This is a genomic window from Aminobacter sp. LjRoot7 (assembly GCF_964252895.1).
Classification (GTDB): Bacteria; Pseudomonadota; Alphaproteobacteria; order Rhizobiales; family Rhizobiaceae; genus Aminobacter; species Aminobacter aminovorans_B.
On the sequence record NZ_CAXUPX020000001.1, the window covers coordinates 222,160 to 275,726 of the forward strand.

Below are 53,567 nucleotides of genomic sequence, written 5' to 3' on the forward strand. Positions count from 1 at the left end.
TCTTGTCAGGAACAGTTATTGGCGCCGCCCGCGCCGGTTCACGCGCTACTCTGGAAAACCTTCTTCAGTTGGGTTGAGACAACATGGCGTGCCCGCCTCCGGGCACGGTGGTCCTAGTGGACCAGGCCGACGACGACGGCCGCGGTGAAGCCGAACGACACCGTGAAGAACAGATATGACGCGATCTGCGCAATGCTGGCGGGCTTGCCCGCTGCAGCTGCCGTCTCGCCGACGCGGCTGTTCGAGAGATACTGGGTCTGTGCCATCGCAATCTCCATCATGCCGTTAGTCTATAAAATTAATAGACTTTGTCGATTGCTAATTTTGGCGAGATTGTGGAACGGCTTTGCCCGGCTACAGCCAGCGGGAGCAATTTTTCCCTTGCGAGGGTGATCTGCCGACAATGGAGCGAGCACTCCAGCGCCGCTGCGGCAGAACCGCATGAACTTAATAAAACAGTTCAAGAACATATAGTTATGAGAAAAAATGCCTTCCCAAAACTCAAGTTTGGGCCGGCATCTGCGACATACAGTAGGCAAAAAATGTCCCGAAGGCACCATCGGCACCTTCGGGACAGGATGGAATACAGCTAGCCGGCTCAGTAATAGCCGCGCGGGCATTCTGCCAGATAGGTGCGGCCATAGCGGTCGCGATAGCGGCAGCGGTTCGGCTCGTTGGCCCGGCCGATCAGGGCGCCGGCAACGGCACCGACGGCGCCACCGACAAGCGCGCCTTCAGCCCGGTTTCCGGGTGCGGCAACGGCACTGCCGATCGCCGCGCCGCCAAGACCGCCAATGGCTGCACCCTGTTCGGTCTGCGAGCAGGCTGCCAGCGGCACCAGAAGTGCAATACTCAATACGAGTTTCATCATCACCAATAACTCCCGAAAAAGTGTCCCCACCGCCCCTACAATGCGCGGCGGCGAAAAACGATCCATCGCGCCTCTCCAGCGCGTGGACCACAGAGTCCCTTCAACCCAAGGAATGCCAAGGTATTCGGGCAGCATTCGGGCAGGCGTTTGCGCATTGGTAACGCCAGGTTTGGCAGGCTAGGCCCAACACTGTCCGATTCGTTTCCTTCAGGGTCCGCCATGAACAAGGCCGCCGCCTCATTTGCCCTCGTTGCCGTACTGGCCGCCTCGCTGATGGCGCTCAGCCTTGCTGTCGCGCGCCATGGCTACCCCTTCGGCGTCATCGGCGTGAAGCGCCTTGACGGCATCGCTAGCGCCGACACCTTCATGCCGCTGGCGGCGATCTACTTCTTCGCAGCGATGCTGATGATGATCCTGCCGCTCAAGGCGGCGAGCATCGTCCTGCTCAATGCCGCCGATACGATCCACTGGGTCGTCATCGCCCTGTTCGCCACCATCGTCGGCTGCTTGGCTGCCCGCTGGGTTTTCGGTCAGTCAAGCGCCCCTTGGGCCCTGCTTGACTGGCGCTTCCTGTTTGTCGCCGCTATCGTCGGCTGCCATGTCGCGATGAACGAGCTCCGCCGCAACGTGCTCTTGCGCAGCCTGTTCTTCGCCCTCTTCGGCCTGGCCACGCTTGCCTGCCTGTTCTGGTCGTTCCGGATCTGAGGCAGCGCAGGGCCGACCGGAGATAGGAATCCAAGCAGGTTCAACCCAGTTGAAGTAACAGTCACAGCGGTCTGAATATTTGGAGAAGAAGTGGTGGGTGCGACAGGGATCGAACCTGTGACCCGCTGATTAAGAGTCAGCTGCTCTACCAACTGAGCTACGCACCCACTCGCGACCGGTGAACCGACCGTGGCCGGCATATAGCCATACCATCCGATACTGTCCACCCATGATCGGCAAGAAAGATGCGGCAATCGACGAACACACGCGATTGCCTGTGCAAAGCCATGGCGGCGCTGGACCTGGACAAGGAAAGCGACCATCCGCCTGCGCCAAGATTGCGCGGCGTTCAGTATTCAGCGATGAAGAGAAAGAAGTGGTGGGTGCGACAGGGATCGAACCTGTGACCCGCTGATTAAGAGTCAGCTGCTCTACCAACTGAGCTACGCACCCACTCGCGACCGGTGAACCGACCGTGGCCGGCATATAGCCAAGGCATTTTCACCTGTCCACCCCACCGGCCGCTTTTTCTTTCAGTCGGCAAAAATAGCTGGGTCAAACCAGCAGAACGCCCTCGGCCACCCTCACGGCATGTCCACCAATGCGCGCGGAAACCAAGCTGCCCCCCGAAACCTCGAGCTCCAGCCTAATCCTGGAGGGCCGGCCCATCTCGATGCCCTGCTCGATCCAGAATCGCTGCGCGCCGTCGGTCGGCCTGTCGAACTCCATGATCGCCCCCGCAAAGGCGGCTGCCGCCGAACCTGTCGCCGGATCTTCGTAGGATGGGCTGCCGGGAACGATCATCCTCGCGTGGAAGGCGTTTTCGTGCCCCACCGTCTCGCGGCAATAGACATAGGCGCTGGCCACCGCCGAGTCGTTCTTGCGCGGCGAAAAGGTGAACCAGGCTTCGTTGTCGAATCGAATCCTCGCCGCAACCTTGGTGTCCGCCACCGGCACGGTGATGTAGGGCACGCCCGCAGACCACAGCGACACACGATGGTTTTCAAAGCCGATCTCGTGTGGCGCAAGTCCAAGGGCGGCGGCAACCGCATCGGTGCTGGCCGCCAGCGGCATTGGTTCCGGCAGCTTCGGCAGGTCGAATTCGGCAAACAGGCTGTCGCCGACCTTGTTCACAGCACAGCGCACCAGGCCGATATTCTCTTCGAGGACAAAAATGCCGGCAAGATCATTGCCTTGCGCCATCTCGGTCAGCGCGATCGCCGTGCCGACGGTCGGGTGACCGGCAAACGGCATCTCGTAGTCGGGCGTGAAGATGCGCACCCGTGCCTTGTGCTTCGGGCTTTCCGGCGGCAGCACGAAGGAGGTCTCCGACAGGTTGAACTCCCTGGCGATGGCCTGCATCTGCGCCGTGCTCAACCCCTTGGCATCGACGACCACGGCGAGCGGGTTGCCAGCAAGCCTGTTTTCGGTGAAGACATCATAGACAAAATACTTGCGTCCGCCCGTCATGTTTGTTCCTTCTGCGCCGGCAACATGAGCGAAATTTAATTTGAATTTCGGGACCACTCAGCCGATCTGTGATTTTAAAGCATGATCGCCAAACTGGCATCCCGGTTTCAAACAAGATCATGCTCGATCGAACCAGCTTAGAGCAGGCTCTAGGCGGATTTTCTGGGACCATCGAAAGGGTCTGGCTTGGACCAGCTGACAAACCGCCCGCAACCGGCGAGCACGCCATCGATAGAGGCGGCCCTTGGCCTCGACGGCAACGGCCGCGCCACGCGCCGCCGTCGCGGCTGGCTCTGGCTGCTGGTGGCGCTCGTCGCAGCGGCTTGCGCCTATGCCGGCTATTCCTGGTTCTCAGCGCCTTCCGAGAAGCTGGTCTACACCACCCAGGCCGCCGAGATCGGCGACCTGACCGTCGAGGTGTCGGCGACCGGCAACCTGCAGCCCCTCACCCAGGTCGACATTTCGAGCGAATTGTCGGGCGTCGTCCGCTCGGTCGCGGTGGTCGAAAACCAGCAGGTCAAGAAAGGCGACGTGCTCGCCTCCCTCGACACGACCAGGCTTTCCGCCCAGATCGAGCGTGCCCAGGCGTCCGCCAAGGCTGCCGCCGCCAAGGTTGAAGACACGCGCACCACCTTGTCGCAGAATGCCCAGGCGCTCACCCGCGCCCAGGAGCTGGCGAAGCGCGGCATGGCCACCACCCAGGCGCTGGAAGCCGCCACCGCCGAACGCGACCGGGCCCAGAGCGCGCTCGACATGGCCGAGGCCAACCTCGCCATCTCGGAAGCCGACCTCAAGCTGCAGCAGGCCGACCTTGCCAAGAGCACGATCTATGCCCCCATCGATGGCGTGGTGCTGACGCGCTCGGTCAATCCGGGCCAGACGGTGGCATCCTCGATGCAGGCGCCGGTGTTGTTCGTGCTCGCCGCCGACCTGTCCCAGATGGAGCTCAAGGCGGCCGTCGACGAGGCCGACATCGGTTCGGTGGCAAAGGGGCAGAATGCCCGCTTCACCGTCGATGCTTTTCCCGACCGCAGCTTCAAGGCGACGATCCGCGATATCGCTTATGCCGCGGTCACGACCGACGGCGTGGTCACCTACAATGCCTGGCTCGAAGTCGCCAATGACGAGCTGCTGCTGCGTCCGGGCATGACGGCGACGGTGTCTATCGTCACCCGTGAGGCGAAGGGTGTGCTGACCGTGCCGGCCACCGCTTTCCGCTACCGCCCCGCGCCTGTTGCACGCGGCGGCGGCTTCAGCCTGCAGAACCTGTTCCTCGGCCGCCCCAACCGCGGTCCGACCGACCGTAGCCGCCCGGCCTCGACACCGACCGACGGCTTGCGCACGCTCTATGTGCTCAAGAACGGCGCGCCGGTCGCGGTCAGGGTCAAGACCGGCTCCACCGACGGCGACCGCACCGAGATCGTCTCCGCGCTTTCCGCCGGCGATGCGGTCATCACCGCCTCGTCGTCCGCCAGGGCCAATTGAGCCCAATCATGGACATCGCGCCGCTCATCGTCTTCGACAAGGTCTGGAAGACCTACGGCCAGGGCGAGGCCGAGGTGCGTGCGCTCGCCGGCATCGACCTGGCCATCGGCCAGGGCGAATTCGTCGCCATCATGGGCCCGTCGGGCTCAGGCAAGTCGACGGCGATGAACATCGTCGGCTGCCTCGATACGCCGACCTCCGGCCGCTACGGCTTCATGGGCACCGACGCCGGCCGGCTCGACCGCAACCGCCGCGCCGTGTTGCGCAATCTCTACATCGGCTTCGTCTTCCAGGGCTACAACCTGCTGCCGCGCACCACCGCTGTGGAGAACGTCGAGCTGCCGTTGATCTATCGCGGCGCAGCCGCGCATGAGCGGCGCGCGCTGGCCATGCAAGCCCTCGCCGAGGTTGGCCTCGAGGGCCGTGAGCACCACACGCCCGCCGAACTGTCCGGTGGTCAGCAGCAGCGCGTGGCGATCGCGCGCGCCATCGTCACCCGGCCCACCCTTCTTGTTGCCGACGAGCCGACTGGCAATCTCGACACCGCCCGCAGTCATGAGATCATGGAGTTGCTGACGCTGCTCAACCAGGAGCACGGGCTCACCATCGTCATGGTCACCCACGAGGCCGATATCGCCGCCTATGCCGGCCGTACCATCGCCTTCCGCGACGGCCACGTCGCTTCCGACACCAGAAAGCTGGAGGCGGTGTAAGTCATGATCTGGGAGACCGTGCGCCTCGCCCTGCGTTCCGTCCGCCGCAACGCGCTACGCTCGTTCCTGACGCTTCTCGGCATCGTCATCGGCGTCGCCGCCGTCATCGCCATGCTGACGATTGGCAGCGGCACCACCGAGAAGGTCAAGGCCGACATTTCGCAACTCGGCAGCAATCTTCTGATCGTCCGCGCCGGCCGCCCCGCAGCACCCGGCTCGGGCCCGCAGCAGACGATCCGCCAGCTCGGCGACAAGGAGGTCGCAGCCCTCACCGCCCATCTCGAAGGTGTGCGCGCGGTTTCGCCGGCGTCGCAGAAACAGGTGCGCGTGGTCTTCGGCACCGAGAGCCTGACGTCTTCGATCACGGGCACCGACAACGCCTATCTCGACGCCCGCGACTGGAAAGTCGCATCGGGCCGGTCGTTCAGCGAGTCCGAGGTGCGCGGCGGCATCAATGTCTGCCTGATCGGCGAAACCGTGCGCCAGCAGTTCTTTGGCGCCGGCGACCCTGACGGTGCCGCCGTCCGCGTCGGCCGCGTCAGCTGCAAGGTCATCGGCTTGCTAGAGCCGAAGGGTTATTCCGGCTTCGGCCAGGACCAGGACAATGTCGTGCTGATGCCGCTTCAGGCGTTCCAGCGCCGCATCGCCGGCAACCGCGACATCGACAACATCTATGTCGCCGCCGATGACGTGACGCCGACCTCGGTCGTCCAGACCCGCATCGAGGACATCATGCGCGACGTCAGGCGCGTCACAGCCGACCGCGAAGACGATTTTGCGGTCCGCGACATGACCCAGATCGCCGATGCGATGGCCAGCGCCACCGCCACCATGACCGGCATGCTCGGCGCGGTCGCCGGCGTCAGCCTGCTCGTCGGCGGCATCGGCATCATGAACATCATGCTGGTGTCGGTTACCGAACGCACCCGCGAGATCGGCATCCGTCTCGCCATCGGCGCGCATGAGAAGCACATCCTCATCCAGTTCCTGGTCGAGGCAACCGTGCTGTCGCTGCTTGGCGGGCTGATCGGCATCGCCATCGGCCTGGCGCTGGCGGGTGCCGCCTCGCTGGCGCTGTCGATCCCGTTTGCGCCAAGCTTGGCAGTGGTCCTACTTGCCGTCGGCTTCTCGGCGCTGATCGGCATGGTCTTCGGCTTCTTCCCGGCGCTGCGCGGCGCGCGCCTCGACCCGATCGAGGCGCTCAGGCACGAATAACCGGGGCTACTCCTTCAGCAGCGTGTTTGCCGTGCCTTCCTCGACTTGATCGATGACCAGCAGCTTGACCGGCTCGGCACCGACATTTGCTCCCTGATGCCACGCGCCGATCATCTCGACGATGAAATCGCCCTTCTTGTAGCTGGTGCTCTTGCCGGTTTCGGCGTTGGTCACCTGCAGCTGGCCCTCGAGCACATAGGCGTAGCGCGCCGACGGGTGCATGTGCACCGGCAGCGAGGCGCCGGGCGGGATCTCGAAGGACGAGACCAGCACCTGAACGTTCTTCTGCGGCAGCACGATCGGCTGCCCGTTCGCCGTCACCGTCGTCGATGCCAATGGCGTCACGACAACCTTGGCGGCAGGCGTGGTGTCGAGCGCACCGGCAGTACTGCTCTGGAACAGAGCCAGCGCGATGGCGCCCGAAAGAATACTCGCACGTGTAAGAAACCTGGCCATCGAATCCCCCCAAGGTGCCGCAAGAAAACTACGGCAACTTGTGACGCAGCGGCATCGGGCAAGCAAGGACTTCCAGCAATACTTCTCAGGCGCCAGACAGCGACCTCACCCCCTGGAAAAATGCCATTCCACCAGCGCGGGCATATGCGGCATCAAATTGTCGGGCAGATCGTCCATGCCGCGGATGATGACAGGCCCTTCGATCTCGGGCTCCGCATCGGCCGCCACGAAGCGCTCGATGCGCGCAGCCACCTCGTCGGCCGTCTCGGTAAGATGGTAGCAGCGCACGATCGCCGTGCCGGTGTCCCCGGACAGCGCATAACAGCGCTCTTCGCCACTCGCCTCGCCAAGCTCGAGCCCGGTCTCCTCGCGCACCTCGCGCGCCATGTTGTAGTCGAGGTCGACAAGCCCATCGCGAAAGTCCTCCGGCTCGAACGAGCCGGCGGCGAAATAGACTTTTCCCGCATTGACCGTATGCGCGCCCATGCGGATCGCCACCAGCGCATTGTCGCTGGAGATCAGCATGGCGTGCGCGAAGGAATGTTCGGCGCTGGTGATCGGCTTCAGCTTTCGCCACAGCATAAAGGTCGAGAAGCGGACGGCGTGGCAGCGCCCAACAAGCCGGTTGTCGCCATAGGCAAGCTCCGACAGCAGCACCACCGTACCGTCGAACATCGCCGGCGTCAGCGCCTTCTCGGCCGCCCAGTTGGCTGCGATCGCCTCGGCATTGTCGCGCTCGAATGGATGCGGCTCGGCATCGAGACGCACGTCGACGACGTCGATCGGCAGGATCTGGTTGCGCGGAATGTCGAATGCCAAGGAAATCTCTCAGGTGATGCCGAGCGTCACCGCCACCGGGCAGTGGTCGGAGGCCTTCGGCCGGTCCCAGCCGGCGCGCGGATAGCGGTCCACCTCCTGCCCCGGCGGGAAGATGGTGCGCCAGGGCTGGCCGCGGCGAATGATATCGGGCAGCGCCTGCTCGTTTGTCCGCGCCAGCGATGGCGACAGAAGGATATAGTCGAGCTGGCACAGATGCCGCTCCAGCGGTCCGCGTGTGTGATAAAGCGTCCAGCGGTCCATCTCAGGCCGGCGCTCGACAACGTTTTCGGCAAAGCCGTCGGCGAGGAACACGTCCAGACAGGACGCTGTCTCCTTGACCGGAGTGAAGCCGTAGCCCTGGTAGGCATCGCCTGAGATCACCAGCCGCTCGCGGTAGTCGTTCATGTCGCCGCAGATCACCCAGCGCTTGTCGGCGGAATGATCCTTGCCGAAACGGTCCTCGATGATGCGCCTGACTGCCTTGGCCTCGGCGATACGCACCGGCATCGTCGCGTCACGGCCGTTCAGCCCGTTGCGCGGCGAGCCCATCGACTTGAAGTGGACCGAATAGATGGTCAGCGGCTTGCCGCCGATCTTGACGTCGATCTCCAGGCAGTCACGCCGAAAGATGCGCTCGAACGGCTCCTGGCCGAGGCTGGCAAGCTCGGGCGTATGCAGCCCGAACTGCTCGAAGGTGACATGGGCATGGCTGGTCATGCGCACGAACTCGATCGGTTCGCCATGCGATGTTTCCGCCCGCATCATCACCGCGACGTCGATGCCGCGCGAATCATTGCCCGAGGTTGTGTATTTGTGCTGGTAGCCCTGCCCCACCATCTTGAACAGATAGCCATATTCGAACGCCTTCAGCGCCTCGATGTTGTCGACTTCCTGCAGGCAGATGATGTCGGCACGGGTCTCGGCGATGGCCAGTGCCGTCAGCTGGCGCATGTCGTCGGCATGCGCGATCGCGCGCGCCTGCTCGAGCAACCGGTATTCCGCCTCGCTGTGGATCTCGAACAGCGCGAGCGTCCGGTCCTCGTTGAGCTGATTGCGATAGCCGGAATAATCGAACCTGTTCATCAGGTTCTCGACATTGAAGGTGGCAAGGCGCAGCGACATGTCGCGAGCATTGCCTTCATGTTGGTCCAAACACAAGAGCCCAGCCACAAGTCCACGGGGAACCCGGCCGTTCATTTCCCGTTCAGGCTGAAGGGCAGAATATGCCCCGATCTCCATCGAAATTTGGGGGCATGGAGCCTTTGGGATTCGGACATCAGGAGACGATCATGAACCTCTCATCCCTCGCACGTTCCGGGCTCGTCGCGCTCGGTCTCGTCACCGGCCTGCCGCTGGCTGCATCCGCATCGCCGGCCGGCATCGGCCAGATGCCGTCGGTAGTTCCGCAGGCGACGCAGAACATCATCCTCGCCCAGAGCCATTTCTGCCCGCCCGGCACTGGCTGTTACGCGCGCCGCGATGGCTGGCGTGGCGACGGCTGGCGCCGGGAAAACTGGCGCCACAACAACTGGCGCGGCGATCGCTGGCGCGACGACTGGCGCTGGCGGCATCGCCCGCATCGGCGCCATTTCGGCACCGGCATCTACCTGAACTTCGGCATACCGGCCTATCGCTACTACGAGCCGCGCTATGTCCAGCCGCGCCGCATCTATCGTGGTGGAGGCTCGGCTCACGTTCAGTGGTGCTACGACCGCTATCGCTCGTATCGGGCCTGGGACAACACCTTCCAGCCCTATAACGGCCCGCGCCGGCAGTGCTGGTCGCCCTATAGCTGAGGCGGTTTCGAAACAACGGAGACGGCGTCGCGCCTGCGGCGCCGTTTTTCTTTGAACATGACTTGAAGCTAATAAAAACAGCAACAAGCTGTTGTTTACGTATCATGTGTAGAAGGAAGATTACCGGGAGGATTTTCTATTCTGGGTTGAGAGTTCATGACGGCCGACAACGCCGAGATTGCTGAAAACGAACTGCGCCGGGAGCGTCGCAACCGCGTCCTCAAGGGCGCTGCGATTCTGACCGGGATCACCAACTCGGAAACCCGCTGCACGATCCGCAACATGCATTCGAACGGCGCCGAGATCAAAATCCCGGCGGAAAGCCGTGTCCCCGACCAGTTCCTGCTCTATGTCCCCGTCGACGGCATCGCCTATCGCTGCGTCGTGCGCTGGCGCAAGGCCGACCGCCTCGGCGTCCAGTTCGAAGGCACCGAACCCAAGCCGCACTGGCACTACGGCTGACCAGACACTCCTGATTTCGAGCCAACGAAAAAGGCCGGCGGATTGCTCCACCGGCCTTTTTCTTCGTTCGCGGCCAGCCGCAGAAGTCCGATGGCAATCCGCCCTGCCGTGCTGGATGGTGCGGCCATCGAGAACCGGCGCGCAGCGGACATAAAGTCAGTGAGCACCGGAAGCGCAGATGGCCGCGGCAGGGTAGGATTGACGCGGGCTTCTTAGTTCTTGGCCTTGTCGACCAGCTTGTTCTTGGCGATCCACGGCATCATGCCGCGCAGCTTGGCGCCGACTTCCTCGATCTGGTGGCTGTCGTTCATGCGGCGGATGCCCTTGAAGCGAGCCGCGCCCGAACGGTATTCCTGCATCCAGTCGGAGGTGAATTTGCCGGTCTGGATGTCCTTGAGGACGCGCTTCATCTCGGCCTTGGTCTCTTCGGTGATGATGCGCGGGCCGGTCACGTACTCGCCCCACTCGGCGGTGTTCGAGATCGAGTAGTTCATGTTGGCGATGCCGCCTTCATAGATCAGGTCGACGATCAGCTTCACTTCGTGCAGGCACTCGAAATAGGCCATTTCGGGGGCATAGCCGCCCTCGACCAGCGTCTCGAAGCCGGCGCGGATCAGTTCGACCAGACCACCGCAGAGGACGACCTGCTCACCGAACAGATCGGTCTCGCACTCTTCCTTGAAGTTGGTCTCGATGATGCCCGAACGGCCACCGCCGACGCCGCAAGCATAGGACAGGCCGAGGTCGAGCGCATTGCCCGAAGCGTCCTGGTGAACGGCGACCAGGCACGGCACGCCGCCGCCCTTCTGGTATTCGCCGCGCACGGTGTGGCCCGGGCCCTTCGGTGCGACCATGATGACGTCGACGGTCGACTTCGGCTCGATCAGGCCGAAGTGGACGTTCAAGCCGTGGGCGAAGGCAATCGCTGCGCCGTCGCGGATGTTCGGAGCGATCTCGTCGCGATAGATGTCGGCCTGCAGCTCGTCAGGGGTGGCCATCATCATCAGGTCGGCCCACTTGGCGGCTTCAGCAACCGTCATGACCTTGAGGCCGTCGGCTTCGACCTTCTTGGCGGTCGCCGAGCCGGCCTTCAGGCCAACGACGAGTTCCTTGGCGCCCGAATCCTTGAGATTCAGCGCATGCGCGCGGCCCTGGCTGCCGTAGCCGATGATGGCGACCTTCTTACCCTTGATCAGGTTGAGATCGGCATCGCGATCGTAATAGACACGCATTGGTGGGTTCCTTCCCGGTTTGTAAGTCAGAGGGCCTTGGGCCCGGTTTTCGCTCCGTGCAGAGCAAGAAACTGCTGCGTTGCGCGCACGGCGTCGCCGTCGATCCCCGCCTCAGTCAATTCCAGCCGGTCGCCGAGCAGCAGACGGATCTGCACGTCGCGGGCGACCAGGCCAAAGAATGTCCGGAATGCCGTCTCGGCATCGTCGAATACGAGTAGGCCGGCCTCGCGGCCCGCTTCCAGCACCGGCTTCAGCCTGCGGCCGAGCGCGAAACGGCCGCGCTCGAGCACGATGGCGCCGAGGTCGCGCTTGTCCGATCCGGCATGCACCACGCCGACCCGGTTGAGCGCGATCGACGTGTCGCTCGAAATCACACGCAGCCAGTCGGATGCAAAGCGTTCGAGGCTGGAGGTCAGCGAAGCCAGGTCCAGTCCCTTGCGGTCGACCGGCGGCACGCGCACCTTCGAGGCCTGCCACTGAACCGTCGCGGTCAACAGCCCGTCGCGGTCGCCGAACCACTTGTACAGCGTTTCCTTCGAGCAACTGGCGCGGCGCGCAACGGCCGTCATCGTCAGCCTGTCGCCCTCCTCGACGAGCAGGCGCAGCACCGCATCGAGCACGTCCTGCTGACGTGCCGTCGGTCCCTCGCCTTCCATCATCTCGGTGGTCGTCTGCAACATGTTCCAAGCCCGTCACGTCACGCCGGCTCGCTTCGAGCAAGCCGTACCGTACGTTACGGTTCGGTAAATAGCTCATTCTGTGGGAACCCTGCAATCGGATTCTTTTGCCTTGCTGCAATTATCTGCGGGCTGCCTCGGTTAAAGCCGCCGCGAAGCGGGAGCTTGCCGCCAAATCGCTCAGGAAGTGCCGAGATCGACAGTCTCGGCCAGGAAGTCGAGCAGCGCCCTCACCCGCGCCGGCACCGGCCCGCCGCTGCCCAGAAACACCGCGTGCACATCCTCGAGATCGCCGGGGTTTGCTTCCTCGAGCACGCCGACCAACCGGCCCGCCGCCAGATCGTCGCGCACCTGGAACGCGGCGATGCGCGCCAGTCCGAGCCCGGCCAGCGCCAGTTCGCGCAACGCCTCACCGTCGCTGGCCTGGGCGTTGCCGGTCGGCATGACCTCCATGACAGCGCCGTCCTGCAGCACCGGCCATGCCGGCATCGTGCGAACATAGGACGGTCCGAGCAGATTGTGCCGCTTCAGCTCATCGGCGCTGCGCGGCATCGGCCGTGTCGCGAAGTAAGTTGGCGCACCGACGATCATCATCCGTGTAGCCCCGAGCTTGCGCGCGACCAGGCTGGAGCTTTTCATCGGCCCGGCGCGGATCGCCACGTCGGCACGCGCTTCCAGAAGGTCGACGACCATGTCGGACAGGGCGACGTCGACGGAGATTTCGGGATACCGGGCCAGGAATTGCGGCAGCAGGGGCAACAGGAAGTGCTTGCCGAAAGGCACGTTGGTGTTGACGCGCAGGCGCCCGCGCGGCACCTCGCCCGCTGCCGCGCATTGTTCCGCCTCCTTCAGGTCGGCAAGAATGACGACGCTGCGCTCGTAGAAGGCGCAGCCTTCCGGCGTCAGCTGCAGGCGCCGCGTCGAGCGGTTGACCAGCCGCGTGCCAAGCCGGTTCTCCAGCCGCGACACCAGTTTGCTGACGGCCGAAGGCGACATCGCCAGTGCTCGCGCCGCAGCCGAAAACCCGCCGCTCTCCACGGCCCGGACAAACACTTCCATTTCGCCGAAGCGGTTGACGTCCATGCGCATCATTGTGAATTCACGTCATAGATCCTTCGCCAGATCGACGCCTACTTCATCCTGCCGCCCGCGTCCATATCAACGGTCTCACCGGAGAATTGGATGATGAAAACAAACACAGCACTGATCGTCGGCGCCCACGGCGTCATCGGCAGCAATCTCGCCAGCCATCTGGCAGCACTCGGCAGTTGGAATATTGTCGGGCTGTCCCGGCGCGGCGGTCCGAGCAAAGGTCCAATGCGCCATATCGCCGTAGATTTGCTTGATCGTCAGGACGCCAGGGAAAAACTCGGCGGCCTGCGCGACGTCACCCACATCTTCTACGCCGCCTACCAGGACCGGCCGAACTGGGCGGAACTCGTCGAGCCCAATGTCGCCATGCTGCGCAACGTCGTCGACACGGTCGAGCCGATAGCCCAGAACCTGCGCCACATCAGCCTGATGCAGGGCTACAAGGTCTATGGCGCGCATCTCGGGCCGTTCAAGACGCCGGCGCGCGAGACCGATGCCAACCACATGCCGCCCGAATTCAACATCGACCAGCAGGACCTTCTCGAAGACCGGCAGAAGGGTAAGAGCTGGAGCTGGTCGGCGCTGCGTCCTTCGGTGGTCATCGGCCAGGCGCTGGGCAACCCGATGAACCTCGCCATCGCCATTGCCGTCTATGCCTCGATGTCCAAGGAACTCGGCCTGCCGCTGCGCTTTCCCGGCAAGCCAGGCGCCTATGACAAGATCATCGAGATGACCGACGCCGGCCTGCTGGCACGAGCCACCGTCTGGGCCGCAACCGACGAACGCTGCGCCAATCAGGCGTTCAACATCACCAATGGCGACCTGTTCCGCTGGAACGAGATGTGGCCGAAGATCGCCGCGAATTTCGGTCTCGACACGGCACCGCCCTTGCCGATGTCGCTCGACACCATCATGGCCGACAAGCAGCCGCTGTGGGACAAGATGAAGGCCCGGCACGGCCTTCTCGACACGCCCTACGCCGATGTGTCGTCATGGCGTTTCGCCGACTTCGTCTTCGGCTGGGACTACGACTTCTTCGCCGACGGCACCAAGGCGCGGCGCTTCGGCTTCCATGACTTCGTCGACACCGAGGAGATGTTCATGCGCACGTTTGCCGAGCTGCGCCAGCGCCGGATCATCCCCTGATCGGGCCGACAGCTGCTACTGCCCATAGGTCGCGAGATAGTGCGAAGGAATGGCGACCGGAAACAAGGCGCCGGACAGCGCAAGCACGATCAGCGTCGCAAACAGCGCCCCAACTCCGGCAGCACCTCCAAGCAAAGCCGCCCCCAGCGCGGGGCGGCTTGCCAGAAAGCTCCAATAGGCGGCGCAGCCGACATGGACGAACAGCGCAAGAACGCCGAGAAAGTAGTATGGCGCGAAGAACCAGTGCCAGGGCGGCGCGAAGAAGCCCGCGGCCGCAAAGCGAAAGTCGGTGTCGAGGTCAAAAACCGTTCGTCCGGCGATGACGGCCCCGACATGGTTGATCAGGAAAAAGGCGAGATAGCCGCCCGATCCTGCCTGCAGCCAGGCAATGGCACCCTTGCGCCTCGCCCAGCCACGCACCAGCATGGTGAGCCCGCTGCCAACCTGCCACAGGATGAGGCAGACCAGCGCCACTTCGACGAAGGGCTGGCGGTAGAACTGCCGCGCCTCGGCCATGAAGGCGATGTGGGTCTCTTGGCCGCTCAGCCCGGCAAGGTGATTGGCCATGTGCAACAGCACGAACAGCGCGATGAACAACGCCGATGCGCGATGCATGCTGCGTAGCAGCGGCCGCGCCGGTCGATCTTCCATTCATCCCCCCTCGCTCGGCCGCCGCATCCTCGGCCGCACTACAGCATGCCTGATCAGTTCAGCTTGACCAGCGCCACGCGCCGGTTCTTGGCCCGGCCCTCATCATTGTCGTTGCTGGCGACGGGCGCCATCATGCCGGCACCCGCTGCCGTCAGGCGTCCGCCGTCGATGCCGAACTGCGAGACAAGCGCTGCTTTCACCGCCGCCGCCCGGCGGTTGGACAGGTCGATATTGTAGTCGAACTTGCCCTGGTTGTCGGTGTGCCCGACAACGGCGACGGCCAGTGCCGGGTTGTCACCCAGGAGCTTGGCGATCTCCTTCAGCGTCGGCTCCGACTCCGGCTTGATGTCGGCCTTGTCGGTGTCGAAAAAGATGCCGTAGAGCGAAATGCCACCGCTGCTCGACAACGAGTCGGCCATCTTGGCCGCCTCCACCACAACCATCTTCTTGTCGCGCGCCTTGGGCTCCAGCACATGCACGATGGCGATGGTGCGCGCATTCAGCGCCTTGCAGTAAAGGTCGTCGAGCAATTGGAAGGTCTGCACCGTGACAAAGGCTTCGCCACCGTCGCGCGGCACCTTGGCGGTGAAGTAGCGCTGGTCGGTAACCCCTGACGAGGCCACACAGGCAGCATTGGAGAATGCATCGACGCCAAGATCGCTGTCGTAGAAGAAGTTCATCATCAGGCTCATGTCGCCGCCGCCGCTCGAGGCCGAGCGCGAGGCGTCGCCACCGCATTCCTCCTTCTTGCATTCGAACACGACCTCGCCGCCGGCCGCCTGCACCACGTCCTGGTAGTTGCGCAGTACCTCGAGCGGCGAGCGCCCGTCGGGCAGCACGTAGAACAGGCGGGTGAGCGACCCCTCGACCTCTTCCGCCTTCTCCGGCTTGAACAGGGCGTTGTTGTTCTTGTCGCGTTTGTCCGGATCGGGATCGGCCTTCAGCGGTGAAAGCGGCACGCTGAAATCGGTGTAGTCGAGCTTCTGGTAATAGACGATGAACGAGCCTTTGTAGCGCTTGGCGAGCGCGTTGTCGGCAGAGCCTTCGATGTCAGCGGTGGGAACCGTCGCATCGGCCAGCACCGGCATGCAGCTGAGCGCAAGCAGGGCCAACCCTGCCACAGCTTTTCGAACTCCAAGCATCGCAAGTCCCCGCATCGCACGCCCCTCGGTTGAATGTGACGCAAGGTAGACACAACCGCAGCCCGGCTCAAGCAGGGATCCGGGCAGGCCTTTCGTCGCCGCATTCGGTCCAATCGGCCTCCGTGAGGCCAGCCGGCGCAAACGGATCGATCAGCGTACCGGCAACGATCAACGCCAGCAGCTGCGGCGCCGGCGGCAGCTTGGCGACCGTCGCCACCAGCCGGTCGCGCAGGAACGGCAGCAGCACCGAATCCGACTGGTAGAACGGCGTGAAGGCCAGCGACAGCGCCTGGAACAGCCTGACGTGCCAGCGCCGCGCACGCACATAGGCCGCAAGTGCTGCATCCATGTCGCTTGTCCGCCGCAAGGCGTGCGCCAGTGCGGCAGCATCGAGCAAGGCCATGTTGGCGCCCTGCCCCAGTTGCGGGCTGGTCGAATGCGCTGCGTCGCCGATGACGGCAAAGCCCCGCGCCGCAGGTTGCGCCAGCGTGTGGTGGCCATAACGGGCCAGCGTCAGCTGATCGAAATCCTCGATCTGGTCGAGATAGGCTTGGCATTCCGGCCAAAGCCTCGCCACCTCGGCCTTCCAGGCGGCCAGCCCCTGGGCCTGCACGCGTTCGGCATCGGCCGGCTTCAGGCTCCAGAAGAACGCCGCCATCTTGCGCCCATCCGGCGCAGCACGGCCGATCGGCAGCACCCCGATCATCACGCTGGCACGGCGATAGCGCTGAGTCAGCGAATGTTCGTCGAATCCTGCGCCTTGCCAGTCCAGCGACGCCCAGAACGCGCCATAGGCCAGTTGTCTCGGCTCGCCCGCGAGGCCGACACTGCGGCGCAGCTTCGACCTTGCGCCGGTGGCGTCGATGACGAGGTCGAACGATCCAAGCTCCCGCCCTGCGGCATCGACGAGCCGCGTCTGTTCGCCCAACGACACGGCATCCAGCTCGGCACCTGTGACGATCTCGATGCCTTCACGCAACACAGCCCGGTAGAGCACGCCGAACAAGGCGGCTCGGTGCACCGCTAGGCCGTACCGCCCGCCCGGCCGCGCATCGTAGCGCACGTCGAGCACGGTGCGCCCGCTCTCGGCGTCGGTCCCGTGCAGCCGGTCGATTCGGCTTCCAAGATGTGAGATTTCGTCCAACAGGCCAAGATCGGCGAGCACCGAAAGTCCCGTCGGCTGCAGGATCAGCCCGGAGCCTAGTGGCTTCGGCTCGGCGAAGCGCTCATAGACGGTGACCCGGTGCCCGTCGCGCTTGAGATACAGCGCCGCTGCCAGCCCTGCCGGGCCAGCGCCGGCGATTGCGATGTGAAGTTTGCGAGCGCTCATCTGCCCTTCCGTCCACGACGCAGGTTCATGGACGGAACTTGCATTGGCAATGCTACTTTTTGCCTCGCGCCGGCGTCAGATCGACACCTGCGTACCGACCTCGACCACACGGCCCGTCGGTATCTGGAAATACTCGGTCGCATCCGCCGCCGTGCGCGCCAAGCCGATGAACAGCCTGTCCTGCCACAACGGCATGCCGGAGTTTGGCGACGCCTTCAGCGAGCGCCGCGACAGGAAGAACGAGGTCGTCATGATGTCGAACTTCCAGCCCTGCTTGCGGCAGATGGCCAGCGCCTTGGGAATGTTCGGCTGCTCCATGTAGCCGAATTTCAGCTTCACCCGCATGAACAGCTCGTTGACCTGCTCCATCTTGACCCGTTCGCTGTCAGGCACGATGGGCTGCTGGGCCGTCACCACCGAAAGGATGACGTTTTGCTCGTGCAGCACCTTGTAGTGCTTAAGGCTGTGCATCAGCGCAGTCGGCGCGCTGTCGGGATCGCTGGTCAGGAACACTGCGGTACCAGGCACCAGCTGCGGCTTCTTCTTGATCAGGTTGCCGGCCAGGAAGTCGAGCGGAATCTCGTTCTTGCGTGTCTTGTCGAACAGATAGCGGCTGCCGCGCACCCAGGTCCACATGATCAGCACGATCGAGAACGCGACCGCCAGCGACGCCCAACCACCCTCGAAGACCTTGACGATGTTGGAGGCGAAGAAGCCGATGTCGATCAGGCCGAAAACCAGCGTCGCCACCACGACGGCGGCAACCCGCCAGCGCCAGATGCGCAGCATGACCACCGAAAGCAGCAGCGTCGTCACCAGCATGTTGCCGGTGACCGAGATGCCATAGGCGGCGGCCAGCTTGCTCGATTCGCCAAAGCCAACGACCAGAAGCATCACCACCAGCGCCAGCAGCATGTTGACGCGCGGCATGTAGATCTGTCCCAGCGTCGTCTCCGACGTGTGCTGGATGACAAGGCGCGGCAGCATGTTGAGTTGCACGGCCTGGCGCGTCAGCGAATAGGCGCCGGTGATGACAGCCTGGCTGGCGATGACGGTGGCGGCCGTTGCCAGCACCACCATCGGGATCAGCATCCAGCCCTCGTTCATCTCGAAGAACGGATGGCCAACGGTGCCATTGTGGCTGAGCACGAACGCGCCCTGGCCGACATAGTTGAGCAGCAGGCACGGGAAGACGATGCACAGCCAGGCCAGCACGATCGGCCGGCGGCCGAAATGACCGAGATCGGCGTAGAGCGCTTCGGCACCGGTCACGGCCAGGAAGATGGCGCCGATCGTGACGAACGACACCTCGGGCTGGTTGACCAGGAACTGGACGATGTAGATCGGGTTCACCGCCAGAAGGATTTCGGGGTCGTCAGCGATGTGGACGATGCCGGAGTAGCCGATGGCCAGGAACCAGACCAGCGTGATCGGGCCGAACACAACCGCCACGCTGCCGGTGCCGAAGCGCTGCACCGAAAACAGCACCGCCAGAATTACCAGCGTCAGCGGCACTACATAGGGCTGGAATGCGGGCGTGACGACATTCATACCCTCGACAGCCGAAAGCACTGAGATCGCCGGCGTAATCACCGCGTCGCCATAAAACAGTGAGGCGCCGACCATGCCAAGCGCCAGGATTATGCCGGAGCGCTTGGGCAGGCTACGCCGTGCCAGCGCCATCAGCGACAGCGTGCCGCCCTCGCCCCGGTTGTGCGCCCGAAGCACGAACATGACGTATTTGACAGTGACGATGATGGTCAGTGCCCAGATGATGAGCGACAAAACGCCGAGAATATCCTCGCGCGATGCGACCTGGCCGCCGGCCGACGCCACAAGCGCCTCGCGGAACGCGTAGATCGGGCTCGTGCCGATGTCGCCGAAGACGACACCCAGTGCACCCAGGACGAGAATCCTTATGTCGTGGGAATGGCCGTCCGTCTGGACCGCCTGCCCGCTTGTTCCCGCCTTGTCAGCGCCGGCATCGGTCATGAACGACTCTCCGTGAAGCCGCGGGGCTCTACGCTTGCTGCGCCGCAAAAGCAACCGCTGTTTTGCGGCAGCTAATGTTCAGCCGATGCAGGCAATGCATGGCTAACACGGATATTACCACCCGCACGCCTTGAGATAGCGCTTAATCGTACCGGCCATGCCATGCTCCAGTGCATCGGCCGTCAGCCCGTGGCCAATCGAAACTTCCGCAAGTTTCGGAATGCGCTTCATCAACAGCGGCAGGTTGTCGACGACAAGGTCATGCCCGGCATTGACGGCGAGGCCCATAGCAAGTGCCGCCTCGGCGGTTTTTGCCAGCTTTTCCAATTCCTTGGCAGCCTTTACCGAATCATCGAAGCAGGCACCGTACGGCCCGGTGAACAGCTCGATGCGGTCAGCACCCGTATCACGCGCGGCAGTCATCCCGGCGGGATCGGCATCGGAAAACAGCGAAACCCTGAAGCCGCCCTTCTTGAGACGCGCCACCACCGGCTTGAGCAGGCTCGCCTGTCCGGCAAAGTCCCAGCCATGGTCGGAGGTCGCCTGCGACGGATCGTCCGGCACCAACGTCACCTGTTCCGGCTGATGCTTCTCGACCAGTTCGAGAAAATCCTCGCTCGGATAACCTTCGATGTTGAATTCCGCCTTGGGAAACTCATCGTCGATCAGTGCCCTGATTTCAGGCACATCGGTAAAGCGGACATGGCGCTGGTCCGGGCGCGGATGCACGGTCAGCCCGTGCGCACCGGCGGCAAGTGCGATGCGCCCCAGGCCGGTGACGCTCGGCCACGGCAGATCGCGGCGGTTGCGCAGCATGGCGATGGCATTGACGTTCACGGACAGCTTGGCAGGCATCGGCAACTCTCAGCAAAAGCGACACCCACGCCACCTATCACGGCTTGGGCGGGAACAGAGAGCGCTTTTATGTGTTCCAGTGTCGATGCGGCCACCACGCCGCACCAACGAGGACACGCCGATGAAATCCATGGATGCTCCACCGCCGTTCCGGCGCATCGACACCGACAACCCGGAGGTCTTTGCCTTCGAGATCGTCGGCCATTTCACCCAGGCCGACATCGAAAACGCCTATGGCCTGCTCGACGCCGCCTATGAAGGTCACGACAAGATCGACGTCCTGCTGCGCGCGACCGGTTATGACGGGTTCGACTGGTCGGCGCTGTTCGATCCCTTGACCTTCAAGGGCAAATGGAAGGCGTTGCATCATATCCGCCGCTACGCGCTTGTCGGCGGCCCGGCCTGGATGGGCCCTGTCGTCGGCCTGTTCGCGCCTCTCACCTCGATCGAAACGAAACACTTCGCTGATGCCGACGAAGCCAAGGCGTGGAAATGGCTCGGCGCGAAACCGGCCGACGCAGGCTAGGCCGTCCTGGAGCGTGGTTTCAGATAGTGGACATTCCTGCGCAGACGACCCACTCCAATATGCCGTTGAAATCGCGCCGCATGTACCCGGCAATTGCAGGAACCGGCGTCACCCGCCAGTCGAGCACGCCCCGTCGCGAGATGCGCTCGCCGAAAATCCTCCGGATATGGAATTTTGCGCTGCAATTCGGACCGAGACTGGCGACCTGTTGAAAGACTGTCATGGACCAACAAAGGTTCGGTTGCCTGACCTGACAATCTGCTACGGACTGTGCAAACTGCAGCCATCACACATCTCGCCGCGGTCACACTCCGGTCATCGGGCCGCGCCACACAGCGATCATCATGCCAAACATCCGCATCATCGATTCGATCACCGACCCGGGCTCTCCCTCGCGTCCGAACGAAGACAGCGCCGGCGGCAACGCCAGTTGCGCCTTCGTCATCGACGGCGCCACCGGCCTCGGCGGCACCAGCATCGTCGGCCTGCACGGCTCCGATGCCGCCTGGCTGGCCCGTTTTGCCCAGAGCACCTTTGAAGAGCTGGTCCGCAACGGCCGTCCGGTCGCCGAGGTCGTGCGCGAGCTCAACCAGCGCGCCGCCAATGTTGTGCACGAGGCAGCCCACGCCTTGCCGATCGAGGCCTGGAACCTGCCGATTGCAAGCTTCCAGATGGTTCATGTAGAAGGCGACCGGCTGGTCACCCACGGCCTCGGCGATTGCCGCCTGTTCCTGGTCGACGCCGACGGCAAGGTGGTCGAAACTTCTGCCATCAAGGCCGCCTACGCCAACGAGCGCGACGGCGCCCGCAGGGCGATTGCCCAGTCCGGCGGCTTTGCAACGCACCAGGCACTTGCCGACGAACCCGTCGTGCGCGACGAGCTGCGCCGCCGCCGCGCCGCCTACAACCAGCCGGGTGGCTCGATCTGGACGCTCGGTATCGAGCCCGCCGCCGCCGATCATCTCGCGTCCGAGCAGCTCGACGTTTCCCTGCCGGCCATGGGCCTTTTGTGCTCCGACGGCTTCGCAGCCCTCGCCGACCAGTATGGCCGCTATGACGTCGCTGACCTCGTCCGCGCAGCCGCAAGCACCGGCCTTGCTCCGCTCCTGCAGGAGCTTCGCCACATCGAACGGGTCGAGGATCCCGACGGCCAGCAGTTCCCGCGCTTCAAGGTTTCGGACGACGCAACCGCCGTGCTGTTCGAGATCGTGGCCTAAAGGCAAGCAGAGGCTGCTCGGCCTCAAGTCAGGCCGAGCCAACAACCTAGACTTTTCTAGAACCGGTTCGGAGCGTTTGCTTGCACGCCTGAACATCGGGAGCAGGTATGGGTCGCTTGCCGGCCGCCCCAGCAGGCTTCGCTAGCGCACGATAGTCAGCCGTTCAGCCGCACGGGTGATCGCCGTATAGAGCCAGCGCTGGCGCGTGTCCTTGAACGCCCAGCTCTCGTCGAACAGCACGACATTGTTCCACTGCGAGCCCTGCGCCTTGTGCACCGTCAGCGCGTAGCCATAGTCGAAATCGTCGTAGCGCTTCTTGGTGCCCCACGGGATCTCCTCGTCGGGGTTCTCGAAGGTCTGCTTCAGCAGCTTGATCTTGGCAACGCCGCGATCGGGATCGTCCTCTTCGGGTGCTACCAGCAGATTGATGCCCGGCTTCACCGTCTCGCGCGACGAGGTCATCACCTTCCACAACGAGCCATTGAGCAGTCCCTTGGCCGGATCGTTGCGCAGGCAGACAAGCTTGTCGCCGGCCTGCGGATAACCTGCCGTGAAACCCTTGAGCTCGCGCAGCCGCTGGTTGTAGCGCTTGCGCGTCCGGTTGGTGCCGACAAGCACCTGGTCGGCGTCGAGCACCAGATCCTGGGTGACGTCTTCCTTGCCGATCACCTGCGCGGCGCCATAGTCGCCGCGCATGAACTCGCGGCCCTCGCGCACGTCGAGCGCCAGCCTAAGGATCGGGTTGTCGCGCGCCTGTCGGTGGATCTCGGTAAGCAGGAAATCCGGTTCGTGCTCGGTGAAGAAGCCGCCACCCGAGATCGGTGGCAGCTGTGCGGGGTCGCCCAGCACCAGCACTGGCGTGCCGAAGGTCAGAAGGTCACGCCCGAGCTGCTCATCGACCATCGAGCATTCGTCGATAACGACGAGCTTGGCCTTGGAGATAGGGCTCTGGCGGTTGAGCGAAAACGTCGGCGACATCGAAGTCTTGCCGGTCTGCTCGTCGGCGATCGCCTCCTCGCCCTTCGGCCGGTAGATCAGCGAATGGATCGTGCGGGCGTTGGTGGCCCCCTTCGAGCGCAGCACCTGCGCTGCCTTGCCGGTGAAGGCGGCGAACTGCACCTGGCCGTCGACATGCTCGGCGAAATAGCGCGCAAGCGTCGTCTTGCCGGTGCCGGCATAACCGAACAACCGGAATATCTGCGGCCTTCCGGACTTGAGCCAGCGCGCCACGGCCTGCAGCGCTTCGTCTTGCTGAGGTGAAAAATCCATCGTTTCGACTGACAGGATTCGCGCCGCAAGGGCAAGGGATTGCGTCTCGAAGCGCCACATAAGCTGACAAGCTGGCCCAATCAGGTGCCGTCTTCCCCAGAAAGGAAACCCTTGTTCATCAGCCGACTGCAAGGAACCAGGCAAGTTGTGGTATCCTGGCGAGAGCATCTCCGGGAGGGCGGCTGCAGTGACCAGAAGCCTGCGAAGCGATGAGGCCATTGCCTGGCCTGCCCTGCTGGTGGCGGCAGAGTGCGGCGACGCGGCCGCCGCCCAAGCCGAGCTTGCGGCTGGCGCCGATGTCAATCAGTCCGACGACGACGGCTGGTCGGCACTTCACCTGTCAGCCCTCAATGCCCATGCCTCGATGGTCGAAGCCCTGCTCGGCCACCCGGACATCGATGTGAATTGCAGGAACAGATGGAAGAGCACGCCGCTGAGCTTGGCCTCCGCCAGGGGCCACTACGCGTGCATTCTCGCCATCGTCGGACACCCGCAAGCGGACATCAATGCAAAGGCGGAGTATTACGGCAGGACGGCCCTCATCGAAGCCGCGAAGAACGGTCATCTCAATGTCGTCAGGCTGCTCGTGGAGCGCGGTGCGGATGTCAACGCCACCGACAAGAGCGGGCGAAACAACGCCCTCATCGAGGCGATCAAGGGCCGTCACTATGCGATCGCGGAGTATCTGCTGGCCACAGGTAAACTGAACTTCCTCAACAAGGACATCAGGCTGAATGCCCTGATCTGGGCCGGCAGCAGCCACGATCAACCGTTCATAGAAAAACTGGAGGCAGCTATCTGCAAGTTCTTCGACGGCAATTGAGCACTGTCCTACCCGCTCGCCTCGCGCCAGGCAGGCGCCATCAATGACACCCAAATGAGCGTCACACCCATTGAGATGGCTCGTTCCGAGCCAGCGGCTGGCCTGTCAGTTTGCACGGCCTTGCCATTAAGTTTGCGTCGGACTGCCATTACGCCGCTCAGGATCGAAGAAAGCGCGTGCCTTGCAGACAGATCCTGAAACCCTTCAAATCCGACCGCTGAGCCAAGCCGACGCTTCCTCAGTGCGCGACCTCTATGATCGCGCAGCCGACTTCGTCATGCTGGAATCAGGCACGGAGCCTTCGGACACTATGGTGGCAGAGTTCTTCACCGACTGTCCGCCAGGCAGCGATCTCGCCGCATCCTGCAAGCTCGGCATGTTCATATCAGGTGGAGCGCTTGTCGCGATCGCCGACATGGCCTTCGGCTACCCTGAAACCGACGACGCCTATATCGGGCTGCTGCTGATCGATCAGAACTGCCGTGGCATGGGCCTCGGCCGCACTTTCCTCGACCATCTGACCGCAACCGCACGGGCCCGCAAAGCGACACGGCTTCTGATCGCCGTGCTCGATGAAAACACCCGCGGCCGCGCCTTTTGGGAGCGCGAGGGCTTTCACTTGGTCCAAAGCATCCCGGATTTCAAAGCCGGCCTGAAAACCCACATTGTGCACCGCATGTGCCGGCCGCTCTAGGGCAAAGTAGCCAAGTTCCACGCGTGCCAGGCAGCGACGAGGCGCTATTTCCCCACTTCGATGGTGACGTTGCTGATCCCGTAGCCACCTTCGATCAGCCTGGTGCGCAGCCTGACCTCGTCCTTGCCGACGAATCTCGGGTTTGGCGTGTAGAACGCCTTAACGCCCGGAACCTTCACCCAGTAACATTTGCTCTTTTTTGTAACGTTCGGAAGTATCTGCATCTTTCGGAACGTGACCTTGCCATTCGAAGGCCCTGAAACCACCGTGACATCAGGAACACCCTGAGGCGTGCAATTGGCGTCGATCGAAGTGGTCTGAAAAATGATCACCGGCTTGGACGGCCCCGTCTTCTCGGTCCAGGCTAAGGTGAAGCCATTTGGCTTTGGCCCATCCATTCCGGGGTGGAGGAACCCGCGAGCGTATTGGAGACACACCCGGCAATCAGCACGGTCGCCAGTAAAACCGACGACACAACTGCATAACTTCGCATAAAATACACGCCCCATTGCCCTGAGGAAGCATAGTTCGACAAGCGTGAGATATACAAGACCTCTAATTCTTGGCGCAAGCAGCCAGACTCTTTAGATCAAGGCCGCTTCCGGATCATTCTCCAGCAGGATCGGCTCGCCATGCGGCGTGGCGTGCGCGGCCCGCTCCCAGGCGGCGGCGACTGCGTCGACCTCGTCGTGGCCGGCAACCCCCTTTTCCGCGAGCAGCCTCTCAAGTGCGGCCAGCCAGCGCTCGTAATAGTCGCTACCGTCGGTTGCGGCCTCCGGACGCTTCACCTCCGCCGACAGCCTCTCGGCCCACTCCGCCCAGCTGAACAGGCCGCGCTCATGTAGTGCCACCACCATGGCAAAGGCCTCAGCCTGCCACGGCTCGGCGAAGACAGGCGCATCGAGTGCCCCTGTCCCGACCGGAATCCCTGCCTCATGCCGGCTCAAGGTAGCTCTCCCAGGCATCGATGCTGACGGTGAGCGTCGGGTCGGCGCCGTCGCCCCACAATTCGCCACCGGAAAACACCACGGTGTAGACCCGTTGCGGGTTCTCGCCCTGGCCGGGCGCGTTGCTGTCGGGGAAGACAAAACCGTCGCGCACCGCGTCGATCACGCCCTCCTTGCCGCGGGCGTAACGCGGCAGGCGGGTGTGGCCAGTCGGGTGAAAATTCCTCGTACGCACGCGCTGGCCGACCGCAAACCGCGCCGCCCCATCCACCGGCCGGTCGCAGGGCCCGCCCTTGGCAAGGGTCGCCGGCACGTTCTCCGCTTTCAGCACTCTCTTGGGCATCGCCGAAGGATCGACCGCATCGCCCGCCGTGAGATCATTTGCCGTGACAAAGTTGTGGCGATTGAGCAGCGTCTCCAGCGCCTTGATCCAGATCTCGTAATAGCTCGATGCATAGTAGTCAGCAGGATGGAGCGACTCCCGTGCGTGCCGGCTCTCGTCGATGTTCCAGGCGCCCATGGCGCCCGCCGTCAGCGTCACGCCAAGCGCGCGCTTTTCCCATTCGGCGTGGAAATAGGGTTCGTCCTTCTCGGGTGCCACCGGGCCGAACCCCATCTGCCCGCCGAGATCGTGCGGTCCGTTCATGCGGCCTCCCGCGCCAGGCCGGTGCCGATCATCGAATCGCGCGTCACCAGATCGGCGAGCTTTTCCTCGCTCCAGCCATCGGTGCCTGTGGGTCGCTGCGGCACGACGAGATAGCGCAGCTCGGCGGTCGAATCCCAGACCCTGACCTTCCTGTCGTCCGCCAGCGTCACCCCGAACTCCGCCAGTACGCCGCGCGGGTCGATCACCGCCCGGCTACGATAGGGCGGCGCCTTGTACCAGACCGGCGGCAGGCCCAGCACCGACCACGGGTAGCAGGAGCACAGAGTGCAGACGACAAGGTTGTGCGTCTCGTCGGTGTTGAACACCGCCTGCATGTGCTCGCCCTGCCGCCCGGTATAGCCAAGCGAGGCGATGGCAGCGGTAGCGTCGCGCTTCAACCAGTCGGCGAATTGGGGATCGGACCACGCCTTGGCCACCACGCGCGCGCCATTTCGCGGGCCGATCTTGGTCTCGTAGGTATCGACGATGACGTCGATCGCCGCAGGGTCGATCAGGCCCTTTTTGGTCAGGATGGTCTCCAACGCCCGCACGCGCGCGGCCATCGGGTCGAGTTCGTTGTCGTGATGGTGGTCGTGGTCATGATCGTGAGACATATCAGGAGGCTATGCGTGTGCACCCTGCCACGCAAGCATCCTCGGCTTGGGCCAGCAGCCGTTTGCGGTGCCGCCTCGAAGCTCGCTATCGTCCCGCCATGCGGGTTCTGATTCTCGGCGGCAACGGCTTCATCGGGGCGGCGGTGGCAAGGTCGCTTGCGGCGCGCGGGCATTCGGTCGTGGCGCTGGCGCGAGACACCGAAATTGCCGCCCGCCGCCAGCCTGATATCGACTGGGTCAAGGCCGACATCGCACAGCTGTCGCGCCCCGAGGACTGGCGTCCGCTGCTTCAAGGCATCGATGCGGTCGTCAATTGCGCCGGCGTGCTGCAGGACGGCCCGCGCGACGACGTCACTGCTGTGCAGTTCAACGCCATGAACGCTCTTTACCAGGTCGCCTCACCACGTCTCGTCGTCCAGATATCGGCGCGCACCGACGACGTCGCGGCAGACAGCCCCTTCTTCGCCACCAAGCGGCGGGCCGACGCTGCTCTTCGCGCCTCGGACCTCGCTTTCGTCATCCTGCGCCCAGCAATTGTCATCGGGCGCGCCGCGCATGGCTGCTCGGCCCTGCTGCGGGCGCTCGCCGCCTTTCCGCTTGTCACGCCGCTGGTCTTCGCCGACAGCCGCATGCAGTTCGTCTCGCTTGACGACGTCGCCTGTGCCATCGCCGATGCCTTGTCGGGCTTAATCCCCGCCGGCAGCGATCTCGATCTGGCAGCAACTCAGACAATGACGCTCGCGCAAGCCGTCGCCCGCCACCGCCAATGGCTCGGCCTGCCGCCAGCACCCGTGCTCACCCTGCCCGCAATCTGTGCCAGGATCGCCTCCGGTTGCGCCGATCTGCTCGGCCGGCTCGGCTGGCGATCGCCCTTGCGCTCGACGGCGCTCGAGGTCGCCGCAGGCGGTGTTGCAGGCCATGCTGCGAGCTCCGGCCGCAACCTCCGTTCCCTCGACCAAACGCTGGCATCAAATCCCGCCAGCATCCAGGACTTGTGGTTCGCCCGGCTCTATCTGCTCAAGCCGCTGGTATTCGGCACGCTTTGCCTGTTCTGGCTGCTGTCCGGCATCATCGCCTTGCTGCGTTTCGACGCTTCCTCGGCGCATCTTGCCGCCGCCGGCGCGCCTGTTGCGCTCGCTTATGCCATCACCCTGGTCACCAGCCTCGCCGACATCGCGCTTGGCATAGGCGTGGCTGTCCGCCGTTACGCCAAACCGGCACTGGCCAGCATGATCGCGCTGTCGCTCGCCTATCTCGCATCGGCCACGGTGCTTGCGCCCGGCCTCTGGGCCGATCCGCTCGGTCCGCTGGTCAAGGTGCTGCCATCGATTGTGCTGGCGCTGGTGGCGCTTGCCATACTGGACGAGCGTTGAACGATGGAAGAGCTTCTCCGCCTCGCCCACGTCCTCGGTGCTGCCGTACTGTTCGGCACCGGAGCAGGCATCGCCTTCTTCATGGTCATGGCCTACCGCACCCGCGATCCCGCAACCATCGCCCATGTCGCCGGCACGGTGGTCATCGCCGACACGGTCTTCACCGCCACCGCAGTCATCCTGCAGCCCGTCACCGGCGCCTGGCTGGCACACGAAGTTGGCTGGCCGCTCACCGAGCGCTGGATAGTCCTGTCGCTCGCGCTCTATGTGCTGACCGGGCTGTTCTGGCTGCCAGTCGTCTTCATCCAGATCGAGCTGCGCAACCTCGCCCGCTCCGCGGCCGCCACCGGCAAGGCGCTGCCGGCGCGCTATTTCAGGCTCTACCGCATCTGGTTCGCCTGCGGCTTCCCGGCGTTCTTCAGCGTCATTGCCATCTTCTGGCTGATGCTCACCCGGCCGGCGATCGAATTGTTCTGACTATTTCAGCATCGGCCACAGCGTGGCTGCCAAAAGCACGCCCATGGCAATGTTGAACCATTTCAGCCGCACCGGATCGGCGAGGAAACCACGCAGCGCCATGCCGAAGCCGGCCCAGCACGACACGCTCGGCACGTTCACCACGGCAAAGGCGCCCGAGATGATCAGCACCGACAGGAACGGCGCTTCGGTGCTGGTGTAGAGCGCCATCGCGGTGACTGCCATCACCCAGGCCTTCGGGTTGATCCACTGGAACGCCGACGCCTCGAGAAACGTCATTGGCTGGCCCTTGCTCTCGCCGTCCTTGCCGAGCGAACGCGACATGGCGATGCGCCAGGCAAGATAGAGCAGATAGGCCCCGCCGGCGATCTTGAGCACCAGATGCAGCGCTGGAAAAGCCGTCAGAAGCGCGCCCAGCCCGAAGCCGACGCCAAGCAGCAGCGACAGGAAGCCGAAGCCGATGCCCAGCATGTGCGGGACCGTGCGTACGAAGCCGAAATTCACCCCAGAGGCCAGCAGCATGAAATTGTTCGGTCCCGGCGTGATCGAGGTCACGAACGCATAGACCAGCAGTGCAAGGAATGCGTCGTAGGTCATCGATCCCTCCCTCGGGTAATTTTATGTCAGTATTACTGACCTTATTTAAAAGATTCAACAACGATCCAGCGACGCACAAGCGCTAAGCCAGACCGGCCGGAACGCTGCGGTGGCGGTACTCAATCGCCGCCGCAGCCGCCACCGTCGCCATCTCCGCTACTGCTGCCACCAGCGCCGCAACCGCTATCGCCGGCCTTAGACCGGCGGCGCCGCCTGCGTCTGATTGGCAGGAGCGAAATCGCCGCGATGAAGCCTGCCACGCACAGGCCCACTCCAATCTCTTTTCCGATCATCCCACTGCTCCAGAGCAGCGAAACCGTAATCACGACCAGCACCAGGGCGATCCCGAAGCTGATCTCCGCCGCAGGCAGGACCGCGGATCCTAGTCCGAGCGCCCCGGTCGCGAGCGGCCGTTTCCCGGCGTCCACGCTGGGCCACAAAGCGGCATCGGGGGTCTCGCCGAACTCGTCGGTCAGAAATTCAAGCGTCCTGGCGTAGGCATCGCGCAGCGGCACCTGGCTCTCCTCCGCCCCTTGGCTCGGATAGTGATGCACCTCCTGCCCCAACGTCTCGTCGCAGAAGCGCTTCCAGTAGTCCTTGGTATAGGTCAGGTGCAGGTGCCAGACCTTGTCGACATCAGGCGACGGGCTGAGCATGCCATCCGAAATACAGACCAGATAGATGAAGCGCCTGTATTGATCGATCGCCGCCTTCGCACGCCCTGGCGTCCAGCCATTCTCCCGGGCCAGCCGCACTGAGAACGGAGCTTCGGCTCGCGGATCGTCGAAGTCGTAACTAGCGATCTTGTTCCAGAGGTCCGGGTCGGTCAGGTCATTCATCTTGAGCCGGGGGCGTTGAACTTGAACGCCCGGAACCTACACCGCCCGGACGTTCTTGCAATCACCCCTAGGCAACCAGAGGCTGCCAACGGCTGGCCCCGCTACAACAATTGCGGGGCCGGCAGATAGGGCGTCGGCCGAGGCCGCGCCCTGCCGTCACATTCCCTGCGGGCCGCGGTTCATCGCCGCCACGCCGGTGCGGCAGACCTCGACGAGGCCGAGCGGCTTCATGATCGCGATGAACTGCTCGATCTTCGACACCTTGCCGGTCAGCTCGAAGATGAAGTGTTCGGTGTTGGCGTCGATCACCTTGGCGCGGAAGGCGTCGGCAAGGCGCAGCGCCTCGACGCGGGCGTCGCCGGTGCCAGAAACCTTGACCAGCGCCAGTTCGCGCTCCAGCGCGCCACCGGTACCCAGTTCCTGTGCGGTGACCGTCAGGTCGACGACGCGGTGCACCGGCACGATGCGCTCGAGCTGGTGCTTGATCTGTTCGAGCACGTGCGGGGTGCCGCGCGTCACGATGGTGATGCGCGACAGGTGCTTCTCATGTTCCGTCTCCGAGACGGTCAGGCTCTCGATGTTGTAGCCGCGGCCGGAAAACAGGCCGATGACGCGGGCAAGCACGCCCGGTTCGTTGTCGACCAGCACCGATAGCGTGTGGTTTTCCGGCTTCTCGGTTTCCTTGGCGATAAAATAGGCCGAACCGGTGGGCTGTAGCTGTGCGTTCATAAGATGAATCTCGATCTCAGGCGGTTGCGCCAACTCGTTGATTGTGCGGCCTTCCCCGAAGGCCGCACGCGGTCCGTCACACCAGTTCGCGGCCCTTGGCGTCGATGGCGTTGGCCACTGCCTCGTCGGTCGCCTCGTCGGGCAGCAGCATCTCGTTATGCGCCTTGCCCGACGGGATCATCGGGAAGCAATTGGCGAGCGTTGCCACGCGGCAATCGAAGATCACCGCCTTCTTCACCGAGATCATCTCCTTGATCGCGTCGTCGAGCTCGTCCGGCTTGTCGCAACGGATGCCGTGGCCGCCATAAGCCTCCGCCAGCTTGACGAAGTCGGGCATCGCCTCGGTGTAGGAATGTGACAGGCGGTTGCCGTGCAGCAGCTGCTGCCACTGGCGCACCATGCCCATGTAGGAGTTGTTGAGGATGAACACCTTGATCGGCGCATTGTACTGAAGTGCCGCACTCATCTCCTGGATGCACATCTGCACCGAAGCGTCGCCGGCGATGTCGATGACCAGCGATTCAGGATGCGCGATCTGCACGCCGAATGCCGCCGGCAGGCCGTAGCCCATCGTGCCCAGGCCGCCCGAGGTCATCCAGCGGTTCGGCTTTTCGAAGCCGTAGTGCTGGGCTGCCCACATCTGGTGCTGGCCGACCTCTGTCGTGATGTAGGTGTCGAGGTGCTTGGTGTTCTCATACAGCCGCTGGATCGCGTATTGCGGCATGATCACGTCGCTGTTGTGCTTGTAAGCATAGCTGTCGCGAGCGCGCCACTTGGCGATCTGCTCCCACCACGGATACAGCGTCTTCTTGTCCGCCTTGGCGGTCGCCCGCCACAACCTGACCATGTCTTCCAGCACGCGGCCGACATCGCCCAGGATCGGCACGTCGGCGCGCACGTTCTTGTTGATCGACGACGGGTCGATGTCGATGTGGATCTTCTTCGAATTCGGCGAGAACGCATTGAGGCGGCCGGTGATGCGGTCGTCGAAGCGCGCGCCGATGCAGACCATGACGTCGCAGTCATGCATCGCCATGTTTGCTTCGTAGCTGCCGTGCATGCCGAGCATGCCGAGCCAGTTCTTGCCCGATGCCGGATAGGCGCCGAGGCCCATCAGCGTCGAGGTGATCGGGAATCCGGTCAGATCGACCAGTTCGCGCAGCAGGTGGCTGGCTTCCGCGCCGGAATTGACCACGCCGCCGCCGGAATAGATGATCGGCCGCTTGGCGGTGGCCATCAGCGCAACCGCTTCCTTGATCTTCTCCAGGTCGCCCTGGACCTTGGGCTGGTAGGAGGTGCGCGGCGCGGTCTGCGGCGGCGTGTAGATGCCCTTGGCAAACTGCACGTCCTTCGGGATGTCGACCACGACCGGGCCGGGACGGCCGGTGGTGGCGACATGGAACGCCTCATGCAGGATGCGAGCCAGGTCGTTGACGTCCTTCACCAGCCAGTTGTGCTTTGTGCACGGCCGGGTGATGCCAATGGTGTCGCATTCCTGGAAGGCGTCGGAGCCGATCAGCGAGGTCGGCACCTGGCCGGTGATGCAGACCAGCGGGATCGAATCCATCAACGCGTCTTGCAGCGGGGTCACTGCATTGGTGGCACCAGGACCCGAGGTCACCAGCATCACGCCGGGCTTGCCGGTCGAGCGTGCATAGCCTTCGGCCGCGTGGCCCGCGCCCTGCTCGTGGCGCACCAGAATGTGCTGGACGTCGTCCTGCTGGAACAGCTCGTCATAGATCGGAAGGACGGCGCCGCCGGGATAGCCGAAGAGGTGCTTGACGCCATTGTCCTTCAGCGCCTGCACCACCATTTCGGCGCCGGTCATTTCGCGTCGTCCGCTGTCACTATGTCCGCTCATCGGTCCGTCCCGTCTTTCCTTCGCCGTTCTCGGCGGTTGCTGCTCGTTTAGTCCTGTTTCGGGCAATAAAAAAGGCCCCCGAGGGAGCCTTCACATCTGCGCATGGGGGGATTTCGCCCGGCGGTTACACCGCCTTGCCCACGCGCAGTCCTACTACGAGAATGAGTGTCTTGTTCATGGGCGCGGACGTTAGTGCGCAGGACGCCGCGCTGTCAACCGGGCCACGGCAAATTTTCCGCAACGTCATGGCACCCTCGATCAGTTGCATCCGAACGAATGCCTTAACGTTCGCTACACCATCCACCATCACCCGACCTTAACTGCGCCGCGCTAGGCTCTCGCACAGGGAATGGGGAAATGATGTCGATGTATGTTGAACGTCAGGTCGGCGGAGGCGAAAACACCTCCCAGGAAAGGCGCGACCCCAAGCAGGACGATGCCCGCATCCTTGGCCACGTCGTCCAGTGCGATGGCGCCCGCGCGGTCATCAGCGCCTATGCCGAAGGTGGTATCGCGGAAGCGAGCGGCCTGTGGACCGTCGGCCGCATGATCTGCATCAATCTCGGCGAAACCCGCACCATCGGCCTCGTCTATTCCATCGCCAAGTCCGACCGCTCGTGGAGCAGCGAAGGCGACAACCCCATCGAGGTCAATGTCGAGCTGATCGGCGAGGTCCGTGACGTCGGCGCCGACAAGCACCCGGTGTTCGACCGTGGCATCACCGTCTATCCTCATATCGGCGCCATCGCCCACCGCATCCGCAGCCGCGACCTGCAGGCGGTCTACGACCTTGCCGGCCGCCGCACCGTCACCATCGGCCAGCTGTCGCAGGACGACACCATCGACGCCTGCATCGCCATCGACGAGACGCTCGCCCGCCATTTCGCCGTCGTCGGCACGACAGGCGTCGGCAAGTCGACCGCCGTCTCGCTTCTGCTGCGCAAGGCAATCGGCGCCCGACCGGACCTGCGCGTGCTGATCATGGACCCGCACAACGAATTCGCGGCGTCGCTGCCCGAATATTGCGTCAAGGTCGACACCAACTCGCTCGATCTGCCGTTCTGGCTGTTCCGCCTCGAGGAATTCTCCGAAGTGCTGTTTCGCGGCCGCGAAACAGACGCCGACGAGATCGATGTGCTGCGCGACCTCATCCCCGTCGCCAAGAATCTCTACCGCAGCCCGCAAGGCGGCGCCTTCCTGCGCCGTGGCGTCGACGCGCTGACCGCCGACACGCCAGTGCCCTACCGCATCGCCGACCTTATCAAGCAGATCGACGAACGCATGGGCCTGCTCGAATCGAAGAACGAGCGGCCGATCCTGAAATCGCTGCGCACCCGCATCGAGTCAGCCCTTGCCGACCCACGCTACCGCTTCATGTTCCATTCCAGGCTGATCGAGGACACCATCCACGAGACGATCGGCAACATCTTCCGCGTGCCGACACATGGCCGCCCGGTCACCTGCTTCGAAATGGCCGGCATGCCCTCGGAGGTCGTCAATTCGGTCTGTTCGGTGCTCGCCCGCCTCGCCTTCGACCTGGCGCTGTGGAGCGAAGGCCGCCTCAAGCTGCTTCTGCTGTGCGAGGAAGCCCACCGCTACATGCCCGCCGACCACCGCCTCGGCTTTGCGCCGACCCGGCATGCGCTGTCGCGCATCGCCAAAGAAGGCCGCAAATATGGCTGCTATCTCGGCGTCGTCACCCAGCGTCCAGGCGAGCTCGACCCAACCATCCTGTCGCAATGCTCGACTGTTTTCGCCATGCGCCTCGCCAACGAGCAGGACCAGGCGATCATCCGCTCGGCCATCGCCGATTCCTCGGCCTCGACGCTGTCCTTCCTGTCGTCGATGGGCCAGCGCGAGGCCATCGCCTTCGGCGAGGGTGTTGCCACCACCATGCGGCTGAAATTCGAAAAGCTGTCGGACGAGCTCATCCCCGGCACAGGCAAGCGGGCAACCGAGGCGCCGACGGGCAATGGCGACGACGTCGACCTGGCCGCCGTTGTCGAGCGCCTGCGCAACGTTCCCAAGCCGCAGGCCGCGGCGCTCGGCTTTGCCGAGATAGTCGATGTCCAGCGCCAGGCCGGCGACACCGACTATCGCAAGCCGGCCGCCGCAAGGCCGCAGCCGGACGATGATTTCGACACCCGCTTCGGCCTGCGCCCCTCGACCTTCGGCGGCCGCCCGCCGCAGGGTTAGGCTGGCTCACAGCTTCTCGAGCCAAATCTGACAACCGCGCTGGCCGACAGCCACACGCCGCTGACTGTCTGCAAGCCTTCAGATGCCGGAACCGTCCAGCTGTTCCTCGTCCTCGCCCTCCCAGGGTGTCGGCATCTCGGGCGAATTCTTACTCAGATTGGCTCTCGGCAGTGGCATCCAGCACTTCAGCTCCGGATCGGCATAGCCGATGATGCAACCCGGATAGGAATCGCCGGCGCGCCAGCCTTCGATGCCGAATGCGTCGGGCCGGGCCCAGTAGGCCACGTCAACCTCCGCCGGCCCCTGTTCGGACGGCCGCACGGTGACCAGGATCCGGCTGCCGTCCTTTGGCGCGCTCGCCATGTTTCGCCACCGGTCTGAATCGTCCATTCGTCATCCTCCTCTGCCCTGAAGCGCCGCCGCCATTCGGCCGGCAGCAAGATCAGTGTTGCGTCGTTCGGCGAGGACGTCCAGCGTCAAGTTCAAGCCAACCCCCAATGACAGGTGAATTCCGTCGCAGTCTGGCGCAGTCGCCATCCGGCGCTGAGCCATGACATCTGCCGCCGCAGCCGCAACCATGAAAGCTCGGCACACCGTGGAGAAAGCGCATGGGCGAATGGACACTCTCCGAAACGGTCTCGACAAGCGCTGGCCGCATCAGCGCCGGCCGCGCCGGCGATGGCCCCGACCTCGTGCTCGCGCATGGCTGGCCTTGGTCGTCCTTCTCCTGGCACCGGGTCATCCCTGATCTGGCGCGGCGATACCGGGTGCATTGGTACGACATGCCAGGCTACGGGCGATCGGACAAAGCTGCCGCGCAGCGGACTTCGCTCGATGTCCAGGGCGAAATTTTCGCCGAGATGCTCGCCCACTGGCGGCTCGTGCGCCCGTCGGTCATTGCCCACGATTTCGGTGGCGCCACCACCTTGCGCGCGCATCTTCTGCTTGGCTGCGACTACGACCGCTACGTCCTGATGAACGTCGTGGCGATGCGCCCCTGGGGCTCGGCATTCTTCGATCACATGGGCAGGCATGTCGAGGCCTTCCAGGGGTTGCCCGCCCATATCCACCGGGCGCTGGTGGAGGCCTACATCAGGGGCGCACTGGTCGGCGCTGTCGCCGACGACGACATCTACGGCCTGGTCGAGCCATGGTTGACGGACGACGGAGCCGCCAGCTTTTACAGGCAGTTTGCCCAGGCCGACGAGCATTACACGGCAGAGATAGAACCCCTGTTCGGAAAGCTGCGCTGCCCGGCGAAGATCATCTGGGGAGAAGACGATCCCTGGATCCCGCTTGAGCGGGCGAAAGCCCTTCACGCCCTCATGCCGCAGGCAGGTTTCGAAACGATCCCCGATGTCGGCCACATGCCACAGTTGGAAGCGCCGAAACGTTTCCTGGCGAGCCTGGATAATTTTCTCTGACGGCTCACTGCGCCTATTGCTATCGGGGAATTCGTCAGGCCGTGCCGAATGGCGTGAGTTTCGAGAACCGGAGCGGAGCGGACAACAAGTCCGTGAGCAGCGGAGAAAACCGCATCAGGCGACCGGCATCACGAATTCAGCGATAGGAATTCACGCGCAGACGCGGTTGCGGCCCTGGCGCTTGGCTTCGTAGAGCTGCTTGTCGGCGCGGCGGTAGAATTCTTCGGCGGTTTCCTCGCGATCCCACAAGGCAAGGCCGAAGCTCGAGGTCACGTTGAGCTGGGCGCCGCCCGCCTCGATCGCCATGCCGGCGATCGCCTTGCGCATGCGCTCGGCGAAGCGCTGCAAGAGCTCGATGTCCATGTTGGGCGCGACGATGGCGAATTCCTCGCCGCCGAGCCGCGCCACCACGTCGTGATACCTGGTCATGCTCTTGAGGCACTTGGCGACCGAGCGCAGAACCTCGTCGCCAGCGTCGTGTCCGTAGGTGTCGTTCACCTGCTTGAAGTGGTCGAGGTCGAGGATCATCAGCCCGACGGGCCTGTCGATGCGGCGGAACTCGCCGAGATATTCCCTCAGCGCATCGTCGAAATAGCGCCGGTTCTGCATTCCGGTCAGGCCGTCGGTGAGTGCCGCCTGTTCAAGGGTGCGCGAACGCTCGCTCAGCGACGCCGTCATCTCGCGCAGTTCGCCGCCTTCCTTCACCTGGGTGCGGATCTGCGGGAAAATGAAGAATGCGCCGTAGACAAGCGTTCCACTCAAAAGCAGCGCGATCATGAACAGCAACCGCTCGACCGCTTCGATACTTTGAACCCAGCCGGGCGTGTATAGTGCATCGGCCGATCCCTGGATCTGGCTCCAGGCATAGAAAATCCCCAGCGCCGCCGACAATATCAGCGCACTGAAGATGAAAAACGCGGTTTCAGCCCGGTGAAAGCGCATGATGATCCTAGTGGAACCCCAGTTGGGGTTATGTCATGTCGCGCCTTACGGACGGTTAATCCAGGCCGGCACTTCCTATGCATCAGCCCCATCGGAAGCCCGGCCGGCCTCGCCGCCGATCCGCTGCCATTCCGGCCCGAACTGGTTGCGGAACCACGTCGATTGCCGCTTCGAATATTGCCGCGTGGCGATTTTGGCGCGTTCGATCGCCTCGTCGAAGCTCATCTCGCCGGCCATGGCCGCCGCCAGTTCGCGCACGCCGATCGCCTTCATCGCCGGCAGTTCGGGCGCAAGCCGCATCGCCAAGATTTCCTTGACCTCGTCCAGCGCGCCGGCCTCGATCATCCTGTCGAAACGCTGGTCGATGCGCTTGATCAGAAGGTCGCGTTCCGGCTCGATGACGATGAAACGCGCCGTGGCAAGGTCGATCAGCGGATGGCCCTTGTCGGCCTGCCATTTCAGGATCGAGCGGCCCGACGCCTCCAGCACCTCCAAGGCACGGACGATGCGCTGGCCATCGCTAGCTTTCAGCCGCATCGCCACCTCGCTGTCGACGTGCATCAGCACGCGGTGCAGCCGGGGCGCGCCCTCCTCGTTGAGGCGCCAGCGCCAGCGATCGCGGATCTCGGCAGGAATGTCGGGCATATCGGAAATGCCCTCGGCCAGCGCCCGGAAATAGAGCCCGGTGCCGCCGACGAAGATCGGCGGCTTCTCGGCAAACAGGCCGCTGTCGGCCACAACGGCAACGTCGCGCAGCCAGCTGCCGGTCGAATAGGCGGTCGCCGGCGAGACATGGCCGTAGAGGAAGTGGCGTACGCGTGTCAGGTCATCAGCACCTGGCCGCGCCGTCAGCACGTCGAGCACGCCATAGACCTGCATCGAATCGGCATTGACGATGACGCCGCCGTCGCGCTCGGCGAGCTCGAGCGCCAACGCCGACTTGCCGCTGGCGGTTGGCCCGGCTATCAGGGTCGCGTTCTTGATGCGCCCCTCGCTAATTCCGGAATTTTCAATGCCGCTGATCGCCACGCTGATTTCCCATCCGGACCGCGCTCTGCTGGCTCCGTCCCTTGCCGATAAGGCCTCTCGCGCCCTCGGCGCAAGCGGCATTGTGTGGCTGGCCGAGGCGGTTGCCTGCGACATCACGCTGCCACAGGGACTTTCGGCCGAGGACGCCCATGCGGCGCTCGCCGCCACGCTCTCCGGCGAAGCCATCGATTTCGCCATCCAGGACAACGCGACACGTAGGAAAAAGATCCTCATCGCCGACATGGATTCGACGATGATCGAGCAGGAGTGCATCGACGAGCTCGCCGACGAGATCGGCGTCAAGGACCGCGTCGCCGACATCACCGCGCGCTCGATGAATGGCGAGATCGCCTTCGAGCCGGCGCTGCGCGAGCGCGTCGCTCTGCTCGCCGGCCTCGACGCCTCGGTCATCGACCGCATCATCGACACCAGGCTGACGCTCACCTCCGGCGGCAAGACGCTGGTCGCCACCATGAAAGCGCATAGCGGCTATGCGGCACTGGTCTCCGGCGGCTTCGACGTCTTCACCTCGCGCATCGCCGCCAAGCTTGGCTTCGACGAGAACCGCGCCAACCACCTGATCGAGGTAGGCGGCAAGCTCACCGGCAAGGTGTCCGAACCGATCCTTGGCCGCGCCGCCAAGGCCGATGCGCTGAACGAGATTGCCGCACGCCTTGGCCTGACGCCGGCCGATGCCATCGCCGTCGGCGACGGCGCCAACGATCTCGACATGATCCGCCTCGCCGGCTCGGGCGTTGCCCTTCACGCCAAGCCGTCGGTGGCCGCTGAGGCCAAGATCCGCATCGACAATTCCGACCTCACCGCCCTGCTCTATCTCCAGGGCTACAGCGCCCGCGAATTCACGCGATGAAAGAAATCCGCACCCAACGCCTGATCCTGCGCAACTGGGAAGAGCGCGACCGCGCCCTGTTCCACCGCATCAATTCGGACGAGCAGGTGATGGAATTCTTCGGCATGCGCCGCAGCCGCGCCGAAAGCGACGAACTTTTCGACAAGCTTCGCGGCAACGTCGAGCGCGACGGCTTCGGCTTCGCCGCCGCCGAGATTGCCGCGTCAGGCGAATGCATCGGCTTTGTCGGCCTCCTGCACACCGACCTCGAGCCCTACATCCCAAAGGGCACTTTGGAAATCGGCTGGCGTCTCGCACCCGAATTCTGGGGCAAGGGCTACGTCACCGAGGCGGCGGAAGCCTGGCTCGCATTTGCCTTCGAGACGATCGGCGACGACGACGTCGTATCCTTCGCCGTATGGAACAACCACCGCTCGACGGCAGTCATGCAGCGCCTCGGCATGCAGGCCGAACCGTCCCGCGACTTCGACCACCCGCGCGTTCCCGGCACGCACCCGGAACTCAAGCGCCACGTCTTCTACAGCCTCAGCCGAAGCCAGTGGCAAGTACGGAAAAAGGCGGCCAACTAGCCGCCTTTTTGTTGTCTTTCAGGGACTTGTCCGGATTTCCGGAATCAATCCATCCGGATCGTCACGAAACGCAATTCGCCACTCTTGGACGCCAGCATCAGGAGCGCGTTCTTGCGGCCCTGCTCCTTGAGTGCGGCGATGCGGTCGGTCACCTCTTTCGGCGTCGACACCGATTCCTGGGCGATCTCGGTGATCACCTCACCGGCGACGATGCCGCGCTCGGCTGCGGCCGAATCCTTGGCGACAGCGGTGACGACCGCGCCCGACACCTCGGCGGCGATGCCGAACTTGGCGCGCGCGTCGCTGTTGAGCTCGCCGATGGTCATGCCGAGCACGCTGGCCGTGGCCACCTCGGCGCCCTTATCGGCACCCTCTTCCGGCTTGGCGGCTTCGCCTTCGGCCAGCTTCTCGCCGTCCTCGAGCCGTCCGAGCGTCACCTTGACGGTCTGCTCGACGCCCTTGCGCACGATCACCACGTCGACGGCCTTGCCGACGGGGCTTTCGGCAACGACGCGCGGCAGGTCGCGCATCTCGACGACGTCCCTGCCGTCGAACTTGATCACCACGTCGCCGGGCAGAATCTGGCCATTGTCGACCGGCCCGCCCTTGATGATGCCGGCAATCAGCGCGCCCTTGGCGGTCGCCATGCCGAGGCTCTCGGCGATGTCGTCGGTCACAGGCTGGATGCGCACGCCGAGCCAGCCGCGGCGGGTTTCGCCGAACTCGGACAGCTGGTTGACCACACCGACAGCGATCTCCGCCGGGATCGAGAAGCCGATGCCGATCGAACCGCCCGAGGGCGAGATGATCGCCGTGTTGATGCCGATGACCTCGCCATCCATGTTGAACAGCGGCCCGCCCGAATTGCCGCGGTTGATCGCGGCGTCGGTCTGGATGAAGTCGTCATAGGGGCCGGAATTGATGTCGCGGTTGCGCGCCGAAATGATGCCGACGGTCACCGTGCCGCCGAGGCCGAACGGGTTGCCGATGGCCATCACCCAGTCGCCAATGCGCATCTTGTCGGAATCGCCGAACTTCACAGCCGTCAGCTTCTTGGCCTTGGGGTCGACCTTCAGCACCGCGATGTCGGTCTTGGTGTCGGTGCCGACCAACTCGGCCTTCAGCTTCGACCCGTCGGAGAAATTGACCTCGATCTCGTCGGCGTCGGCAATGACGTGGTTATTGGTGACGACGATGCCCTTTTCGGCATCGATGACGAAGCCGGAACCGAGCGACTGCACCTTCTGCGAACCGCCATTGTTCTGGCCTTCGCGGTTCTTGAAGAACTCGTCGAAGAAGTCCTGGAACGGCGATCCCTCGGGAAGCTGCGGCATCGGAACCGCGTTCTCGTCCTCACCGCTCTCACCTCCGCTGCCCTTGACGGTCTGCGACGTCGAGATGTTGACGACAGCGCCCAGCAGGCCCTCGGCGAGGTTGGCGACAGACTCAGGACCCTGCGCCAGCGCGGGCGTGACAAAGGACGGTGCGACCGCGGCACTGATCATCAGCGCCGTGGTGGCGGCCAGAGAGGCCTTTCGCATGGCGCGCAAAAGGGGCGTGGAAATCATAAGGGAAGCCTCCCGGGGCTGTCATGGCATTGATCGCGCCGGGCCGTCCGAGCGCGAAGCGTCATGATGGAAACAAATAAGGCCTGTTTGCGACCATTGCTACGGGCACGGGATAAATCGTCCGTTATCCCCTGACGAGCCAGACGATGCCGACGCCGATGACGAGTGCGGCAAGACCGACTGTCCGGAGCACTGCCTCGGGCATTTCGGCCGCCTGCGCGGCCATCCTCTTGGCCACGGCAGGAAAGCCGCCATAGACCAGGCCCTCGATGACGAGGACAAGGCCCATGGCGACGATAAAGTCCCGCACTGCTTAGTTGCTGGCGGCGGGAGCGGCCGCACCGGCGGCAGGCGCCGGCGTTGCCTTGTTGGCGTCGGGGTTGCGGAAGTAGCGGAAGAACTCCGATTCCGGCGACAGCACCATCGTCGTGCCGTCGGCGTTCAGCGCGGTGCCGTAGGCGCTCATCGACCGGTAGAAGTCGAAGAACTCCGGATCGCGGTTGAACGCATCGGCGAACACTGCGGAGCGCTGGGCTTCGCCTTCACCGCGCAGTATTTCCGATTCCTTCTGCGCTTCGGCGACGATCTCGACCACTTCGCGGTCGGCGCGGGCGCGGATGCGCTGCGCCGCTTCCCGGCCGCGTGCCCTCAGCCTTTCGGCCTCGGCCAGACGTTCGGCCTTCATGCGGTCGAAGGTCTGCTGCGACACTTCCTGGGTCAGGTCGGTACGGCGGATGCGGACGTCCTGGATTTCCAGGCCGAGCGAAGTCGCGTCGGGCTGCAACTGGTCGCGAACCTCGCGCATCATTGCCGCGCGCTCTTCCGAGAGTGCGGATTCAAAGCCGCGCACGCCGTAGACCCGGCGCAGGGCCGCGTCGAAGCGGGTGCGCAGGCGCTGCTCGGCCAGTTCCACACTACCCGACACCGTCGAGCGGAACTTGCGGGCATCGTTGATGCGATAGGCAATGAAAGCATCGACGTCATAGAACTTGCCGCCCGAGACCTGGACGCGGATGTCGTCGAGGTCGAGGCGCAGCACGCGGTCCTCGATGACCTGGACGTTGTCGGCCTCGAACATCGAGAACGGCGCCTTGAAGTAGATGCCCGGTTCGGTCTTGACGTCGACGATCTCGCCGAAGCGCAGCACGATGGCCTGCTGGCGCTCGTTGACCACGAAGATCGACGACCAGATCAAAAACAGGATGATAGCGGCGAGAACGCCGATGATGGGAAGACGATTGGACATTAGTTGCCTCCCGCCGCCGGAGCGCGCTTCTGCAGTTCAGGCAGCGGCAGATAGGGCACTACACCTTGGCCGTTGCCTTGCTCGACGATCACCTTGCCGGAGCCCTGAAGCACCTTTTCCATCGTTTCGAGATAGAGGCGCTTGCGGGTCACGTCGGGCGCCTTGGCATATTCGTCATAGACCGAGATGAAGCGCTGGGCCTCACCTTCGGCTTCCTGGACAACGCGGTTCTTGTAGGCTGCCGCGTCTTCGCGGACCTGAGCCGCTTCACCGCGCGCCTGGCCGAGCTTCTGGTTGGAATACTGGTTGGATTCCTCGACGAAGCGGTCTTCGTCCTGCTCGGCGCGCTGCACCTCGTCGAACGCATCGGCCACTTCACGCGGCGGTGCCGCGTCCTCGATCGAGATCGCGTTGACGGCCAGGCCCGCGCCATACTGGTCGAGGGTCGCCTGGATGATGTCGCGAACGCCTGCGGCAATGCCCTGGCGGTCGTCGCGGAAGATGTCCTGCGCCGGACGGCGGCCGACGACTTCGCGCATCGCGCTCTCGGCGATCTGGCGAACCATGATGTCGGGCTCCGAGACCTTGAACAGGTAGGCCTGGGGATCCGACACCTGGTAGGCGACGGAGAACTTGACGTCGACGATGTTCTGGTCGCCCGAAAGCATCAGGCCGGAAGACGTGCTGCCACGCACTTCGCCGATATTGACCAGCTTTTCAGCCGTGTTGACCTTCTCGACCGTCTCGATCGGCCACCAATGGAAGTGCAAGCCCGGCTGCGACAGTTCCTGCTTCGGCTTGCCGAAACGCAGTTCGACCGCCAACTCGTCAGGCTGCACCGTGTAGACCGACTGGAACGCCCAGAAGGCGATCAGGCCGGCGCCGATGAGGCCGAACAGCACGCCCGTCGAACCGCCGCCACCGGGCAGCGCCCGCTTCAGCTTGTCCTGGCCCCGGCGAATGATGTCCTCGAGATCGGGAGGCGAACCCTGCGGCCCGCTTGGACGTGGTCCCTGCCCCCAGGGGCCACCGCCGCCATTATTGCCGCCGCCGCCACCCCAAGGGCCGCCGCCGCCGCCTCCACTTTGATTGTTCCAGGGCATGAATGTCCTTTCGACTACGAAACCATGGCAGCCACGCCTGAGACGGCCGCGCAATTACTGACACCATCTATAGGGATGCGGGCAAGCGCTTTCAACGCGATGCCCTTGAAGTGCCTCGGATTCCACTACAAATGTATGAAATCACACCCTCAATGCACGTCGTGGCGCTTCTCGTAAACCGTATAGCGTGTCGCATGGCTGTCTTTTTCGCCAGCAGGGAAATCTTCGACGCGTGTCACCGCCCAGATATCAGGATCGATCGCGGGAAAGCGCGTGTCGCCGTCGGGCGAGGCCATGACATGGGTGACATGCAGCCGGTCGGCCAGCGGCAGCGCCTGGCGGTAGATCTCGCCGCCGCCGATGACGCAGATTTCGGTGACGCCAGGCATGCAGCGGCCCTTGGCGGTACCAAGCGTGATGGCGTCTTCCAGTGAATGCACAACCTCAGCACCTTCGGCGCGAAACTCCTTGTCACGAGTGACGATGATGTTCAGCCGCCCCGGCAACGGACGCTTGGGAAAGCTCTCATAGGTCTTGCGTCCCATGATGATCGGCTTGCCCATCGTGTCGGCCTTGAAGCGCTTGAGATCGCTCGACAGCTTCCACGGCAGGCCGTTTTCGCGCCCGATGACACCGTTCTCGGCTATCGCCACGTAGATCGCCACATCCATCTGCCGCCGCTTCCTTTCCCTCGGCCTTCGACGGAGCGCTCAATCCTCGCGCCCCAAAGGCATCTCAACTTTATCCGCGAAGAACAGGCAGGCTGATGCCCGGCCTCACACTGCAATCGGCGCGCGGATCGTGGCGTCGGCGACGTAGTTCTCGAGCCTGAAATCCTCGAAGCGGAAGGCAAACAGGTCCTTCACCTCGGGATTGATCCACATCGTCGGCAGCGTCTTGGGGCTGCGCGTCAGCTGCTCGCGCGCTTGGTCAAAATGGTTGTGGTAGATATGCGCGTCACCAAGCGTATGGACAAAATCGCCCGGCTTCAGCCCGGTCACCTGCGCCACCATCATCGTCAACAGCGCATAAGACGCGATGTTGAACGGCACGCCGAGGAAAATGTCGGCCGAGCGCTGGTAAAGCTGGCAAGACAGCTTGCCGTCGGAGACATAGAACTGGAACAGGCAGTGGCACGGCGGCAGTGCCATGGCATCGACCTCTTCCGGATTCCATGCCGACACGATCAGCCGGCGCGAATTGGGGTTCTTGCGGATCTGGTTGAGCAAAAGAGCAATCTGGTCGATCTCGCCGCCGTCGCGCGTCGGCCACGACCGCCACTGCTTGCCATAGACCGGGCCGAGGTCGCCGTTCTCGTCGGCCCATTCGTCCCAGATCGAGACCCCGTTGTCGTTGAGATACTTGATGTTGGTGTCGCCCGCGAGGAACCAAAGCAGTTCGTGGATGATCGACTTCAGATGCAGCTTCTTGGTGGTGACGACAGGAAAGCCATGCGCCAGGTCGAAACGCAGCTGATGACCGAACACTGAGCGCGTGCCGGTGCCGGTGCGGTCACCGCGGTCGCTGCCGTTTTCAAGGACGTGGCTGAGAAGGTCGAGATACTGGCGCATCGGTCGGGCTCGATTCGGAGGGCCTTCGATCATAGCGGACCAAGGCCGTCAGAGGCAACGAAAGCGCGGCCAGCCCGCACCGCGCAGCTAATGCCAGAAATACCAACGCCGGGCATTGGCCCGGCGCGGGGAGGATAGAGCTCGGGTAGAGTGCCTAGAGCGAGCCGAGTTTGCCCAACTCCTTGGCCACCAGGTAATAGAAGGTGACGCGGTTCTTGGTGTTGTCAGCCGACATCGCCTTGCAGACCTTTTCCAGCGCGCCGTCCGCCTTCTTCGCATCCTCGACGCCGAGCTTCTTGGCAATCCAGCCGGCTTTGACGCGATCGAGTTCCTTGGGGTCGGTGCACGAGACAAGCGAAGAATCGCGGTTCCGGAGCGCGATGCCCAGGTGCTTGACGATCTTGGTCACCACCTCTTCCTTGGCGCCCGCGTCGTATTTCTTCACGTCTGCAAGATAATCGGTCATGTGAATTCCCCTCGTCGACGAATTGATCTCATCTCCCGCAGGGGCCCGGCTTAGACCGGTTCAGGTACTTCACGGACATCCCCAGCGGGCCGAAGCTTCGGTTCGCGCATCGCGCGAGTCAACCCTGCCTATTCGCGTGGCCTCATAAATCTGTTGCGAATGGCTGTTATCACTTGCCTTTCCCGCCTTCCATTTTGCGACCGGCCTCCCTATATTGGGTTCGTCAGCTTGACTGACTATGGCGATAAACTGCCGATGAAATAAGCCATTCGGACCCGGGGGCGGTACCCGGCGCCTCCACCAAAAGTCGTCGCACAGTCGAACGACGATTTTTGCTGGGGGCGAAATAGGATCGACGAGGGTGTAAAGATCGGACTTTTGCCCGGCATTGTACCACCGTTATCGGGCTAAACTTGTAGTTGCAAACGACAACTATGCGGAAGCACGTCTCGCAGCGTAAGCTGTGCGATAGCTTCAAATTAAGCCCTAGAGGTTCGCACTTCTAGGCGGGGTTCGGAGGTACCTGGCAACAGAAACCTCCACTTCTCTCCCCCAAATCTCCCAAGACATTCTCATCGCCGGCCGACGCAGGTTTGCCGTTGCCTGGCTTTTGCCCGGTGCGCCGAGCGTCCGAATGGATGCACTAACGACGCTCTGGCTGAGTCCCAGGCATCGTCGACTTGCCATAGCCGGCCCCCCTTCATCCGGAGACTTTTCATGCCCCACAACTCCAACCGCTTCTACGTGCTCACCGGCGGCCCCGGATCGGGCAAGACAACCTTGATCGAACGCCTTTCGGCCGCCGGCTACGCCACGTCGGTCGAGGCCGGACGCGGCATCATCCGCGACCAGGTGGCGATATCGGGCACGGCCCTGCCCTGGCACGACCGCGCGCTGTTCGCCGAACTGATGCTGTCATGGGAAATGCGCTCGCACGCCATCGCCGCGGCAACACCCGGCCGCGTTTTCTTCGACCGTGGCGTACCAGACGTCATCGGCTATCTCAGGCTCATCGGCATGCCGGTGCCGGCGCATGTCGAACAGGCCGCCAGGGAATTCCGCTACAACCGCAAGGTGTTCATCCTGCCGCACTGGCCCGAGATCTTTGCGCAGGACAGCGAGCGCAAGCAGGACGAGGACGAGGCGCGGCGCACCCATGCCAGCATGGTCGCGACCTACGCCGCCTGCGGCTATGAGCTGGTCGAGGTCCCCAAGGCCTCGGTCGAAGGCAGGCTGGCCTTCATACTCGACAACACCCGCCAGGCCTGACGAATCACGCCGCGTTCGGAAGCTGCAGCCCTTCGGCGAAGGTGCGGTTGCGGCCGGCGCGCTTGGCGGCATAAAGAACCTTGTCGGCGCGGCCGATGGCATCCCAAAGGCCCTCCCCGGCATGCAGTTTGGCGATGCCGAAGCTGCACGTTACCGCGAAATCATCGGGCATGCCGGCAAAACGTACGCTCGCGATCTCGCGGCGCAGCGTTTCGACCAGGCCGAAAGCATCGTCGACCGGTGCGTCCTTCATCACGATGACGAATTCCTCACCGCCGGTGCGCGCAGCGATGTCGCCCGCACGCAGTTTCGATTTGATGACCCCAGCAACACCAGACAGAACGACGTCGCCAGCAGCATGGCCGAAGCCGTCGTTGATCGCCTTGAACCGGTCGATGTCGCAGGCAACGATGCTCAAAGGCTTGCCCACGCCTTTTGCGAACAGGCGCAGGGTCTTGCCCTGCAAGCCGCGGCGATTGAGAAGCCCGGTCAGCGGATCGCTGTCGCGCTCGGCCTTCAGCGCCAGGATGACGTCGCCGCAGGCGACAACCACCAGCGCGAGCCCCATCGCCACGCCCAGCACCGACATGGCGAACTGCGCCCAGATCCAGAAGGCAGACTGGAAGAAGGCATCGACATCGTCGGTCGGCACCGAACCGCCAGTCAACAAGGTGCGGCCGACGAAGGTCGCGCCCAGGCCCAGCAGCAGCCACAGCATGACCCGATCGACGACATTGCCGCGCACGAGATGCCTGAGCTTCCATGCGCCGCTCAGCAGGATGCCGCCCATGCCGAAATTCAGGACATAGACGCGAACGGCGAGATCATTCTGGATGTAATAGAAGTACGTCAGGATGACGACGATGCCACCAAACCAAGCCGCCTGCTCGGCCCGCGCCATCGATTGCCCCGAGCGTAGCAGTACGCCCTGGACCAGGAGCAGCGGCGCCGCCGAATAGAGCGCTGCGCACATGATGGTGTTGTAGCCGATGTCAGCCGGCCACAAGGCAAACTGCACGACGGTTGCCGCGCTGATCGTCAGGAACGCCAGCGCAAACAACAGCAAGTGCTTGCGCCGGCGCTCAAGCAGCCAGATGCAAATGAATGTCACCGCAAACAACAGCAGCAAGGCAGAGGGGATGAATTGCAAGATTTTCTACAGCCTCGAGCGTTTCGGCTCTACTTCCGGTGGTCTTCGCAACGACTTACCGGCTGAGTGTAAACAAACGCTATCGAGGTTGTGTGAAGCGACGGCGACAGCCGTCAGGTGTGCGTCACGATGACGTGAAACGAGGCCGGACGGGATGCCCGGCCTCGCTAAAAAGCTCATTCAGCAGGCGCTTCGACGGCCACTTCACGCCTGCGGCCAAGCGTCACCTGCGCCAGAACGAAGGCTATGACGGCGGAGATGGTGATGCCGAACACCATCGGCAGCGGCGTGCCGTCAAAGAACAGGCCGGCCACCGCCATGGCGACAGCACCGGTGGCAAAGTGCAGCGTACCCATCAGTGCCGAGGCGGTTCCCGCGATTTCGCCATGCTCTTCCATCGCCAGCACCGAGGTCGTCGGGATAACGAGGCCGAGGAAGCCGTAGCCGATGAACAGCAGCACAGCGAGCACGTCGAGGCGGTCGACGCCCGTGGCAAACACTGCCAGCAGGATGACCATCATCGTGGCGTAACCGACAACCGCCACCCGCACCACCCGCTGCAGCCCGAAGCGCTCGGTCAGCAAGCCCGTCAGCTGCGACATGCCGATGAAAGCCACAGCGTTGATCGAGAAGAACACGCTGTAGACCGACGGCGACAGGCCGTAGTGGTCGATCAGGATGAACGACGAGTTGGCGAGATAGACGAAGAAGCTGGCAATGCCGAAGCCGCCGATGAAGGTCAGGCCAAGGAAATTGCGGTCGCCAAGCAGGAAGCGGTAGCCGCTGAGCGCGCTGCCGACCGAGCTTTCGGCGCGATGTTCGACGGGCCGCGTTTCCTTGAGCGACGTCGACAACAGCACCAGCGCAAGCACTGCGGCAGCGGTGACGACCCAGAACACGGCGCGCCAGCCAAAACCCTCGATGACAAGCGAACCGGTCAGCGGCGCAAGGATCGGCGACACCGAAAACACCAGCATCAGCAGCGACATCAGCCGGGCCGCTTCGGTTCCGGTGTGCAGGTCACGCACGATGGCGCGTGGCACCACCATGCCGGCCGAGGCACCCAGGCCCTGGACGACCCGGAAGAAGATCAGCCATTCGATGTTGGGCGCGAGTGCCGCACCCACGCCGCCAATGGCAAACAGGACAAGGCCAATGTAGAGCGGCGCCTTGCGGCCGATCATATCGGAGATCGGGCCAACGACGATCTGCGCCAGGCCCATGGCCAGGAAGAAGACAAGCAGACTCATCTGCACGGCGGCAGTACCGGCGTTGAGATCGGCGCCGATCGTCGGCAGAGCGGGAAGATACATGTCGATGGCGAACGGGCCGATGGCCGACAAAAGGCCGAGCACGACCGCTACGCGGAGAAATTGGGGTGTCATGATGTGGTTCTTTCGGATCGGGTTTCCGCCGTGAAACCACGGCGACGTGTAATCCAAGGACGTTTGGTAACACGAGATTCCGACTCCTCCCGAACCGGCATCTCAGCGTTGCGTCCACTTTTTTAGACAGACTTGTCCAAATCGTCAATCACCTATATATAAAAATTCCATGACACCTGCCATCACTCCTGACATTGCGGTAGCCCGCAGCCACACCGCCAAGCGGCTCTCGATCCTCGACGCCGCGGCACGCGTCTTCTGCCGCGAAGGCTTTGCCGGCGCCAATATCGACCTCATCGCCGCCGAGGCCGGCGTGTCGCGCCAGACCGTCTACAATCACCATGGCGATAAGGAGAACCTGCTGGTCGCGGTAGTCCGGGAAATCACCGAACGCATCAATGCGGGCGTTTTCGAAACGCTGGCCACCTTCCCCGACAAGCCGGTCGACCTCGAGGCCGAGCTCGTCGAGTTCGCAGTTCGGCTCAACCAGAACTGCATGTGCAACCGCGACGGCAAGTTCCTGCGCAAGCTTTTGCAGACCGAAGGCGAACGCTACCCGGATCTGTTTGCCGGCTGGCGCGAGCATGGCCCGGCCAAGACCTGGGCAGCACTTGCCGCGCGATTCGCCCGACTCGCTTTGTCCGGTTGGCTCGATCTTGACGATCCCGACGTCGCCGCACGCCAGTTCCTGGCCCTCGTCAACGCCGACCTGCAGATGGCGCTGATCTTCGGCGACACCGTCTCGGAAGCGCAGTTGCGCACCGCTGCAACCAACGCCGTGCGCTGTTTCCTGCGCGCCTACGGCAAGCCGCGCCCGGCATAATTTGAACAGGACGGGCGTCCGTTTCAGCCCGCGGCTTTCGGCTGCGTGCCGGTTGGAATTCCAATCCTCAAATACGGAGCTATATCCGGTTTACGCCGGCCTCAAGCTTGATTACAGGTAGGGAGACGATTCAATCGGACCCGCATCTACATATGGCCGAAGACCAGATCCGCTACGACATTCTCGCCCAGGAGGCACTGCGTGGCGTCATGCGCAAGGTCCTGGCGGAAGTCGCGCGCACAGGCCTGCCGGGCAACCACCATTTCTTCATCACCTTCATGACCGGCGCGCCGGGCGTGCGCATCTCGTCGCGCCTGCATGAGCGTTATCCCGAGCAGATGACGATCGTCATCCAGTTCCAGTATTGGGACCTCAAGGTCACCGATACCGGCTTCGAAGTTGGTCTGTCCTTCTCCGACGTTCCGGAAAAGCTTGAAATCCCCTTCTCCGCCGTGCGCGGCTTCTATGATCCCTCGGTCAACTTCGAACTCGAATTCGAGGTCAAGGCCGAGGCGGCCGCGGTTCCCGAAGAGGTTGCCGCCAAGCCTGAGCCGATCGCTGTGGTCAAGCCTGCCGAGCGCAAGCCCGCACCGAAGAAGAAGACCGGCACGACCGAAAAGGAAACCGTCGAAGAGCCCGCTCACGGCAAGGGTGCCGACGTCGTCTCGCTCGACGCTTTCCGCAAGAAGTAGCCAAGGCGAGGTCGCATGGCCGACATCGTCAATCTTCGCCAGTTCAAGAAGCAGAAGGCGCGGGCCGAGCGCGAAACTGTTGCTGACCGCAACCGCGCTTTGCACGGCCGCACCAAGGCCGAGAAGCAGCGCGACCAGTTGACCTCCGAGCGCGCCGACAAATTCGTCGACGGCCACCGCCGTGAGCGCGATCCCGAGAAATCCGACCAGTGAGCCTTGTCGAAAAGCGCTCGGTGACGATCCGCGGCCACCGCACCAGCTTTTCACTCGAAAAGCCCTTCTACGACGACCTCCTGGCCATATCGGCAGCGCGCGACATGACGCTGGCCGCCCTCGTCGCCGAAGTCGACGCCCAGCGCCGGCGCGAGGCGAATCTCTCCTCGGCACTCAGGCTGTTCGTGTTGGAACAGGCCAAGCGCACTGCGAACGAGATCTGAGGCGCGCCTGCGCGCGACCCCAATGCCATTGCCACCGCATCAACGACATTCTGAAAAACGCCTAGGTCGGCTGACGCATCAGCGCCTGCCCATCGGCCAGCGACGCCTGCCTACTGGCTCTGCAGCGACTTGAAGAAATCGTCGAGGCTGAGCGGTTCCAGCTTCTTCTTCACCGGCGCTTGGGCGGGTGGCGCGGACGGTGCCGGGGCGACGTCCACGGGCGCATCCATCGGCCGGACTTCAGGCAACGGTGCCCGCTCGATCTCGGCCGCGGGCTTAGGCTTGGCCGCCTCAGCCTCAAGCCTTGCCTTCTCCTCGGCCTCGAGCCGCAGCTTCTCTTCCGCTGCGTGGCGTGCCTTCTCGGCTTCCAGCCGTGCTTGTTCCTTGTCCGCCTCGGCCTTGGCTTTCGCAGCGGCCTCTGTGGCGCGCTTTTCTTCCTCGGCGCGCAGACGTTCAGCCTCGGCCTTTGCCTTGGCTTCCTGCTCGGCTTTCAGCCTTTCGGCCTCGGCCTCGGCTTTCGCCTTAGCCTCTTGCTCAGCCCTTATCCGTGCCTCCTCGGCCAACCGCGCCTCTTCGGCGATGCGCTTGCGTTCGGCCTGGAGGGCCGCAAAATAGCGCGTCTCGCGCCGCAGCCGCTGCTTTTCCAGCAGCACCGCCTGCATCGCCTCGACGCGCGCCTGTTCCTTCTCCAGCGCGCGCTGGGTCAGAAACTGCGCCATCGGCGCGCTGTCGAACAGCTTGACTGTCGCGCCCGGCTCGCCGTCGATCTGGAAATTCATCGCCGGTTCCGAGCCGACCAGCTCCTCCTTGCCGGGCACATAACTGATCGCGCCACTGGCAGCGACGACACCGTCATTGAGATCGGCGCGCAAATCGGCATTCAGCATCGCCGCCGGGTTTTTCAGCGTCAGCGGCGGTGCCCTGAGGATGCCGCCGGCAATGGTGAAGGCGATGTCGGCTTTGTCGGCGGCGAAGCTACCCTCACTGGTCAGATCGGGCGCGAATTCGGCGACGCGCGCCGCATTGATGTCGCGGCCAAGCGCGTCGGCCTTGGCGATCAGCGGCGCAAACGCGTCGGGATTGAAGCCGGGCAAGACAAGCCCGTTTATGTCAGCCGTGCCTGAACCGGACAGCGAGGCGACAAGGCCCTCGACCGACTTGCCGCTGCCCGACAGCGTCGCCGAGAAATTGCCCTTGCCGCCGATCTCGCTGGCCAAGGGAATAGCTGTGACATCGGCGCCGTCGAGCTTCAGCTGGCCCGAAATGAAGGCCGTGCCATCATTGTTCTTGAGCTCGACGAGGCCACCAAGGTCACCGCCAAACAGCTTGGCCTTGATGTTGGAAAGCCTCAGCGCCTGGCTGTCGACCTGCAACGCCAGCACCGCGTCATTGGCGGTCGCCAGCGGTTCGGCCAACAGCGTGCCGGCGATGATTTCGAGGTCGGCGCTGAACGGCGCAATCGGTTTCGGCGCGAATGCCGCCGTCGGCCACGCCCCGTTGCTGCTTTCCAGCGCAGCAGCCCCCAGCGTCATTTCGGCGAACGGCCTGAGATCGAGCTCGTCGAGCGTCAGCGACCCGCTGAGATGCGGCGTGCCCTCACCCAGCTCGGCCTTGAGATTGCCGACCACCGCACCTTGATTGACGGTGCCGTCGAGCCTGTCGAGCCCAAGGATGCCGTCGGCAAGGCTGGCATCGGCGGCAAGCTCCACCTCTGTGCCCGTCCCCATGCCCGGCAGGCTGACCCCCGAGGTCATCAGCCACGGCTCCAGGTCGGCCGCCTGCAGCGTCGCCCGGCCCTTCAGGTTGGCGATGCCATCGCGCAAGGCGACCGTTCCGGTGAAGCCGGCCGACGCCTCCTCGCCCTTCAGGCTCACCGTCACGTCGAGGCCATTCTGCACCGCACCTTTCACCGTCAACGCCAATTCACCCGGCCCGGTCATGCCGAGCGGCAGCACCGGCAGTCCCGCCAGCGCCAGCAGGCTGGTGGCGTCCTCGTTGCGGGCGGAGAATTCGAGCTTCAGCTGCGAGCTGGCAAGCGCGCCAGATATCGCCTGCGCCGACAGCGTCGCCAGAAGATCGGAGCCGCCGGCCTCGCCCTGCCCGCT

The 53,567-nt window shown here is 63.7% G+C and carries 59 protein-coding genes, 2 tRNA genes and 1 other RNA gene (1 of these 62 running past the window's edge); 23 read left to right on the top strand and 39 right to left on the bottom strand.

Annotated features, from left to right (window positions below; all coding sequences use genetic code 11):
- Positions 1-113: 113 nt before the first annotated feature.
- Both ACSQ3E_RS01100 and ACSQ3E_RS01105 read right to left on the bottom strand, forming a co-directional pair.
- Positions 114-266: a hypothetical protein gene (locus ACSQ3E_RS01100; protein WP_184767217.1), complete on the bottom strand. Its 153-nt coding sequence runs from the start codon at positions 264-266 to the stop codon at positions 114-116.
- Between the two features lie 332 nt (positions 267-598).
- Complete coding sequence (locus ACSQ3E_RS01105) at positions 599-871, bottom strand: glycine zipper domain-containing protein (RefSeq protein ID WP_436121272.1); 273 nt, start codon at positions 869-871, stop codon at positions 599-601.
- A 219-nt stretch (positions 872-1,090) separates the two neighbouring features.
- On the opposite strand from ACSQ3E_RS01105, the gene ACSQ3E_RS01110 reads away from it, so the two are divergent.
- Complete coding sequence (locus ACSQ3E_RS01110; RefSeq protein ID WP_310317417.1) at positions 1,091-1,576, top strand: hypothetical protein; 486 nt, start codon at positions 1,091-1,093, stop codon at positions 1,574-1,576.
- Between the two features lie 91 nt (positions 1,577-1,667).
- Here ACSQ3E_RS01110 and ACSQ3E_RS01115 read toward each other — a convergent pair.
- The 3 genes from ACSQ3E_RS01115 to ACSQ3E_RS01125 form a co-directional block, all read right to left on the bottom strand.
- Positions 1,668-1,743, bottom strand: a tRNA-Lys gene (locus tag ACSQ3E_RS01115).
- Positions 1,744-1,953: 210 nt separating this feature from the next.
- Positions 1,954-2,029: transfer RNA gene (locus ACSQ3E_RS01120), tRNA-Lys, on the bottom strand.
- 102 nt (positions 2,030-2,131) lie between these two features.
- Positions 2,132-3,046, bottom strand: coding sequence for a PhzF family phenazine biosynthesis protein (locus ACSQ3E_RS01125; protein ID WP_436121273.1), 915 nt, complete (start codon positions 3,044-3,046; stop codon positions 2,132-2,134).
- 186 nt (positions 3,047-3,232) lie between these two features.
- On the opposite strand from ACSQ3E_RS01125, the gene ACSQ3E_RS01130 reads away from it, so the two are divergent.
- The 3 genes from ACSQ3E_RS01130 to ACSQ3E_RS01140 are packed head-to-tail and all read left to right on the top strand — an operon-like array spanning position 3,233 to position 6,459.
- Entirely contained in the window at positions 3,233-4,531 is a 1,299-nt protein-coding gene (locus ACSQ3E_RS01130; RefSeq protein ID WP_436121274.1) for an efflux RND transporter periplasmic adaptor subunit, read from the top strand.
- An 8-nt stretch (positions 4,532-4,539) separates the two neighbouring features.
- On the top strand, positions 4,540-5,244 hold the full coding sequence (locus ACSQ3E_RS01135; protein WP_310317410.1) for an ABC transporter ATP-binding protein: 705 nt from the start codon (positions 4,540-4,542) through the stop codon (positions 5,242-5,244).
- Between the two features lie 3 nt (positions 5,245-5,247).
- The gene (locus ACSQ3E_RS01140) at positions 5,248-6,459 is read left to right on the top strand and encodes an ABC transporter permease (RefSeq protein ID WP_436121275.1); all 1,212 of its coding nucleotides are present in this window, start codon (positions 5,248-5,250) and stop codon (positions 6,457-6,459) included.
- 6 nt (positions 6,460-6,465) lie between these two features.
- Here ACSQ3E_RS01140 and ACSQ3E_RS01145 read toward each other — a convergent pair whose 3' ends face one another.
- From ACSQ3E_RS01145 to ACSQ3E_RS01155, 3 genes are all read right to left on the bottom strand, one after another.
- Positions 6,466-6,915, bottom strand: a complete 450-nt coding sequence (locus tag ACSQ3E_RS01145) for a cupin domain-containing protein (protein ID WP_436121276.1) — start codon at positions 6,913-6,915, stop codon at positions 6,466-6,468.
- Positions 6,916-7,020: 105 nt separating this feature from the next.
- On the bottom strand, positions 7,021-7,734 hold the full coding sequence (locus ACSQ3E_RS01150; RefSeq protein WP_436121277.1) for a hypothetical protein: 714 nt from the start codon (positions 7,732-7,734) through the stop codon (positions 7,021-7,023).
- Positions 7,735-7,743: 9 nt separating this feature from the next.
- A complete protein-coding gene (locus tag ACSQ3E_RS01155) occupies positions 7,744-8,856 on the bottom strand; it encodes an endonuclease/exonuclease/phosphatase family protein (protein WP_310317398.1) in 1,113 nt (370 codons plus the stop codon).
- Between the two features lie 167 nt (positions 8,857-9,023).
- Between ACSQ3E_RS01155 and ACSQ3E_RS01160 the strand changes: the two genes are divergently transcribed.
- Complete coding sequence (locus ACSQ3E_RS01160; RefSeq protein ID WP_436121278.1) at positions 9,024-9,530, top strand: BA14K family protein; 507 nt, start codon at positions 9,024-9,026, stop codon at positions 9,528-9,530.
- A gap of 156 nt (positions 9,531-9,686) precedes the next feature.
- Entirely contained in the window at positions 9,687-9,992 is a 306-nt protein-coding gene (locus tag ACSQ3E_RS01165; RefSeq protein ID WP_310317393.1) for a PilZ domain-containing protein, read from the top strand.
- 212 nt (positions 9,993-10,204) lie between these two features.
- Here the strand turns inward: ACSQ3E_RS01165 and ilvC are convergent, their stop codons facing one another.
- From ilvC to ACSQ3E_RS01180, 3 genes are all read right to left on the bottom strand, one after another.
- On the bottom strand, positions 10,205-11,224 hold the full coding sequence (ilvC, locus tag ACSQ3E_RS01170; protein WP_310317390.1) for a ketol-acid reductoisomerase: 1,020 nt from the start codon (positions 11,222-11,224) through the stop codon (positions 10,205-10,207).
- A gap of 26 nt (positions 11,225-11,250) precedes the next feature.
- A complete protein-coding gene (locus ACSQ3E_RS01175; protein ID WP_436121279.1) occupies positions 11,251-11,904 on the bottom strand; it encodes a TetR/AcrR family transcriptional regulator in 654 nt (217 codons plus the stop codon).
- A gap of 177 nt (positions 11,905-12,081) precedes the next feature.
- Entirely contained in the window at positions 12,082-12,993 is a 912-nt protein-coding gene (locus ACSQ3E_RS01180; RefSeq protein WP_436121280.1) for a LysR family transcriptional regulator, read from the bottom strand.
- A 90-nt stretch (positions 12,994-13,083) separates the two neighbouring features.
- Between ACSQ3E_RS01180 and ACSQ3E_RS01185 the strand changes: the two genes are divergently transcribed.
- Positions 13,084-14,139: an SDR family oxidoreductase gene (locus ACSQ3E_RS01185; RefSeq protein WP_436121281.1), complete on the top strand. Its 1,056-nt coding sequence runs from the start codon at positions 13,084-13,086 to the stop codon at positions 14,137-14,139.
- Between the two features lie 15 nt (positions 14,140-14,154).
- Here ACSQ3E_RS01185 and ACSQ3E_RS01190 read toward each other — a convergent pair whose 3' ends face one another.
- The 5 genes from ACSQ3E_RS01190 to ACSQ3E_RS01210 all read right to left on the bottom strand — a co-directional run bounded on the left by ACSQ3E_RS01190 (position 14,155) and on the right by ACSQ3E_RS01210 (position 20,109).
- A complete protein-coding gene (locus ACSQ3E_RS01190) occupies positions 14,155-14,790 on the bottom strand; it encodes a hypothetical protein (protein ID WP_436121282.1) in 636 nt (211 codons plus the stop codon).
- 53 nt (positions 14,791-14,843) lie between these two features.
- The gene (locus ACSQ3E_RS01195; protein ID WP_436121283.1) at positions 14,844-15,932 is read right to left on the bottom strand and encodes an OmpA family protein; all 1,089 of its coding nucleotides are present in this window, start codon (positions 15,930-15,932) and stop codon (positions 14,844-14,846) included.
- A gap of 67 nt (positions 15,933-15,999) precedes the next feature.
- On the bottom strand, positions 16,000-17,262 hold the full coding sequence (locus ACSQ3E_RS01200; protein WP_436121284.1) for an FAD-dependent oxidoreductase: 1,263 nt from the start codon (positions 17,260-17,262) through the stop codon (positions 16,000-16,002).
- A 75-nt stretch (positions 17,263-17,337) separates the two neighbouring features.
- A complete protein-coding gene (locus ACSQ3E_RS01205; protein WP_310317372.1) occupies positions 17,338-19,254 on the bottom strand; it encodes a potassium transporter Kup in 1,917 nt (638 codons plus the stop codon).
- Positions 19,255-19,368: 114 nt separating this feature from the next.
- Positions 19,369-20,109 carry a pyridoxine 5'-phosphate synthase gene (locus tag ACSQ3E_RS01210; RefSeq protein ID WP_436121285.1) on the bottom strand — a complete coding sequence of 247 codons (741 nt, stop codon included), beginning with the start codon at positions 20,107-20,109 and terminating at the stop codon, positions 19,369-19,371.
- Positions 20,110-20,230: 121 nt separating this feature from the next.
- On the opposite strand from ACSQ3E_RS01210, the gene ACSQ3E_RS01215 reads away from it, so the two are divergent.
- Positions 20,231-20,635 (top strand): STAS/SEC14 domain-containing protein, encoded by a 405-nt coding sequence (locus ACSQ3E_RS01215; RefSeq protein WP_436121286.1) that lies wholly within the window; start codon positions 20,231-20,233, stop codon positions 20,633-20,635.
- A gap of 19 nt (positions 20,636-20,654) precedes the next feature.
- Here ACSQ3E_RS01215 and ACSQ3E_RS01220 read toward each other — a convergent pair whose 3' ends face one another.
- Complete coding sequence (locus ACSQ3E_RS01220; protein WP_436121287.1) at positions 20,655-20,858, bottom strand: hypothetical protein; 204 nt, start codon at positions 20,856-20,858, stop codon at positions 20,655-20,657.
- 121 nt (positions 20,859-20,979) lie between these two features.
- On the opposite strand from ACSQ3E_RS01220, the gene ACSQ3E_RS01225 reads away from it, so the two are divergent.
- The gene (locus tag ACSQ3E_RS01225) at positions 20,980-21,852 is read left to right on the top strand and encodes a hypothetical protein (protein WP_436121288.1); all 873 of its coding nucleotides are present in this window, start codon (positions 20,980-20,982) and stop codon (positions 21,850-21,852) included.
- A 141-nt stretch (positions 21,853-21,993) separates the two neighbouring features.
- On the opposite strand, the gene ACSQ3E_RS01230 is transcribed toward ACSQ3E_RS01225, so the two are convergent.
- Complete coding sequence (locus tag ACSQ3E_RS01230; protein ID WP_436121289.1) at positions 21,994-23,121, bottom strand: ATP-dependent DNA helicase; 1,128 nt, start codon at positions 23,119-23,121, stop codon at positions 21,994-21,996.
- A 187-nt stretch (positions 23,122-23,308) separates the two neighbouring features.
- Here ACSQ3E_RS01230 and ACSQ3E_RS01235 point away from each other — a divergent pair, with 187 nt between their 5' ends.
- Together ACSQ3E_RS01235 and ACSQ3E_RS01240 are read left to right on the top strand one after the other, a co-directional pair.
- Positions 23,309-23,944 (top strand): ankyrin repeat domain-containing protein, encoded by a 636-nt coding sequence (locus ACSQ3E_RS01235; protein WP_436121290.1) that lies wholly within the window; start codon positions 23,309-23,311, stop codon positions 23,942-23,944.
- A gap of 181 nt (positions 23,945-24,125) precedes the next feature.
- The gene (locus ACSQ3E_RS01240) at positions 24,126-24,638 is read left to right on the top strand and encodes an N-acetyltransferase family protein (RefSeq protein WP_436121291.1); all 513 of its coding nucleotides are present in this window, start codon (positions 24,126-24,128) and stop codon (positions 24,636-24,638) included.
- A gap of 44 nt (positions 24,639-24,682) precedes the next feature.
- Here the strand turns inward: ACSQ3E_RS01240 and ACSQ3E_RS01245 are convergent, their stop codons facing one another.
- The 4 genes from ACSQ3E_RS01245 to nthA all read right to left on the bottom strand — a co-directional run bounded on the left by ACSQ3E_RS01245 (position 24,683) and on the right by nthA (position 26,845).
- Positions 24,683-25,036 (bottom strand): hypothetical protein, encoded by a 354-nt coding sequence (locus ACSQ3E_RS01245; RefSeq protein WP_436121292.1) that lies wholly within the window; start codon positions 25,034-25,036, stop codon positions 24,683-24,685.
- Between the two features lie 186 nt (positions 25,037-25,222).
- A complete protein-coding gene (locus ACSQ3E_RS01250; RefSeq protein ID WP_436121293.1) occupies positions 25,223-25,585 on the bottom strand; it encodes a nitrile hydratase accessory protein in 363 nt (120 codons plus the stop codon).
- Positions 25,572-26,231, bottom strand: coding sequence for a nitrile hydratase subunit beta (gene nthB / locus ACSQ3E_RS01255; RefSeq protein ID WP_436121294.1), 660 nt, complete (start codon positions 26,229-26,231; stop codon positions 25,572-25,574). The genes ACSQ3E_RS01250 and nthB overlap by 14 nt, the downstream gene beginning before the upstream one ends.
- A complete protein-coding gene (nthA, locus tag ACSQ3E_RS01260; protein WP_436121295.1) occupies positions 26,228-26,845 on the bottom strand; it encodes a nitrile hydratase subunit alpha in 618 nt (205 codons plus the stop codon). Before nthA ends, nthB begins: the two co-directional genes overlap by 4 nt.
- A 98-nt stretch (positions 26,846-26,943) precedes the next feature.
- On the opposite strand from nthA, the gene ACSQ3E_RS01265 reads away from it, so the two are divergent.
- Both ACSQ3E_RS01265 and ACSQ3E_RS01270 read left to right on the top strand, forming a co-directional pair.
- A complete protein-coding gene (locus tag ACSQ3E_RS01265; protein WP_436121296.1) occupies positions 26,944-28,218 on the top strand; it encodes an SDR family oxidoreductase in 1,275 nt (424 codons plus the stop codon).
- A gap of 3 nt (positions 28,219-28,221) precedes the next feature.
- On the top strand, positions 28,222-28,695 hold the full coding sequence (locus ACSQ3E_RS01270; RefSeq protein ID WP_436121297.1) for a DUF2269 family protein: 474 nt from the start codon (positions 28,222-28,224) through the stop codon (positions 28,693-28,695).
- Here ACSQ3E_RS01270 and ACSQ3E_RS01275 read toward each other — a convergent pair whose 3' ends face one another.
- From ACSQ3E_RS01275 to ACSQ3E_RS01290, 4 genes are all read right to left on the bottom strand, one after another.
- Positions 28,696-29,292, bottom strand: coding sequence for a LysE family translocator (locus ACSQ3E_RS01275; RefSeq protein WP_436121298.1), 597 nt, complete (start codon positions 29,290-29,292; stop codon positions 28,696-28,698).
- 119 nt (positions 29,293-29,411) lie between these two features.
- Complete coding sequence (locus ACSQ3E_RS01280) at positions 29,412-30,131, bottom strand: glycine-rich domain-containing protein (protein ID WP_436121299.1); 720 nt, start codon at positions 30,129-30,131, stop codon at positions 29,412-29,414.
- A gap of 156 nt (positions 30,132-30,287) precedes the next feature.
- Entirely contained in the window at positions 30,288-30,860 is a 573-nt protein-coding gene (gene ilvN, locus ACSQ3E_RS01285; protein ID WP_115731472.1) for an acetolactate synthase small subunit, read from the bottom strand.
- A 76-nt stretch (positions 30,861-30,936) separates the two neighbouring features.
- Positions 30,937-32,721 carry an acetolactate synthase 3 large subunit gene (locus ACSQ3E_RS01290; RefSeq protein ID WP_310317325.1) on the bottom strand — a complete coding sequence of 595 codons (1,785 nt, stop codon included), beginning with the start codon at positions 32,719-32,721 and terminating at the stop codon, positions 30,937-30,939.
- Positions 32,722-33,087: 366 nt separating this feature from the next.
- On the opposite strand from ACSQ3E_RS01290, the gene ACSQ3E_RS01295 reads away from it, so the two are divergent.
- The gene (locus ACSQ3E_RS01295) at positions 33,088-34,917 is read left to right on the top strand and encodes an ATP-binding protein (RefSeq protein ID WP_436121300.1); all 1,830 of its coding nucleotides are present in this window, start codon (positions 33,088-33,090) and stop codon (positions 34,915-34,917) included.
- A 78-nt stretch (positions 34,918-34,995) separates the two neighbouring features.
- Here the strand turns inward: ACSQ3E_RS01295 and ACSQ3E_RS01300 are convergent, their stop codons facing one another.
- Complete coding sequence (locus ACSQ3E_RS01300) at positions 34,996-35,307, bottom strand: hypothetical protein (protein ID WP_310317320.1); 312 nt, start codon at positions 35,305-35,307, stop codon at positions 34,996-34,998.
- A 218-nt stretch (positions 35,308-35,525) separates the two neighbouring features.
- Between ACSQ3E_RS01300 and ACSQ3E_RS01305 the strand changes: the two genes are divergently transcribed.
- Complete coding sequence (locus ACSQ3E_RS01305; RefSeq protein ID WP_436121301.1) at positions 35,526-36,341, top strand: alpha/beta fold hydrolase; 816 nt, start codon at positions 35,526-35,528, stop codon at positions 36,339-36,341.
- Positions 36,342-36,491: 150 nt separating this feature from the next.
- Here ACSQ3E_RS01305 and ACSQ3E_RS01310 read toward each other — a convergent pair whose 3' ends face one another.
- Complete coding sequence (locus ACSQ3E_RS01310; RefSeq protein ID WP_310317313.1) at positions 36,492-37,283, bottom strand: GGDEF domain-containing protein; 792 nt, start codon at positions 37,281-37,283, stop codon at positions 36,492-36,494.
- Positions 37,284-37,358: 75 nt separating this feature from the next.
- Positions 37,359-38,306, bottom strand: a complete 948-nt coding sequence (miaA, locus tag ACSQ3E_RS01315; RefSeq protein WP_436121955.1) for a tRNA (adenosine(37)-N6)-dimethylallyltransferase MiaA — start codon at positions 38,304-38,306, stop codon at positions 37,359-37,361.
- Between miaA and serB the strand changes: the two genes are divergently transcribed.
- Both serB and ACSQ3E_RS01325 read left to right on the top strand, forming a co-directional pair.
- Positions 38,296-39,183 carry a phosphoserine phosphatase SerB gene (gene serB, locus ACSQ3E_RS01320; protein ID WP_436121302.1) on the top strand — a complete coding sequence of 296 codons (888 nt, stop codon included), beginning with the start codon at positions 38,296-38,298 and terminating at the stop codon, positions 39,181-39,183. The genes miaA and serB overlap by 11 nt on opposite strands.
- Complete coding sequence (locus ACSQ3E_RS01325) at positions 39,180-39,752, top strand: GNAT family N-acetyltransferase (protein ID WP_436121303.1); 573 nt, start codon at positions 39,180-39,182, stop codon at positions 39,750-39,752. The genes serB and ACSQ3E_RS01325 overlap by 4 nt, the downstream gene beginning before the upstream one ends.
- 44 nt (positions 39,753-39,796) lie before the next feature.
- On the opposite strand, the gene ACSQ3E_RS01330 is transcribed toward ACSQ3E_RS01325, so the two are convergent.
- From ACSQ3E_RS01330 to ACSQ3E_RS01360, 7 genes are all read right to left on the bottom strand, one after another.
- On the bottom strand, positions 39,797-41,320 hold the full coding sequence (locus ACSQ3E_RS01330) for a DegQ family serine endoprotease (RefSeq protein WP_436121304.1): 1,524 nt from the start codon (positions 41,318-41,320) through the stop codon (positions 39,797-39,799).
- A 124-nt stretch (positions 41,321-41,444) separates the two neighbouring features.
- Entirely contained in the window at positions 41,445-41,630 is a 186-nt protein-coding gene (locus ACSQ3E_RS01335) for a DUF2065 domain-containing protein (RefSeq protein WP_436121305.1), read from the bottom strand.
- Between the two features lie 3 nt (positions 41,631-41,633).
- A complete protein-coding gene (gene hflC, locus ACSQ3E_RS01340; protein WP_436121306.1) occupies positions 41,634-42,566 on the bottom strand; it encodes a protease modulator HflC in 933 nt (310 codons plus the stop codon).
- On the bottom strand, positions 42,566-43,669 hold the full coding sequence (hflK, locus tag ACSQ3E_RS01345; RefSeq protein WP_310317294.1) for an FtsH protease activity modulator HflK: 1,104 nt from the start codon (positions 43,667-43,669) through the stop codon (positions 42,566-42,568). Before hflK ends, hflC begins: the two co-directional genes overlap by 1 nt.
- 149 nt (positions 43,670-43,818) lie before the next feature.
- Positions 43,819-44,340, bottom strand: coding sequence for a dihydrofolate reductase (locus ACSQ3E_RS01350; RefSeq protein ID WP_436121307.1), 522 nt, complete (start codon positions 44,338-44,340; stop codon positions 43,819-43,821).
- A gap of 105 nt (positions 44,341-44,445) precedes the next feature.
- A complete protein-coding gene (locus tag ACSQ3E_RS01355) occupies positions 44,446-45,240 on the bottom strand; it encodes a thymidylate synthase (RefSeq protein ID WP_310317288.1) in 795 nt (264 codons plus the stop codon).
- Positions 45,241-45,394: 154 nt separating this feature from the next.
- Positions 45,395-45,706, bottom strand: coding sequence for a DUF2853 family protein (locus ACSQ3E_RS01360; RefSeq protein ID WP_263006640.1), 312 nt, complete (start codon positions 45,704-45,706; stop codon positions 45,395-45,397).
- Between the two features lie 183 nt (positions 45,707-45,889).
- Between ACSQ3E_RS01360 and ssrA the strand changes: the two genes are divergently transcribed.
- Together ssrA and ACSQ3E_RS01370 are read left to right on the top strand one after the other, a co-directional pair.
- Positions 45,890-46,250: a transfer-messenger RNA gene (gene ssrA, locus ACSQ3E_RS01365) on the top strand.
- 173 nt (positions 46,251-46,423) lie between these two features.
- Positions 46,424-46,975, top strand: coding sequence for an AAA family ATPase (locus tag ACSQ3E_RS01370; RefSeq protein ID WP_436121308.1), 552 nt, complete (start codon positions 46,424-46,426; stop codon positions 46,973-46,975).
- A gap of 4 nt (positions 46,976-46,979) precedes the next feature.
- On the opposite strand, the gene ACSQ3E_RS01375 is transcribed toward ACSQ3E_RS01370, so the two are convergent.
- Together ACSQ3E_RS01375 and ACSQ3E_RS01380 are read right to left on the bottom strand one after the other, a co-directional pair.
- Entirely contained in the window at positions 46,980-48,125 is a 1,146-nt protein-coding gene (locus ACSQ3E_RS01375) for a diguanylate cyclase (RefSeq protein WP_436121309.1), read from the bottom strand.
- 176 nt (positions 48,126-48,301) lie between these two features.
- Positions 48,302-49,510 carry a multidrug effflux MFS transporter gene (locus ACSQ3E_RS01380; protein ID WP_310317275.1) on the bottom strand — a complete coding sequence of 403 codons (1,209 nt, stop codon included), beginning with the start codon at positions 49,508-49,510 and terminating at the stop codon, positions 48,302-48,304.
- 169 nt (positions 49,511-49,679) lie between these two features.
- On the opposite strand from ACSQ3E_RS01380, the gene ACSQ3E_RS01385 reads away from it, so the two are divergent.
- The 4 genes from ACSQ3E_RS01385 (at position 49,680) to ACSQ3E_RS01400 (ending at position 51,462) form a co-directional block, all read left to right on the top strand.
- Positions 49,680-50,333, top strand: coding sequence for a TetR/AcrR family transcriptional regulator (locus tag ACSQ3E_RS01385; protein ID WP_436121310.1), 654 nt, complete (start codon positions 49,680-49,682; stop codon positions 50,331-50,333).
- A 152-nt stretch (positions 50,334-50,485) separates the two neighbouring features.
- On the top strand, positions 50,486-51,025 hold the full coding sequence (locus ACSQ3E_RS01390; RefSeq protein ID WP_436121311.1) for an SspB family protein: 540 nt from the start codon (positions 50,486-50,488) through the stop codon (positions 51,023-51,025).
- 15 nt (positions 51,026-51,040) lie between these two features.
- On the top strand, positions 51,041-51,238 hold the full coding sequence (locus tag ACSQ3E_RS01395) for a DUF4169 family protein (RefSeq protein ID WP_310317267.1): 198 nt from the start codon (positions 51,041-51,043) through the stop codon (positions 51,236-51,238).
- Positions 51,235-51,462 carry a ribbon-helix-helix domain-containing protein gene (locus tag ACSQ3E_RS01400; protein WP_436121312.1) on the top strand — a complete coding sequence of 76 codons (228 nt, stop codon included), beginning with the start codon at positions 51,235-51,237 and terminating at the stop codon, positions 51,460-51,462. Before ACSQ3E_RS01395 ends, ACSQ3E_RS01400 begins: the two co-directional genes overlap by 4 nt.
- Positions 51,463-51,572: 110 nt before the next feature.
- Here ACSQ3E_RS01400 and ACSQ3E_RS01405 read toward each other — a convergent pair whose 3' ends face one another.
- Positions 51,573-53,567 carry the 3' portion of an AsmA family protein gene (locus tag ACSQ3E_RS01405; protein ID WP_436121313.1) on the bottom strand. 1,953 nt of this gene lie beyond the right edge of the window, so only the last 1,995 of its 3,948 coding nucleotides appear in the window; its start codon lies off the right edge, out of view; its stop codon occupies positions 51,573-51,575.

Bases quoted from the DNA above. Each gene is read 5' to 3' on its own strand.
- ACSQ3E_RS01275 (WP_436121298.1), bottom strand. From the start codon at position 29,292: ATGACCTACGACGCATTCCTTGCACTGCTGGTCTATGCGTTCGTGACC.
- ACSQ3E_RS01140 (WP_436121275.1), top strand. From the start codon at position 5,248: ATGATCTGGGAGACCGTGCGCCTCGCCCTGCGTTCCGTCCGCCGCAAC.
- ACSQ3E_RS01195 (WP_436121283.1), bottom strand. From the start codon at position 15,932: ATGCTTGGAGTTCGAAAAGCTGTGGCAGGGTTGGCCCTGCTTGCGCTC.
- ACSQ3E_RS01105 (WP_436121272.1), bottom strand. From the start codon at position 871: ATGATGAAACTCGTATTGAGTATTGCACTTCTGGTGCCGCTGGCAGCC.
- ilvC (WP_310317390.1), bottom strand. From the start codon at position 11,224: ATGCGTGTCTATTACGATCGCGATGCCGATCTCAACCTGATCAAGGGT.
- ACSQ3E_RS01370 (WP_436121308.1), top strand. From the start codon at position 46,424: ATGCCCCACAACTCCAACCGCTTCTACGTGCTCACCGGCGGCCCCGGA.
- ACSQ3E_RS01205 (WP_310317372.1), bottom strand. From the start codon at position 19,254: ATGACCGATGCCGGCGCTGACAAGGCGGGAACAAGCGGGCAGGCGGTC.
- ilvN (WP_115731472.1), bottom strand. From the start codon at position 30,860: ATGAACGCACAGCTACAGCCCACCGGTTCGGCCTATTTTATCGCCAAG.
- ACSQ3E_RS01190 (WP_436121282.1), bottom strand. From the start codon at position 14,790: ATGGAAGATCGACCGGCGCGGCCGCTGCTACGCAGCATGCATCGCGCA.
- ACSQ3E_RS01300 (WP_310317320.1), bottom strand. From the start codon at position 35,307: ATGGACGATTCAGACCGGTGGCGAAACATGGCGAGCGCGCCAAAGGAC.
- ACSQ3E_RS01355 (WP_310317288.1), bottom strand. From the start codon at position 45,240: ATGCGCCAGTATCTCGACCTTCTCAGCCACGTCCTTGAAAACGGCAGC.
- serB (WP_436121302.1), top strand. From the start codon at position 38,296: ATGCCGCTGATCGCCACGCTGATTTCCCATCCGGACCGCGCTCTGCTG.
- hflK (WP_310317294.1), bottom strand. From the start codon at position 43,669: ATGCCCTGGAACAATCAAAGTGGAGGCGGCGGCGGCGGCCCTTGGGGT.
- hflC (WP_436121306.1), bottom strand. From the start codon at position 42,566: ATGTCCAATCGTCTTCCCATCATCGGCGTTCTCGCCGCTATCATCCTG.
- ACSQ3E_RS01310 (WP_310317313.1), bottom strand. From the start codon at position 37,283: ATGCGCTTTCACCGGGCTGAAACCGCGTTTTTCATCTTCAGTGCGCTG.
- ACSQ3E_RS01215 (WP_436121286.1), top strand. From the start codon at position 20,231: ATGAAATCCATGGATGCTCCACCGCCGTTCCGGCGCATCGACACCGAC.
- ACSQ3E_RS01175 (WP_436121279.1), bottom strand. From the start codon at position 11,904: ATGTTGCAGACGACCACCGAGATGATGGAAGGCGAGGGACCGACGGCA.
- ACSQ3E_RS01325 (WP_436121303.1), top strand. From the start codon at position 39,180: ATGAAAGAAATCCGCACCCAACGCCTGATCCTGCGCAACTGGGAAGAG.
- ACSQ3E_RS01330 (WP_436121304.1), bottom strand. From the start codon at position 41,320: ATGATTTCCACGCCCCTTTTGCGCGCCATGCGAAAGGCCTCTCTGGCC.
- ACSQ3E_RS01185 (WP_436121281.1), top strand. From the start codon at position 13,084: ATGATGAAAACAAACACAGCACTGATCGTCGGCGCCCACGGCGTCATC.
- ACSQ3E_RS01135 (WP_310317410.1), top strand. From the start codon at position 4,540: ATGGACATCGCGCCGCTCATCGTCTTCGACAAGGTCTGGAAGACCTAC.
- ACSQ3E_RS01245 (WP_436121292.1), bottom strand. From the start codon at position 25,036: ATGGATGGGCCAAAGCCAAATGGCTTCACCTTAGCCTGGACCGAGAAG.
- nthA (WP_436121295.1), bottom strand. From the start codon at position 26,845: ATGTCTCACGATCATGACCACGACCACCATCACGACAACGAACTCGAC.
- ACSQ3E_RS01265 (WP_436121296.1), top strand. From the start codon at position 26,944: ATGCGGGTTCTGATTCTCGGCGGCAACGGCTTCATCGGGGCGGCGGTG.
- ACSQ3E_RS01270 (WP_436121297.1), top strand. From the start codon at position 28,222: ATGGAAGAGCTTCTCCGCCTCGCCCACGTCCTCGGTGCTGCCGTACTG.
- ACSQ3E_RS01200 (WP_436121284.1), bottom strand. From the start codon at position 17,262: ATGAGCGCTCGCAAACTTCACATCGCAATCGCCGGCGCTGGCCCGGCA.
- ACSQ3E_RS01230 (WP_436121289.1), bottom strand. From the start codon at position 23,121: ATGGATTTTTCACCTCAGCAAGACGAAGCGCTGCAGGCCGTGGCGCGC.
- ACSQ3E_RS01145 (WP_436121276.1), bottom strand. From the start codon at position 6,915: ATGGCCAGGTTTCTTACACGTGCGAGTATTCTTTCGGGCGCCATCGCG.
- ACSQ3E_RS01225 (WP_436121288.1), top strand. From the start codon at position 20,980: ATGCCAAACATCCGCATCATCGATTCGATCACCGACCCGGGCTCTCCC.
- ACSQ3E_RS01395 (WP_310317267.1), top strand. From the start codon at position 51,041: ATGGCCGACATCGTCAATCTTCGCCAGTTCAAGAAGCAGAAGGCGCGG.
- ACSQ3E_RS01100 (WP_184767217.1), bottom strand. From the start codon at position 266: ATGGCACAGACCCAGTATCTCTCGAACAGCCGCGTCGGCGAGACGGCA.
- ACSQ3E_RS01155 (WP_310317398.1), bottom strand. From the start codon at position 8,856: ATGTCGCTGCGCCTTGCCACCTTCAATGTCGAGAACCTGATGAACAGG.
- ACSQ3E_RS01380 (WP_310317275.1), bottom strand. From the start codon at position 49,510: ATGACACCCCAATTTCTCCGCGTAGCGGTCGTGCTCGGCCTTTTGTCG.
- ACSQ3E_RS01350 (WP_436121307.1), bottom strand. From the start codon at position 44,340: ATGGATGTGGCGATCTACGTGGCGATAGCCGAGAACGGTGTCATCGGG.
- ACSQ3E_RS01180 (WP_436121280.1), bottom strand. From the start codon at position 12,993: ATGATGCGCATGGACGTCAACCGCTTCGGCGAAATGGAAGTGTTTGTC.
- ACSQ3E_RS01390 (WP_436121311.1), top strand. From the start codon at position 50,486: ATGGCCGAAGACCAGATCCGCTACGACATTCTCGCCCAGGAGGCACTG.
- ACSQ3E_RS01220 (WP_436121287.1), bottom strand. From the start codon at position 20,858: ATGACAGTCTTTCAACAGGTCGCCAGTCTCGGTCCGAATTGCAGCGCA.
- ACSQ3E_RS01295 (WP_436121300.1), top strand. From the start codon at position 33,088: ATGTATGTTGAACGTCAGGTCGGCGGAGGCGAAAACACCTCCCAGGAA.
- ACSQ3E_RS01210 (WP_436121285.1), bottom strand. From the start codon at position 20,109: ATGCCTGCCAAGCTGTCCGTGAACGTCAATGCCATCGCCATGCTGCGC.
- ACSQ3E_RS01125 (WP_436121273.1), bottom strand. From the start codon at position 3,046: ATGACGGGCGGACGCAAGTATTTTGTCTATGATGTCTTCACCGAAAAC.
- ACSQ3E_RS01360 (WP_263006640.1), bottom strand. From the start codon at position 45,706: ATGACCGATTATCTTGCAGACGTGAAGAAATACGACGCGGGCGCCAAG.
- ACSQ3E_RS01165 (WP_310317393.1), top strand. From the start codon at position 9,687: ATGACGGCCGACAACGCCGAGATTGCTGAAAACGAACTGCGCCGGGAG.
- ACSQ3E_RS01385 (WP_436121310.1), top strand. From the start codon at position 49,680: ATGACACCTGCCATCACTCCTGACATTGCGGTAGCCCGCAGCCACACC.
- nthB (WP_436121294.1), bottom strand. From the start codon at position 26,231: ATGAACGGACCGCACGATCTCGGCGGGCAGATGGGGTTCGGCCCGGTG.
- ACSQ3E_RS01280 (WP_436121299.1), bottom strand. From the start codon at position 30,131: ATGAATGACCTGACCGACCCGGACCTCTGGAACAAGATCGCTAGTTAC.
- ACSQ3E_RS01110 (WP_310317417.1), top strand. From the start codon at position 1,091: ATGAACAAGGCCGCCGCCTCATTTGCCCTCGTTGCCGTACTGGCCGCC.
- ACSQ3E_RS01305 (WP_436121301.1), top strand. From the start codon at position 35,526: ATGGGCGAATGGACACTCTCCGAAACGGTCTCGACAAGCGCTGGCCGC.
- ACSQ3E_RS01290 (WP_310317325.1), bottom strand. From the start codon at position 32,721: ATGAGCGGACATAGTGACAGCGGACGACGCGAAATGACCGGCGCCGAA.
- ACSQ3E_RS01160 (WP_436121278.1), top strand. From the start codon at position 9,024: ATGAACCTCTCATCCCTCGCACGTTCCGGGCTCGTCGCGCTCGGTCTC.